This window comes from Neisseria polysaccharea, from assembly GCF_963392925.1.
Classification (GTDB): Bacteria; Pseudomonadota; Gammaproteobacteria; order Burkholderiales; family Neisseriaceae; genus Neisseria; species Neisseria polysaccharea.
In genome coordinates this window covers 1-55219 of the sequence record NZ_CAUJNZ010000012.1, presented here as the reverse complement: position 1 = coordinate 55219, position 55219 = coordinate 1, and the positions used below count along the sequence as shown (strand labels likewise).

Genomic DNA, 55219 nt, shown 5'->3' with positions numbered 1-55219 from the left:
GCCCCCCCCCCCCCCCCCCCCCCCCGGCACAGGCGGCAAGGGCGGCGGCAAGCGGCAGTAAGGACAGGGCTTTGTATTTCATCGCATACTCAATCTTGATGATGTGTTAAGAATAGTTTTGATTATCAGTTTAAATGTTATATGATGTCAACTGTTTTATGGGGCGGAGCGGAAATCGGACGTGCCTGCGTTTGTCTGCCGTGTTTCTGCCTTTGTTTTTTATAGCGGATTGACAAAAACCGGTACGGCGTTGCCTCGCCTCAGCTCAAAGAGAACGATTCTCTAAGGTGCTCAAGCACCAAGTGAATCGGTTCCGTACTGTTTGTACTGTCTGCGGCTTCGTCGCCTTGTCCTGATTTTTGTTAATCCGCTATGTAGTTGGTTAAAATAAAACTAAGCCAAGGAAGCACTGCCGTCATTCCCGCGCAGGCGGGAATCCAGCCCCGTCGGTGCGGAAACTTATCGGATAAAACGGTTTCTTCAGATTTTACGTTCTGGATTCCCACTTTCGTGGGAATGACGGGATGTAGGTTCGTAGGAATGACGCGGTGCAGGTTTCCGTGCGGATGGATTCGTCATTCCCGCGCAGGCGGGAATCTAGACCTTAGAAGAACAGCAATATTCAAAGATTATCTGAAAGTCCGAGATTCTAGATTCCCGCTTTCGCGGGAATGACGAAAAGTTGCGGGAATGACGGTTCGGGCATTCCTTAAATCACCCGTGTATCGCTGTAAATCTTAGAGATGGCGGAATATAGCGGATGAACAAAAACCGGTACGGCGTTGCCTCGCCTTAGCTCAAAGAGAACGATTCTCTAAGGTGCTGAAGCACCAAGTGAATCGGTTTCGTACTGTTTGTACTGTCTGCGGCTTCGTCGCCTTGTCCTGATTTTTGTTAATCCGCTATAAATGTGAAATCCGCCCTTTGAAAATCGGGCGGCGGTTTTTTGCCTGCCCGCTTTCAGACGGCAAAGCCGGTTTTCACGGGTTTCTGCCTGTTTTTCGGATAGTTTGACGTGCTTCGGCGGCGTGTTTGCCGGAAAGGTAAATGACAGGGTATGTTGTATTTCAGATACGGCTTTTTGGTTGTTTGGTGTGCGGCAGGTGTTTCTGCCGCCTATGGGGCGGATGCGCCCGCGATTTTGGATGACAAGGCATTGTTGCAGGTGCAGCGGTCGGTGTCGGATAAGTGGGCGGAATCGGATTGGAAAGTTGAAAATGATGCCCCGCGCGTGGTTGACGGAGATTTTTTGTTGGCGCATCCGAAAATGTTGGAACATAGTTTGCGCGACGCGCTCAACGGCAATCAGGCGGATTTGATTGCTTCGTTGGCGGATTTGTATGCCAAGCTGCCGGATTATGACGCGGTTTTGTACGGCAGGGCGCGGGCTTTGCTGGCGAAATTGGCGGGAAGGCCGGCGGAGGCGGTGGCGCGCTATCGGGCGTTGCACAGGGATAATGCGGCAGACGAGCGGATTTTGCTGGATTTGGCGGCGGCGGAGTTTGACGATTTCCGGCTGAAGTCGGCAGAAAGGCATTTTGCGGAGGCGGCAAAATTGGATTTGCCGGTGCCGGTTTTGGAAAATGTGGGGCGTTTCCGGAAAAAAACGGAGGGGCTGACGGGCTGGCGTTTTTCGGGCGGCATCAGCCCGGCGGTCAATAGAAATGCCAATAATGCCGCGCCGCAGTATTGCCGGCAAAACGGAAGCGGGCAGATATGCAGTGTCAGCAGGGCGGAACGGGCGGCAGGGTTGAATTATGAAATCGAGGCGGAAAAGCTGACGGCGTTGGCGGATAATCATTATTTGTTGTTCCGTTCCAATATCGGCGGCACGAGCTATTATTTCAGCCGCAAATCGGCTTATGACGATGCTTTCGGCAGGGCGTATTTGGGTTGGCAGTATAAAAATGTGCGGCAGACGGTGGGGGTTTTGCCGTTTTATCAGGTGCAGTTGTCGGGCAGCGACGGCTTTGATGCGAAAACAAAACGGGTAAACAACCGCCGGCTTGCGCCGTATATGCTGGCGCACGGGGCGGGTGTGCAGTTGGCGCATTCTTACCGCCCAAACCCGGGATGGCAATTTTCGGTCGCGCTGGAACATTACCGCCAACGCTACCGCGAACAGGATAGGGCGGAATACAATAACGGCAGGCAGGACGGGTTTTATGTTTCGTCGGCAAAACGTTTGGGCGAATCGGCAACTGTGTTCGGCGGCTGGCAGTTTGTGCGGTTTGTGCCGAAACGCGAAACGGTGGGCGGCGCGGTCAACAATGCCGCCTACCGCCGCAACGCCGTCCATATCGGTTGGGCGCAGGAGTGGCGGCAGTTGGGCGGTTTGAACAGCCGGATTGCCGCGTCTTACGCCCACCGCAACTACAAAGGCATTGCGGCATTTTCGACGGAGGCGCAGCGTAACCGCGAATGGAATGTCTCGCTGGCTTTGAGCCACGACAAGTTGTCGTACAAAGGTATCGTGCCCGCGTTGAATTATCGTTTCGGCAGGACGGAAAGCAATGTGCCGTATGCGAAACGCCGCAACAGCGAGGTGTTTGTGTCGGCGGATTGGCGGTTTTGAATGGTGGGATAATGCCGTCCGAACCTTGTGAAAACAGGTTCGGACGGCATTTTTGCGCGTTCAGGCAAGGGCGGCGGCAAATACGCCGCGCAGGGCGTTGGAGAGGCGGATTTCTTCGGCTTCTTGCAGTGTTTTTTGTGTGATGTGTGTTTCAATCACTTGATTTGTGTGCAAATATTTTTTCGGTTCGTCCAATACGGCTTGGCGCATCACGCCGTTTAAAATGTCCAAATCTAAAGAGGGCGTGAGCCATTGTCCGCGATGTTTGACGAACACGTTGCTTCTGCCGCCTTCGAGCAGGATGCCGTCCGAATTGAAAAACAGGCTGTCGAACGCGCCTTGTGTTTCGGCGGTTTGCCACGCTTGGTCGAAGAGGGCGCGGTGTGTGGTTTTGAAGCGGCGCAGGTAGTTTTGTGCGGGCAGGATGGTCGGCGAAATGATGACGCGCTGTTTGTCGGTCAGACGGTTTAAAACGGCGCGGGACAGGCTGATGCCGTCTGAAGCGAGCAGGGCTTTGATGCGGAACGCGCCGTCGGGCAAGTCGGCGATGTATTGTTTGATTTGATTTTCGCAGCCGTCGGGCAGGGGCAGGTTGAGGGCGCGCGCGGCGGCTTTCAGACGGCATAGGTGGCGGTCGAGCAGGGCGCATTGCCTGTTTTCCGCGCGCAGGGTTTCAAAAATGCCGAAATCGGGGCGCAGTTCGTTGAGGAATCGGGCTTTCCAGCCGCATTCGCGATATTCGGCAGCGGGGTCGCTGTCGATGACGATGCCGGAACCGACACCGTACACGCCCCGATACGGCGGATTGGAGTCAAACGGATACGGCGTTGCCCCGCCTTGCCCTGCCGTTCGGGCTTGCGCGTTTGAATCCGGACCGCCGATGCCTGAAACAATGCCGTCTGAAGCCGGGTTTGAAGCGGGTTTGAGCGACAGGGTGCGGATAACGACGTTGAATATGCCTTCAAACCCCAAGCCGCCGGAACACGGGTTCAAATAGCCGATGCTGCCCGTATAAAGTCCGCGTGCTTCGGTTTCGAGTGTTTCGATAATCTGCATACTCATTTTTTTGGGCGCGCCGGTGATGCTGCCGCAGGGGAAGGCGGCGCGGAGGATGTCGGCGAACGAGGTGTGCGGCAGGGCTTGCGCTTGGATGGTGCTGGTCATCTGCCAAACGCTGCCGAAACGCGATACTTTAAACGGTTCGGGTACGCATACTGTGCCGGTTTGGGCGATTTTGCCGAGGTCGTTGCGCAGCAAATCGACAATCATCACGTTTTCGGCGCGGTTTTTCGGGTCTGCTTGCAACTCGGCGGCGCGGCGTTCGTCTTGTCCGTCGTTCAAAATCGGCGCGGTGCCTTTCATCGGTTCGGTGGCGACGATGCCGTCTGAAGCGATGTTGAGGAAGAGTTCGGGCGAGAAACACAGCGTCCACGCGGATTGCCCCTCCGCATCGGGCAGGTGGGACAAGACGGCATAGGGGACGGGCTGGCGCAGGCGTTGGTAAAGTTTGACGGGATTGCCGTAGGCTTGCAGGTGCAGGCGGGTGGTGTAGTTGATTTGATAGGTGTCGCCGCGCCGGATGGCTTCGTGGATTTGGCGGATATGGTCGAGGTAATCGGCTTCGGATACGGAGGATTGCGGCGTGGAAATGCCGGCGGGGAGGCCGTCTGAATGTTGGGCAAGCCAGCTTTCGGCATCGATGTCGGCGCAGTCGGCAAACCAGTGCAGGGCAAGATTGCCGCCGCGCTCGGACTCAACCCCCGTCAGCGGCAAACCGAATCCGTAGTCTGCAAACAACACGGCATGCAGCCCTTTTTGCCAGCCCTTTTGCAGCGTATCGTCCAGCAAATCCAGTTCCTTATAATGGAAAAAACGGCTTTCCACATGATTTTGACAGAGTTTTGCGCGGCCGCTTACGGCATCGTCAAACAGGGTGAAATAGGACATAGCAATCCGGGGCAAATGTTTTGATTATACGCCCCTTTTACACGGATTTTCAGACGGCGGGGCAAATTCGGGCAAAATGTAATTTTATGTAGAGAAAGCGGGGGCGAAGGTGTAAAATTGTGAAAACAGATTTTGTTTTCCAACCTGAACACAACCAAGGAGGCCTTTATGGCAGACCACCAGCTGCAACCGTTTGAAAACGTAGAATTGGGCGAAAAGCAAGACCAGCTCCAAGTATTTGAAAAAGCTGTTTTGGAACACGAAGGCAAAGGTTCTGCCGAAGATTCCGGCACTGCCCCGCTGCCCGAAAACTACCCCTACCGCAAACGTATGCGCCGCGCCGCCTACGAAGCCGAAAAAGCCAAACTGCAAATCGAATTGCTGAAAGTGCAAAGCTGGGTCAAAGACTCCGGCCAGCGCATCGTCAGCCTGTTTGAAGGCCGCGACGCGGCAGGCAAGGGCGGCACGATCAAACGCTTTATGGAACATTTAAACCCGCGCGGCGCGCGCGTGGTCGCTTTGGAAAAACCGACTGATACCGAACGCGGACAATGGTATTTCCAACGCTACATCCAAAATCTGCCGACTGCGGGCGAAATGGTATTCTTCGACCGCTCGTGGTACAACCGCGCCGGCGTGGAACGCGTGATGGGCTTCTGCGAACCCAACGAATATATGCTCTTTATGCGCCAAACCCCCGAATTAGAGCGTATGCTCGTTGCCAGCGGCATCCATCTGTTTAAATTCTGGTTCTCCGTATCCCGTGAAGAACAACTACGCCGCTTCATCTCCCGCCGCGACGACCCCCTGAAACACTGGAAACTTTCCCCCGTGGATATCCAGTCGCTCGACCGCTGGGACGACTACACCGAAGCGAAAAACGCCATGTTCTTCCACACCCATACCGGCGACGCGCCTTGGGTCATCATCCGTTCCGACGACAAAAAACGCGCCCGTTTGAACTGTATCCGCTACTTCCTGCATCAGCTTGACTATCCGGGCAAAGACGTGAAAGCCATCGGCAAAGTGGACGAAAAAATCGTTCTTGTTCCCGATACGCGCTACAAAGACAAAAACATCGACCTCGGTCATGACTGATTGCCGGTGAAGCAATAAAAATGCCGTCTGAACCTGAAAACGGGTTCAGACGGCATTTTCTATCAGGGTTTTAAAGCGGCATTAAATGTCGGTTTCCAGATAAACGACTTGGGTTTGCAGATATTCTTCCAAACCGTGTTTGCCGTCCGCGCCGCCGATACCGGATTTTTTCCAACCGGCGTGGAAACCCTGCATCGCTTCAAAGTTTTCGCGGTTGATGTAGGTTTCGCCGAATTGCAGGCGGCGGGTGACGTAGAAGGCTTCGTTTAAATTAGTCGTATAAACAGAACTGGTCAGGCCAAACTCGCAATCGTTTGCCAAGGCGATGACTTGGTCGAGCGTGTCAAAAGCGGAAACGGGCAGCACGGGGCCGAAGGTTTCTTCTTTCATAATGTCCATACTGTTGTCGGTGTCGGTCAGCAGGGTCGGCTCGAAGAAATAGCCGCGTCCTTCGGCGCGTTTGCCGCCGCAAACCAATTTCGCACCTTGTTTGACGGCGCGTTCCACTTTTTCGGCAACGGCTTTGACGGCGCGCTCTTCAATCAGCGGGCCCATTTCCAACGCGCCTGCTTCGGCTTCGGCAGGGTTGCCGTAGCGTACGCCTTTCATCGCGGCGGTCATTTTTTCAATGAACGCGTCTTTCAGGCTGCTGTGGACATAAACGCGCTCGGCGCAGTTGCAGATTTGACCGGTGTTGCCGACGCGCGAAGCCAAGATGGATTTCACTGCCAAGTCCAAATCCGCGTCTTTCAAAACGATGGCAGGCGCTTTGCCGCCGAGTTCCAGCGAAACTTTGGTAATGTTGGCGGAAGCGGCTTCCATCACTTGGCGGCCTGCTTCGACGGAGCCGGTCAGGCTGACCATATCGACTTGCGGATGGGCAGACAAGGCATTACCGATTTCCGCACCCGGACCGTTCACCACGTTGAACACGCCTGCGGGCAATCCGACCGCATCGACGATTTCGGCGAAGATGTGGCAGTTGATCGGAGTTACGCTGCTGGGTTTGACGACGATAGTGTTGCCCGTTACCAAGGCGGGGCCCATTTTGCGGGCAATCAGGAAGAAGGGGAAGTTCCACGGCAAAATGCCGGCGATTACGCCCAGCGGACGTTTGAACAATAAAATATTTTCACGCGGGCGGTCGCTTTGGATGATTTCGCCTTCGTAACGGCGCGCCCATTCGGCCTGGTAATCGAGATAGTCGGCGGTAAACATGACTTCCACGCGTGCCAAGTCTTTGGTTTTGCCACCTTCGGCAACGATGGTGTCGGTCAGCTCGTCGGCACGTTCGCGTATGCCTTGGGCGATTTTGCGCAAATACGCGCCGCGTTCGACCGCAGGCAGACGTTCCCAAGCCGGTTGCGCCGCGCGTGCCGCCGCCACGGCTCGGTCAACGTCCGCTTTGCCGCCTTTGGGTTCGCGGGCGATGGTTTCTTCGGTGGACGGGTTCAATACGTCGCGCCATTCGCCGTTGAAATCGTTTTCAAAGCGTCCGTTGATGTACATGGCCAATTGTTTCATTTCGGGTTCTCCAGTTTTGTAGTCAGATGTAGTTTTAGTTTATTCCCAAATAAATTACCGTACAAGTTTCTTTACACGCGGATTTCGGGTTTGAAATCAAATGCGGCTTACCGGTTTTCTTTTTTGGTTTCCGCAGGCGTGCTGCCGAAATATTGCCTGAATGCCTGAGTAAAGCTGGAAACGTGGCGGTAGCCGCATAAATATGCGGTTTCGCCTATGCTTTTGCCCCCGTTTTGCAACAGATAGAGCGCGTGCTGCATTTGTTTGTGGTGCAGCCACTCGCTTGCGGTAATGCCGAAATGGTCGCGCATACGGCGTTGCAGCGTCCTTTCGCTGATGTTCAGCGCGTCTGTCAGCCGGTTGACTTGGTGTGCGCCGCCGGCAAACGCGGCATTCAGGGTGCGGCTGAAGTCTTCAGACGGCATAGCGTCTGCTTCCGCCGTTTCTCCTGCCGCCGTCCCAATGCCGTCTGAAACCGTGTCCCACAAATCCGACAGCAGCCGCAAAACGTCTGCCTCGCGGCGCAATGTTTCGCCCAAATGCCCTCTTGGGGCAGGTTGCAGGCAAGATGCCGCCAAGCCGCGCAGATTTGGGGACAAATCCCATATTCTGACCGGTTCGCGGTAAAGCAGGGGTGTAAAACCCGCATACTCCGGACGCAGCAGCCATTGCTCCATACCTTTAATTGTCATTTTGACCGTTTTGCCGCCGCGATAAAGATAGCGGCTGAACAGGACTTCTTCCCCGACTGAAATCAGGATGACCTTGCCGCCGTCCGCATCGATTTGGAAGCGGCTCCGGTTGATGCCGAAGTCCAAAGAGCCTTCCAGCAACAGCACGAACGACACATAAGGTTCGGCGAGGCGGCTGCTGCAAAAATCGCACCGTGCCGTTACCGTACCGCCGTGGATGGAAATGCCGTTGGACAAAGTATCGAAACGGTAGCCGCCTTCCACATAGCTGCCGCCGCCGCTTTTGACCAGATTGACGAACCGGCTGCTGTTCAAATGTTCTGCTTTTTCCATAGTTTTCTGATAAAGGTTATCATTTGAAAGATAACATTTTTCGCCACAGCAAACAATCCGCCGCCGACAACGGCATTTTCACAACACCTGCCGCCCGTATGCCGTCTGAAAATTGCCCATCTTCCCGATAAGCCTTAAAATGCACGCCGTCAAACCTACCGTCCGCCCGTACATGAGCCCATCCCCCTTTATCGAAATGAAAGACGTCGCCTTTGCGTATGGCGACCGCCCGATTCTGAACGACATCAATTTCAGTATTCCGCAAGGCAATTTTGCTGCCGTAATGGGCGGTTCGGGCAGCGGCAAAACCACGCTGATGCGACTGATTACAGGACAGATTCGTCCGCAGTCCGGGCAGGTTTTGATTGAAGGACGGGATTTGGCGGGCTTTTCGGCTGACGAGTTGTATGAACACCGCCGCCGTATGGGCGTATTGTTCCAACACGGCGCGCTGTTTACCGATTTGTCTGTATTTGACAATATTGCTTTTCCGATGCGCGAACTGACGCAGCTGCCGGAAGCGGTGATTCGAGATTTGGTTTTGTTGAAACTGAACGCGGTCGGTCTGCGCGGCGTGGAAAACCTGATGCCGTCCGAGTTGTCCGGTGGGATGTCGCGCCGCGTCGCGCTTGCCCGCACGATTGCGCTCGACCCTGAAATTATGTTGTACGACGAGCCGTTTACCGGCCTCGATCCGATTTCCTTGGGTGTGATTGCCCACTTGATCAGCCGCGTCAACAAGGCTTTGCGTTCGACCAGTATTATGGTAACGCACGACATTGAAAAATCTTTGGAAATCGTCGATCAGGTGATTTTCTTGGCGCACGGCGAAATTATGTTCTCCGGCTCACCGCAGGAAATGCGCGAACTGGATTCGCCTTGGGTGCGCCAGTTTGTCGGCGGGCTGGCAGACGGCCCCGTAGCATACCGTTATCCGGCGCAAACGTCGTTGCATCAGGACCTGTTGGGATAAATGAGTTGATGCCGTCTGAAACCGTTGAACTTTACATATAGAAATTTATGAATTTTATCCGTTCCGTCGGGGCAAAAACCCTCGGCTTTATTCAATCCCTCGGCAGTATTACGCTGTTTCTGCTGAACATTCTGGCGAAGTCCGGTACGGCTTTCGTCCGTCCGCGCCTGAGCGTGCGCCAAGTGTATTTTGCCGGCGTGCTGTCGGTGTTGATTGTTGCCGTTTCAGGGCTGTTTGTCGGCATGGTCTTGGGTTTGCAGGGCTATACGCAGCTGGCAAAATTCAAATCCGCCGATATTTTGGGCTATATGGTCGCGGCTTCGCTGTTGCGCGAGCTGGGTCCGGTATTGGCAGCGATTTTGTTTGCCAGCAGTGCGGGCGGTGCGATGACCAGCGAAATCGGTTTGATGAAAACGACCGAACAGCTCGAGGCGATGAACGTGATGGCGGTAAACCCTGTCGCCCGCGTGGTTGCGCCGCGCTTTTGGGCGGGCGTGTTTTCCATGCCGCTTTTGGCTTCGATTTTCAACGTGGCGGGCATTTTCGGCGCGTATTTGGTCGGTGTAACCTGGCTGGGCTTGGACAGCGGTATTTTCTGGTCGCAAATGCAGAACAACATCACGATACATTACGATGTAATCAACGGTCTGATTAAATCCGCTGCGTTCGGCATGGCGGTAACACTGATTGCCGTACATCAGGGCTTTCACTGCGTGCCGACTTCGGAAGGCATTTTGCGCGCCAGCACGCGCACGGTGGTTTCGTCCGCCCTGACGATTTTGGCGATTGACTTTGTGTTGACCGCGTGGATGTTTACAGATTAACAGGCCGTCTGAAAACGAAACAAAAAACATTTGAATATTCAAGGAACTTTAATGAAAAAGAATGTATTGGAATTTTGGGTCGGACTGTTTGTCCTGCTCGGCGTGGCGGCGGTTGCCTTTCTCGCTTTCCGCGTGGCGGGCGGCGCGGCGTTCGGCAATTCCGGCAAGACTTATACCGTATATGCCGATTTCAGCGACATCGGCGGTTTGAAGGCAAATGCGCCGATCAAATCCGCAGGCGTATTGGTCGGACGCGTTGGTTCCATCGAGCTTGACCCGAAATCCTATCAGGCGAAGGTCCGCCTCGATTTGGACAGCAAATATCAGTTCAGTAGCGACGTTTCTGCACAAATCCTGACTTCCGGCCTGTTGGGCGAACAATATATCGGCCTGCAACAAGGCGGCGACACCGAGAATCTTGCCGCAGGCGATACTATTTCCGTTACCAGCTCCGCCATGGTTCTGGAAAACCTAATCGGTAAATTCATGACCAGCTTCGCCGAGAAAAACGCGGCGGGCGGCGACGATACGGCAAAAGCCACCGAATAAACGTACACCATCATATTCAAACTAGGACACTTAATCATGAAAAAAACCTCTTTCATCAGCGCACTGAGCATCGGCATCTTGAGCATCAGCATGGCGGTTGCCGCCCCTGCCGACGCAGTAAACCAAATCCGTCAAAATGCCACTCAAGTATTGAGCATCTTAAAAAACGGCGATGCCAACACCGCCCGCCAAAAAGCCGAAGCATACGCAACCCCTTATTTCGATTTCCAACGCATGACCGCACTGGCGGTCGGCAACCCTTGGCGTACTGCGTCTGACACGCAAAAACAAGAGTTGACCAAAGAATTTCAAACCCTGCTGATCCGCACTTATTCCGGCACGATGCTGAAATTCAAAAACGCGACCGTCAACGTCAAAGACAATCCCATCGTCAATAAAGGCGGCAAGGAAATCGTCGTCCGCGCCGAAGTCGGCATCCCCGGTCAGAAGCCCGTCAATATGGACTTCACCACCTACCAAAGCGGCGGCAAATACCGTGCCTACAACGTCGCCATCGAAGGCGCGAGCCTGGTTACCGTGTACCGCAACCAATTCGGCGAAATCATCAAAGCGAAAGGCGTGGACGGACTGATTGCCGAGTTGAAGGCTAAAAACGGCAGCAAGTAATCCATAAGCCATGCCGCCAGTCTGAAGGCGGCATGGATTTTTTCCTACCGAACACTATGCATACAGAACTCAACAACGGAACACTGCACATCGGCGGCGACATCACTGTCAAAACCCTGACTAGGGACGCATTTGAGCGTTTCCGGCAACAATGCCGTCTGAAAGAAACCATTGCCGTCGATTTCGGCGGTGTCAAACGTGCCGATTCCGCCTGCGTGTCGCTGCTGCTCGAAGTGCTGCGCGGCTGCAAAGGCAGCGTCAGGCTGACCGGCATTCCCGAATCCGTGCGTGCGCTGTCCGAACTGTACGAAATCAAAGACTGGTTGAAATCATGAAAAAAACCGCCTACGCCGCCCTCCTGCTGATCGGGTTCGCTTCCGCCCCTGCATTTGCAGAAACCCGCCCCGCCGACCCGTATGAAGGCTACAACCGCGCCGTCAGCAGGTTTAACGACCGGGCCGACCGCTACATTTTTGCCCCTGCCGCGCGCGGCTACCGCAAAGTTGCGCCGAAACCCGTCCGCGCCGGCGTGTCCAATTTTTTTAACAACCTGCGCGACGTGGTCAGCTTCGGCAGCAATATCTTGCGCTTGGATATCAAACGCGCAAGCGAAGACCTTGTCCGTGTCGGCATCAACACCACTTTCGGTTTGGGCGGACTGATCGACATCGCCGGCGCGGGCGGCGTTCCCGACAATAAAAACACCTTGGGCGACACGTTTGCCTCGTGGGGATGGAAAAACAGCAATTATTTCGTGCTGCCCGTCTTAGGGCCGTCCACCGTCCGCGACGCGCTCGGCACGGGCATTACCTCCGTTTACCCGCCCAAGAATATCGTCTTCCGCACCCCCGCCGGGCGTTGGGGCACGGCTGCCGCCTCCGCCGTCAGTACGCGCGAAGGCCTGCTCGATTTGACCGACAGTCTGGACGAAGCCGCCATCGACAAATACAGCTACACGCGCGACCTCTATATGAAAGTCCGTGCGCGGCAGACCGGTGCAACACCTGCTGAAGGTACGGAAGATAACATCGACATCGACGAATTGGTCGAAAGTTCCGAAACCGGTGCGGCGGAAACTGCCGTTCAAGAAGATTCCGTATCCGAAACACAGGCAGAAGCAGCAGGGGAAGCCGAAACGCAACTTGGAACACAACCCTAAAGCCATGCCGTCTGAAAATCCGTGTTCAGACGGCATTCCCTTTCGTCGGAACGGACAGTCCGAAACCACAGATTGGGCTATAATCCCTTTTTTGCACATACCGCGCGACAGCAAAGGAAAAACCATGTACGAAGTCAACCGCAGCGTATTCGTCCTCATCCCCTTAGAACCCTTCTGGAACTGGCTGCAAACCCTGCCGGGCAACCACCTCGACGGACTGACCCTCGAAGACATCCAAGCCGATGCCAATTCCTACCTTGTCCGCCCGTGCGAAACTGCCGACGAAGTATGGGATGAAATCGAAGCGCGTTTCGAAGATATTTTCGCCGCCGAACTTGCCGACTGGTGCGAAGACGAGCGCGAGTGGCCCGCGCTCGATGCCGACATTTTCAACGAATGGTTCGACATCCAGCTTTCTACCGTCATCACCGACCTCGAACACGAACCGCTTGCCCGCGAAGCTTTCCAACCCATTAACCTGAACTGATGAAGCTGACCGTCCGCAATTACCATCTCGACGGTTACGGCCATGTCAACAATGCGCGCTACCTCGAATTCCTCGAGGAAGCGCGTTGGGCGTTTTTCGAGGAGCGCGGACTGCTGCATGAATTGTCAAACCTCATGCTCATTGTTGCCCGCATCGATATCCGTTACAGCCGCCCCGCCGTCGAAGGCGACGTATTGCAGTTTTCATGCCGTCTGAAAACCCCCGGCACGCGCCGTATCGTATTGACCCAAACCATTACGCTGCCGAACGGAAAAACTGCAGCCGAAGCCGATATCACCCTGATGCCGGTCAGCGCAAAAACACAGCGTACCGTCAGCCTCCCCGTTACACTCGCACACGCATTGGAAGACTTGTCCGAATGAAAAAAATACTCACTGCCGCCGCCGTCGTATTGGTCGGTATCCTTATTGCCGCCGTTCTGATTCCCGACAGCAAAACCGCTCCCGCATTTTCGCTGCCCGATATGAACGGCAAAACTGTTTCCAACGCCGACCTGCAAGGCAAAGTAACCCTGATTAATTTTTGGTTTCCCTCCTGTCCCGGTTGTGTGAGCGAAATGCCCAAAGTGATTAAAACGGCAAATGACTATAAAAACAAAAACTTCCAAGTCCTCGCCGTTGCACAACCTATCGATCCGATAGAAAGCGTCCGCCAATATGTCAAAGACTACGGTTTGCCGTTTACCGTCATGTATGATGCGGATAAAGCCGTCGGACAGGCGTTCGGCACACAGGTTTATCCAACTTCCGTCCTTATCGGCAAAAAAGGCGAAATCCTCAAAACCTATGTTGGCGAACCCGATTTCGGCAAACTCTACCAAGAAATCGATACCGCGCTAGCACAATAGCGATGCCGTCTGAAGCGCAAAAAAAGCAGGAACGATGTTCCTGTTTTTTTATAGTGGATTAACAAAAACCAGTACAGCGTTGCCTCGCCTTAGCTCAAAGAGAACGATTCTCTAAGGTGCTGAAGCACCAAGTAAATCATTTGTACTGTCTGCGGCTTCGTCGCCTTGTCCTGATTTTTGTTAATCCACTATAGATTATCCGCCTCGACACGTTCAGACGGCATTTAATCATCCAGCAGATTCTTTTTCACCACTGCCGGATTGCCTGCCGCCAAAGAGTAGGGCGGAATGTCTTTCGTTACTACGGAACCTGCACCGACAACCGAACCACGCCCGATGGTTACGCCAGCCATCACAATCACCCTGCGCCCCAGCCAGACATCGTCCTCCAACGTAATCGGACGGATTTCCGTGTAGCCCTCAAAACGTTTGTTTTCACGGTCAAACTTGTGGTTGCTTGAATAAAACAGACATTCCGGCCCCATCATCACATTCCTGCCGATTGTCAAACCACGGCAGATTTCACAGTTTACCCCGATACCGGAACCATCGCCCAAAACCGTATCCGGGAACACATAGGCACCGCGTTCGATATTGACCCCGCGTCCGATATGCGGAGAAACCTGCCGTGCCAGAAATACGCGTACGCTTTTGCCGATGATGCCGATGCCGCGCATATGAGACGGCGGCAATAGGGAACCGGCGAAGCGCAGCAGCAGGGAAAAAAACTTCACCCTCATAAAACCTCCTTCAGAGTAACCTTTTTGCATTTTATCGAATATACTCTTGACGTAACAACAGAAAATAGAGAGAATGTCGGACTTGTCTGTAGCATAGGTACATCCCCTATGCCCGCTTTTTTGAAAGGAAATCAAATGAAACAAGGTATTCACCCGAACTACCACGAAGTTAACGTTACCTGCTCCTGCGGCAACAAATTCGTAACCAAATCCGCGATGGAAAAAGAAAACTTCAATATCGAGGTTTGCTCCCTGTGCCACCCGTTCTACACCGGCACCCAAAAAATCGTCGATACCACCGGCCGCGTGGACAAATTTAACAACAAATTCGGCAACCTGTTCAAACGCTGATTGCCGCTTTGCAAGAATTAAGCCCTGCCATCATTTCGATGGCAGGGCTTTTTAATATTTGGCACACTGACTTCTTATCTATATAGTGGATTAACAAAAATCAGGACAAGGCGACGAAGCCGCAGACAGTACAGATAGTACGGAACCGATTCACTTGGTGCTTCAGCACCCTAAAGAATCGTTCTCTTTGAGCGAAGGCGAGGCAACGCCGTACTGGTTTTTGTTAATCCACTATATTTTGACGGGGTTGAAGTTGACATCTACAAAGTTTAATGTTTGAATACATTCAAAAATATATTTGAATGAGATGTTTTATGATTCAAAATGTTGTTACTTCAATAATCCTGTATTCTGGGACAGCCGTAGACTTACTTATTATCCTAATGTTATTTTTTGCCAAAAGAAAAAGCAGAAAAGACATCATTAACATCTATTTAGGACAATTTCTAGGCTCTGTTAGTCTGATATTGCTAAGTTTGCTTTTTGCATTTGTCTTAGATTATATTCCTAGTAAAGAGATTTTAGGTTTGCTCGGCTTTATTCCAATTTTCCTAGGCATCAAAGTTTTGCTTTTAGGAGATTCTGATGGAGAGTCTATTGCCAAAGAGGGTTTGCGCAAAGATAATAAAAACCTGATTTTTCTAGTCGCTATGATTACTTTTGCAAGTTGTGGCGCTGACAATATTGGTGTCTTTGTCCCATATTTTACTACCTTAAATTTAGCGAATTTAATAGTGGCTTTACTTACCTTTCTAGTCATGATTTATCTCTTGGTTTTTTCTGCCCAAAAATTGGCACAAGTCCCTTCTGTCGGAGAAACTTTGGAAAAATATAGCAGATGGTTTGTTGCCGTTGTTTATTTGGGATTGGGGATATATATCCTGATTGAAAACAACAGTTTTGATATGCTATGGACTGTGTCGGGTCAGGAAAAAATATTATGAAAAAGATAGTATCTGCAAAGACTGCCCCGTGCAGTCTTTTTTGTTGCCGGTCTTTTTTTGTCTGATGCCGTCTGAAGCAGTCTCTGCACGACCTTTGTGCGAATATTTGCTACACTTGGCAATCCGTCCATTTTTTCTCACGCTTATGCTGACCTATACCCCGCCCGATGCCCGCCCGCCCGCCAAAACCCACGAAAAACCGTGGCTGCTGATGCTGATGGCGTTTGCCTGGCTGTGGCCCGGCGTGTTTTCCCGCGATTTGTGGAATCCTGCCGAACCTGCCGTCTATACCGCCGTCGAAGCACTGGCAGGCAGCCCCACCCCCTTGGTTGCCCATCTGTTCGGTCAAACTGATTTCGGCATACCGCCCGTTTATCTTTGGGTTGCCGCCGCGTTCAAACATTTGCTGTCGCCGTGGGCTGCCGACCCATACGATGCCGCACGCTTTGCAGGCGTGTTTTTTGCCGTTGTCGGGCTGACTTCCTGCGGCTTTGCTGGCTTCAACTTTTTGGGCAGACACCACGGGCGCAGCGTCGTTCTGATTCTCATCGGCTGTATCGGGCTGATTCCGGTTGCCCATTTTCTCAATCCCGCAGCAGCCGCCTTTGCCGCCGCCGGACTGGTGCTGCACGGCTACTCGCTGGCACGCCGGCGCGTGATTGCCGCCTCTTTCTTGCTCGGTACGGGTTGGACGCTAATGTCGTTGGCAGCAGCTTATCCGGCAGCATTTGCCCTGATGCTGCCCTTGCCCGTGCTGATGTTTTTCCGTCCGTGGCAAAGCAGGCGTTTGATGTTGACGGCAGTCGCCTCGCTTGCCTTTGCCCTGCCGCTGATGACCGTTTACCCGCTGCTCTTGGCAAAAACGCAGCCCGCGCTGTTCGCGCAATGGCTCGACTATCACGTTTTCGGTACGTTCGGCGGCGTGCGGCACGTTCAGACGGCATTCAGTTTGTTTTACTATCTGAAAAACCTGCTTTGGTTTGCATTGCCTGCGCTGCCGCTGGCGGTTTGGACGGTATGCCGAACGCGCCTGTTTTCGACCGACTGGGGGATTTTGGGCATTGTCTGGATGCTTGCCGTTTTGGTGCTGCTTGCCGCCAATCCGCAGCGTTTTCAGGACAATCTCGTTTGGCTGCTGCCGCCGCTTGCCCTGTTCGGCGCGGCGCAACTGGACAGCCTGAGGCGCGGTGCGGCGGCGTTTGTCAACTGGTTCGGCATTATGGCGTTCGGACTGTTTGCCGTGTTCCTGTGGACGGGCTTTTTCGCCATGAATTACGGCTGGCCCGCCAAGCTTGCCGAACGCGCCGCCTACTTCAGCCCGTATTACGTTCCCGACATCGATCCCATTCCGATGGCGGTTGCCGTACTGTTCACACCCTTGTGGCTGTGGGCGATTACCCGCAAAAACATACGCGGCAGGCAGGCGGTTACCAACTGGGCGGCAGGCGTTACCCTGACCTGGGCTTTGCTGATGACGCTGTTCCTGCCGTGGCTGGACGCGGCGAAAAGCCACGCGCCCGTCGTCCGGAGTATGGAGGCATCGCTTTCCCCGGAATTAAAACGGGGGCTTTCAGACGGCATCGAGTGTATCGGCATAGACAGCGGCGACCTGCACACGCGGATTGTTTGGACGCAGTACGGCACATTGCCGCACCGCGTCGGCGATGTACAATGCCGCTACCGCATCGTCCGCCTGCCCCAAAATGCGGATGCGCCGCAAGGCTGGCAGACGGTCTGGCAGGGTGCGCGCCCGCGCAACAAAGACAGCAAGTTCGCACTGATACGGAAAATCGGGGAAAATATATTAAAAACAACAGATTGAACCGAGTTTCTGGATTAAGTGCCGGAAATTGCGTATAATTGCGCGATTAAACCTTTATATAGTGGATTAACAAAAATCAGGACAAGGCGACGAAGCCGCAGACAGTACAAATAGTACGGAACCGATTCACTTGGTGCTTCAGCACCTTAGAGAATCGTTCTCTTTGAGCTAAGGCGAGGCAACGCCGTACTGGTTTTTGTTAATCCACTATAAATCAGCCGTTTTGCAGGCATCACACAGGAGCGACAATTATTATGATGACCCTCTATTCCGGCATTACCTGCCCCTTCAGCCACCGCTGCCGCTTCGTTTTGTACGAAAAAGGTATGGATTTTGAAATCAAAGACGTCGATATTTACAATAAGCCCGAAGACCTCGCCGTCATGAACCCGTATAACCAAGTCCCCGTGCTGGTCGAGCGCGATTTGGTGCTGCACGAGTCCAACATCATCAACGAATACATTGACGAACGCTTCCCCCATCCGCAGCTTATGCCCGGCGATCCCGTTATGCGCGGCAGGGGCCGGCTGGTGCTGTACCGTATGGAAAAAGAATTGTTCAACCACGCCCAAGTTTTGGAAAACCCCGCCGCTACCAACAAGGAACAGGCAAAAGCGCGCGAAGCCATCGGCAACGGTCTGACCATGCTTGCCCCTTCGTTCAGCAAAAGCAAATACATCCTCGGCGAAGATTTTTCTATGATTGATGTCGCCCTGGCCCCGCTGCTGTGGCGGCTCGACCACTACGATGTCAAACTGGGCAAAAGTGCCGCGCCGCTGCTCAAATACGCCGAGCGCATCTTCCAGCGCGAAGCCTTTATCGAAGCACTGACACCCGCCGAAAAAGCCATGCGCAAATAAGCCCGGAATGCTTGCAAAACCCACCGTTTTGCAGGCATTTTCACATTCAGGCACACCACACGGAACCCATTATGCCCACCTCAACCAAACCCTATATTCTCCGCGCACTTTGCGAATGGTGCAGCGACAACAGCCTCACACCGCACATCCTTGTCTGGGTCAACGAACACACGCGCGTCCCCATGCAGTACGTCCGCGACAACGAAATTATGCTCAACATCGGTGCGACCGCCACGCAAAACCTTCAAATCGACAACGATTGGATCAGTTTTTCCGCCCGTTTCGGCGGGCAGGCGCACGATATATGGATACCTGTCGGACACGTCCTCAGCCTTTTCGCACGGGAGACCGGTGAAGGTATGGGGTTTGAATTGGAGAAGTACCGCCCCGATACGCCGCCTGAAAACACCTCTGCCGAAACCGCGCCCCGACCCGCCAAAAAAGGCTTGAAATTGGTCAAATAAATCTATGCCGTCTGAACGGAATCGTGTTTCAGACAGCATTTTGTCCGATGGGGCGCAAACGGAATCTGTTTATCGGCAAAACCCGTTTCGGCGTATCAAAACCGTGTTGCCCCTGCCGATTCGATATTGGGATATTGAAAATGCCGTCTGAACCTGCGATACGGGCTTCAGACGGCATTTTGTCCGATATTCGGGCAATCAGGCGGTCAGCACGGCTTTCAGGATTTTGTTGACTTCGCCCATATCGGCTTTGCCGGCGAGGCGGGTTTTCAATACGCCCATCACTTTGCCCATATCCGCCATACCTGCCGCGCCGGTTTCGGCAACGGCGGCATCGACCGCAGTACGGATTTCGCCGGTGGAAAGCATTTGGGGAAGGTAGCGGTGCAGTACCTCGATTTCGGCGTTTTCTTTGTCTGCCAAATCCTGACGGCCGGCTTCAGTGTAGATTTTCGCGCTGTCTTTGCGCTGTTTGACCATTTTGGTCAGGATGGCGGTGATTTTGGCATCGTCGGCTTCGGTGCGTTCGTCCACTTCAAACTGTTTGACGGCGGCGTTGATGAGGCGGATGGTGCCGAGGGAAACTTGGTCTTTGGCGCGCATCGCGGTTTTCATGTCTTCGGTAAGGCGGATTTTCAGGCTCATAATGTTCTCGCTGGGATGTCGGATGGAAACGGCGGGTTTCGATGCCGTCTGAAAAGCAAAACACACCGCAGAGCAGGTCTTGCGGTGTGTCCTCATATCACAGGGCTGACCTGTAATCTGTACTTGAACGTTTAGTACATTTTGGGCGGCAGCTGTTGGCTGCGCAGGCGTTTTTGCAGGCGTTTTACGGCTGCCGCTTTTTTGCGTTTGCGTTCGGTAGTCGGTTTTTCGTAGGCTTCGCGGGCGCGCAGCTCGGTCAGCAGGCCGGTTTTTTCTACGGCGCGTTTGAAACGGCGCATAGCGACTTCAAATGGTTCATTCTCTTTTACGCGGATTGCAGGCATTTTATTTCCTTTAATAAATTCGGTTGTTGCATCTGCCCATCATATCGGTGGAAAGGGTAGGGCAGACGGTGTTGAAGGTTTACCGTATCGCTGTGCCTTGCGGCGGCGGGATACGCGCCGTGACGGAAACATCACCTCCTAACGGGTCGGCTTGTGCCGTGTCAAGCTGCTTGAAAAAGCAGGAAAAACAATTTTCGGATTGTCTTATATTTATGGTTCGCCGTCAATGCCGTTCGGGATAAAAATGCCGTCTGAAAGACCGGGCGGGTTTCAGACGGCATCGGTACGTCAGCGTGCAGGAACGGTGCCCATACGCTGTTTGAGCGGGATGTGCGGCGCGCCGAAGAGGGAGGCGTAGTAGGCGGCATTGGTCATCACTTTTTTGACATAGTCGCGCGTTTCGGAAAACGGGATGGTTTCGGCATATACCGCGCCTTCGAGGGGCGTGTCCGCCTGCCATCGGCGCGCCCTGCCGGGGCCGGCGTTATAGCCTGCGGTGGCGAGAACTTCGTTGTTTTGCAGGCGGCGTTTGGTGTCCGCCATATACCACGTCCCCATACGGATATTACCGTCGGCGGTGTAAAGTTGTGCGGCATCCATACCGATTTTGCCGGCGATTTCGCGCGCGGTGGCAGGCATAACCTGCATCAGCCCCTGCGCGCCTACGCCGGATTGCGCGCCCATAACGAAACGGCTTTCCTGACGGATGAGCCCGTAAACCCACGCCGGATCGACATTAACATTTTGCGCGTGGCGGATTACCGTGTCTTTAAAGGGCGAAATATAGCGCAATGTGTAGTTGAGTTTGCGGTCGGTGCGTTCCGCGCTGTTGACTGCCATATCGTAAAAACCGTGGTCGAACGCGGTTTGCGCGGCGGTCAGCAGCTTGTCTTCGTCGAAGCCGCGTGTGGCAAAACGCCATTCTGCCTGAGCCTGACGGCGCATTTTCGCATCGCCGGTAGTTCGGCTGTTTTGGAATAGCACCAGCGCGCGTTTGACTGCACCGTCTTCCGCCATACGGAGGACGCTGTTTTTGCCGGCATCAGGCACATTGTTGCGCGTATCGATTTTGCGCCCCAACTCTTCCCCTGCCAGCACCGCATAAAAATTCCTGCCCGTCGCTGCCGCCTGTTTGTAAAGTTTTTCCGCCTCTTGCGTGTTGCCCGTTGCGGCGCGGCTGCGTGCCAGCCAGTAGAGCCAGGTCGGGCTTTTTTGCAGTTTTTCGGGCATATGCGAGATCACGGAGGCCAGCTCGTCCCAACGTCGGGCGCGCAAGGCGGCGCGGGCGTACCACTCGATCTGGTCGTCGGTCAGTTGTCTGCGGTCGGCAACTTTGCCGTAATAGTCCAAGGCGGCAGGCACATTGAGGTTTTGCGACTGATAATGCCCCAATACGCCCCACGCGAAACTGCGTTGTTCGGGGCTTAAACCGCTTTCCATTTCGGACAGCAGGGCGGCGGCATTCGGCGATTTGCGTGCTTCTTTGCCGATGACGTTCAACAGGGCATATTCGCGCGAACCTTGTGTACCGCCGTCAAACGGGCTGCCCAATGCGGCGGCAAGGTTGCGTGCGTCTGTGGTTTGGCGGCCGGCCAGCAGTCCGCGCACGCGCCTCCAGGCGTCGTTGCCGTCCAACAAGCCGGATGCGGCTGCCTGTTCCAACAGTTTGGTGCAGCCCGAAGGCAGTTTGCCCGTATTTTTGACCAGTTCGGCGGCACGCGTATAGTCGTTGCGGTTCGAATCGGCGTAGCATTCGACTTCTTGGGCGCGCCCTTCAGGTTTGAGTTTGGCATATTCCTGTGCAAACAGCGTCCACTGTTTGCGTGCGCCCAAAGACTTCAGCCACTCGTTGCGGACATTTTCCGCCATCGCACTGTCGCCGGCGTTTTCCAAATAGGCGGCGACAGCCGCATCGTTTTTCTGTTTCACTGCATCCAGTGCGGACGGGTAGCCGCCGTAATCTTCCAGTGTTTTTTCTTCAGGTTCGGCTGGGCGGGTGGGAACGCTTGCCGAAAGATCGGCAGTTTCTGCTTTGCCGGCTGGCGGTGTGTTTGTGGAAGAACACGCGGCAAGCACCAAGGCTGCCAGCAGCGGCAGGGAATGCTTCAGAGAGGGTAGGTACATCGGATTTCCTTAAGAATCTGAACCCTGAACGGTCAGGGTTGGAAAAGACAAAATGCCGTCTGAACAGGCGTTTGCCCGAATTATATGCCGAAACTGCACCACCTTTGGAATGTTTCCGACATAATTTATATTTTTCAATAATTTGCCGTTTGGGTGCGAACCGCTGCCTTTGCCCGTTTCAGACGGTATAGTGGATTAACAAAAATCAGGACAAGGCGACGAAGCCGCAGACAGTACAAATAGTACGGAACCGATTCACTTGGTGCTTGAGCACCTTAGAGAATCGTTCTCTTTGAGCTAAGGCGAGGCAACGCTGTACTGGTTTTTGTTAATCCACTATATTGTCCGAAATGGTTGCCCGCTTCCTGCTTTATTGACAAAAAAACGCTTTCCCGATAATATCCTACGAAAATTAACCTGCCGATTTGACACAGCTTGCGGGCATAACAGCTAAAGCGTTCCGACAATTTCAGCTTTATCTTCCGCGCCCGTTGTGTCCGACATCGGGCTTTGTTTTATGGAAAAGACAATGATTATTTTGGACAAGGTTTCCAAGCATTACCAAACGCGCGACAAGACCCGTTTTGCCGCCGTCGAGCCGACCAGCCTCGAAATCCGCGACGGCGAAATCTTCGGGCTGATGGGCTATTCCGGCGCGGGCAAATCCACTCTGCTGCGCCTGATTAACCTGTTGGAACGCCCCGACACGGGCAAGGTCAACGTCTGCGGACAAGAGCTGACCGCGCTCGATGCCGCCGCATTGCGCCGGGCGCGGCAGAATATCGGCATGGTGTTTCAGCAGTTCAACCTGTTGAACAACCGCACCGTCGCCGGTAACGTCGCCTTCCCATTGGAAATCGCCGGATGGCCGTCTGAAAAAATCAAAGAACGCGTTAAAGAATGCCTTGAAATCGTCGGCTTGACCGAACGCGCCAGCCACTATCCCGCCCAGCTTTCCGGCGGACAAAAACAGCGTGTCGGCATCGCCCGCGCGCTCGCGCCCAAACCCCAAGTCATCCTCGCCGACGAACCCACTTCCGCCCTCGACCCCGCCACCACGCGCAGCGTCTTGGAATGTTTGGAAGACATCAACAAACGCTTCAACGTAACCATCGTCATCGTAACCCACGAAATGAGCGTCATCAGACGACTGTGCGACCGCGCCGCCCTGTTGGATAAGGGAAAAGTCGTCGAAATCGTCGAAGTACGCGGCAACCAAATCCACGCCCGATCCGACATCGGGCGCGAACTGATTCGGGAGGACTGATATGGCAGACTTAACATTCCAACAAACCGTTTCCAACATCATCGGTATGAAAGGCGAAATCGTCCGCGCATTGGGCGAAACCTTCGTAATGGTCGGTTTGTCCACCACATTCGCCGTCGTTTTCGGCACGTTGCTGGGCGTGTTGCTCTTCGTAACCTCCAGCCGCCAACTGCATTACAACAAGCCGGTAAATTTCCTGCTCGACAACCTCGTCAACCTCATGCGCGCCTTCCCCTTCGTCATTTTGATGATTGCGATGATACCCGCCACACGCGCCATTGTCGGCAGCACCATCGGTCCGGTTGCCGCCTCGCTGGTATTGAGCGTGTCCGGTCTGTTTTACTTCGCCCGACTGGTGGAACAAAACCTGCGCGAAGTCCCCAAAGGCGTGATTGAAGCCGCCGCCGCGATGGGTGCGCCGCCGGTTGCTATCGTCCGCAAAGTCCTCTTGAACGAAGCGCGCGCGGGCATGGTTTCCAGCATTACCGTGCTTGCCATCGGACTTTTGTCATACAGCGCGGCGGCAGGAATGATAGGCGGCGGCGGCTTGGGCGACCTCGCCATCCGCTACGGCTACTACCGCTATCAAACTGAAGTCATTATTTTCATCGTCGCCATTCTCGTGCTGCTCGTTATCCTGATTCAAAGCATCGGCAACGCATTGGCGCGGAAACTCGACAAACGTTAAACCCGAATGCCGTCTGAAGCACAGATGAAGCAGGCCTTCAGGTCTGAGGACGATACGGCGGGGTGAAATATCCGCCGTACTGTTAAAAATGCTATAGAATCTTTTCTGCGGCAAATGCCGTCTGAATGTTAAACTATGACGGATTTATTGCCTGCAGCTTTAGTTTGAAACTTTCCCACATATCAGGAGATAACATGACAAACTTCTTCAAAACCCTTTCCGCCGCCACACTCGCGCTCATCCTCGCCGCCTGCGGCGGTCAAAAAGACAGCGCGCCCGCCGCATCCGCTTCTGCCGCCGCCGACAACGGCGCGGCGAAAAAAGAAATCGTCTTCGGCACGACCGTCGGCGACTTCGGCGATATGGTCAAAGAACAAATCCAACCCGAGCTGGAGAAAAAAGGCTACACCGTCAAATTGGTCGAGTTTACCGACTATGTGCGCCCGAATCTGGCATTGGCGGAGGGCGAGTTGGACATCAACGTCTTCCAACACAAACCCTATCTTGACGATTTCAAAAAAGAACATAATCTGGACATCACCGAAGCTTTCCAAGTGCCGACCGCGCCTTTGGGACTGTATCCGGGCAAGCTGAAATCGCTGGAAGAAGTCAAAGACGGCAGCACCGTATCCGCGCCCAACGACCCGTCCAACTTCGCACGCGCCTTGGTGATGCTGAACGAACTGGGTTGGATCAAACTCAAAGACGGCATCAATCCGCTGACCGCATCCAAAGCGGACATCGCCGAAAACCTGAAAAACATCAAAATCGTCGAGCTTGAAGCCGCGCAACTGCCGCGCAGCCGTGCCGACGTGGATTTTGCCGTCGTCAACGGCAACTACGCCATAAGCAGCGGCATGAAGCTGACCGAAGCCCTGTTCCAAGAACCGAGCTTTGCCTATGTCAACTGGTCTGCCGTCAAAACCGCCGACAAAGACAGCCAATGGCTTAAAGACGTAACCGAGGCCTACAACTCCGACGCGTTCAAAGCCTACGCGCACAAACGCTTCGAGGGCTACAAATACCCTGCCGCCTGGAATGAAGGCGCAGCCAAATAAGGCAGTCGTATAAAATGATGCCGTCTGAACCGCATTCCGTGTTCAGACGGCATTTTTGTCCTTTAATCCGCCATTCCCTGCCATTCCGCCGAATCCGGCGTATCGATTCCGAAAAGCGACAAAGCGTGTGCGACACTGTGCGCCACTATGTCGTCCGCCGTCTGCGGCTTGCGGTACATCGCCGGCACGGGCGGAAACACCACGCCGCCCATTTCCGTTACCCGCTTCATATTGTCCAAATGGGCAAGGTTCAGCGGCGTTTCGCGCACCATCAGCACCAGCCGCCGCCTTTCCTTCAAAACCACATCCGCCGCACGCGTCAAGAGGTTGTCGCCGAAGCCGTGCGCGACCGAGGCAAGCGTCCGCATCGAACAGGGGGCGACCAGCATCCCGTCCGTTTTAAACGTACCGCTGGCAATGCACGCCCCGATATTGCCGATCGGATGCACGAAGTCCGCCAAGGCATATACTTCGTCTCTCGCATAAGCCGTTTCCGAAGCGCGCGCCATCTCCGCGCCTTTCGATACCACAAGGTGCGTTTCGACATCTTGCGCGCGCAAAAGTTCCAAAGCCTTCACGCCGTATTGGAAACCGCTCGCCCCGCTGATGCCGATTATCAAACGCCGTACCATCATCCGCCTTTCCCATAAAACCGCCTGCAACGGCAAACCGGCTATTATAGTGAAAAAACAGAAATCCGATAAACACGGATACAAATTGTCGGCAACACCCAATATCCGATAAAATACCCGATTTAACATCCTATCTGAATAGGCACGGGAGGGCGGTATGGCAAAAGTAAAAGGCGGATTGGGGCGCGGCTTGGATTCGCTGCTCGCCAACGGCGCGGACAACAGCAGCGGCGACCGATTGACCACGGTTGCGGTTAAAGATATCCGGCCCGGCCGCTATCAGGCGCGTGTTCAAATCGATGACGAAGCCTTGCAGGAACTGGCAGATTCGATTAAGGCGCAAGGCGTGATACAGCCCGTCATCGTGCGCGAACACGGACTGTCCCGATACGAACTGATTGCAGGCGAACGCCGTTGGCGCGCCGCACAGATTGCCGGTCTGTCCGAAATCCCTGCCGTTATCAAAACCATCAGCGACGAAACTGCGTTGGCAATGGGTTTGATCGAAAACCTCCAGCGCGAAAACCTCAACCCCATCGAAGAAGCACAAGGCTTGAAACGCCTTGCCGACGAGTTCGGGCTGACCCACGAAACCATCGCCCAAGCCGTCGGTAAAAGCCGAAGCGCGATTTCCAACAGCCTGCGCCTTTTAAGCCTGCCCGAACCCGTGCAGGAAATGCTTTACCAACGCCGCCTCGAAATGGGGCACGCCCGCGCACTGCTGACCCTGCCCGTCGTCGAACAGCTCGAGTTGGCGCAAAAGGCCGTCAAAAACGGCTGGTCGGTGCGCGAAGTCGAACGCCGCAGCCAGGCCGCTCTTCAAAACAAACGCCCCGAGCCCAAAAAAACTGCCGCCGCCGACATCGGCCGCCTGAATGATTTGCTGACTGAAAAACTGGGTGTTAACGCCGAAATCAAAACCGCCAACCATAAAAAAGGCAGAATCATCCTGCATTTCGACACGCCCGAAACCTTCGACCACATCTTGAAGCAGTTGGGAATAGATTACCTGCCTTAATTTTGCAGGATATGCCGTCTGAAACATAAAACGTAAAGAAATTCGGACAAACTTTCCAATAATCTGTAATTATATGTAATGTGTGTTAGAATGACACCTGCCGCCGTTATTCAGGCGGCGGGTGCGGCGGATTGGAGTACGTTGTTTCACAAAGATTAACTGTCGCTTGACGTAATAAGGCTTCTAAATTATATTAGCCGCGCCTCAAATCCGAGGCGGAAACATTCCCTTTATGAAGCAGATTATCATCCTACAATCCGCCGTATTGTCCATATGCGCCGCAGTTGCCTTTGCCGTATGGGGTTTTGCCGGATTCCTTTCGGCGGTCGGGGGCGGTTTGTCCTACCTGCTTCCCACGTTTGTTGCAGTTTTACTTTTAAAACTTTTCAGGGGAAACCCCTTCCTGCAAAGCAGGATGTTCGTCTTCGGAGAGATTTTAAAAGTAGTGCTGTCGCTGTTGTCTATGCTTGCCGTATTTGCAATATGGCATCAATCGCTGGTGTTCGCCCCGTTTCTGATGGGGCTGCTCGGTGTCAGCCATTTGGTTTTTTTAGTATTGTTGAGAGTGAAAGATTATGGCAGGTGAAACCATTACCGCTGCCGACTACATCAAGCACCACTTGCAGAGCTTGACCAGTTTGTCGGATGTTACTCAGGGTCAGGGACTGAAAAACATTGCTGATTTTTCGTTTATTAACCTTGATGCCGTCTTTTTTGCCGTCCTGTTGGGCGTAATCGGCAGCTTCCTGTTGTGGCGCGGTGCAAAAAAAGCGACGGCAGGCGTTCCCGGACGTTTTCAGGCCGCCGTGGAAATCTTGTTCGAGTTTGTGGACGATATGTGTAAGAGCATCATTCACAATGAAAAGTCTAGAAAAGCCGTCGCGCCGTTGGGTCTGACGCTGTTTGTCTGGATTTTCCTGATGAACGCGATGGATATGCTGCCGGTCGATTTGCTGCCGATGGTATGGCAGGGCATTACCGGCAATCATCACGCTCTGCTGCGTGTCGTACCGACTGCCGATTTGAACACCACTTTGGCACTCGCTGTCGGCGTGTTGCTGATTTGTATCTATTACAACATCAAAATCAAAGGATTGGGCGGATGGTTTCACGAGCTGTTCAGTGCGCCGTTCGGTGCAAAACTCGCACCTGCGAACTTTCTGTTGAATTTGGTCGAGTTTCTTTCTAAAACCGTATCACACGGTATGCGGTTGTTCGGCAATATGTATGCGGGCGAATTGGTATTCTTGCTGATAGCCTTGCTTGGTGGTGCTTGGGCGGCTTCCGGCAGCGTTGAAGCAATGGATCCGATTTTGTTCGTCTTCCACATTATTGCCGGATTGGCGTGGGCGATTTTCCATATTTTGGTTATTACCCTGCAGGCGTTTATTTTTATGGCATTGGCGTTTGTCTATATCGGACAGGCACATGATGCGCACTGATTTTCCTAAGTAGTTTGTTTTTGTAGTTTAACCTTTGTTTCTTTAAGGAGTTTAAAATGGGTTTGATTGCTATCGCATGTGGTTTGATTGTTGCTCTGGGTGCATTGGGTGCCTCTATCGGTATCGCAATGGTTGGTTCTAAATATTTGGAGTCTTCTGCTCGCCAACCTGAACTGATCGGTCCGCTGCAAACCAAGCTGTTCTTGATTGCCGGTTTGATTGATGCGGCCTTCTTGATCGGTGTGGCTATTGCCCTGTTGTTCGCCTTCGTTAACCCGTTTGGTACTGGTGCTGCGTAATCAAGGCGGAGAAATCCGTTCAGATACAGGCTTACCGTCTGTTTGATTAACCCAGATACGAAGGTTAAGTAACGTGAATATTAATGCAACCTTATTTGCGCAAATCCTAGTTTTCTTTGGCTTGGTTTGGTTTACGATGAAATTCGTATGGCCTCCGATTGCCAAAGCATTGGATGAGCGTGCTGCAAAAATCGCCGAGGGCTTGGCTGCTGCCGAGCGCGGTAAGAGCGATTTTGAGCAAGCAGAGAAAAAAGTTGCAGAACTTATGGCCGAAGGGCGTCATCAGGTAACCGAAATGGTTGCCAACGCCGAAAAACGTGCTGCAAAAATTGTAGAAGAAGCCAAAGAGCAAGCTTCTCATGAAGCAGCACGCATTGCAGCCCAAGCAAAAGCTGATGTAGAGCAAGAAGTTAACCGTGCACGCGAAGTGTTGCGCGAACAGGTTGCTTCATTGGCTGTTAAAGGTGCGGAATCTATCCTGCGTAAAGAAGTCGATGCTTCCAAACATGCAGATCTGCTCAGTGCCTTAAAACAGGAGCTGTAATCTTATGGCAGAGTTCGCAACGATTGCCAGACCTTATGCGAAAGCATTGTTTAGTCTGGCTCAGGAAAAAAACCAAATCGAGTCTTGGTTGGGCGAACTGAAAGAACTCGCAGCGGTTGTTCAGGATGAGAAAGTCATTGCTTTCATCGAGCAGCCGGAAACGGGAGCTTCCGAAAAGGCAGAAACGCTCAAAGGTCTTGTCGGTATCAAAAATGTCGAATTGGCAAATTTTATTACCGTTTTGGCCGAGCAAAAGCGTTTGCTGGTATTGCCGGAAATTTATGCCCAATATCAAGATTTGACCTTGATACACAACAATACGAAATCGGCAGTAATTTACAGCGCGTATGAGCTCAGTTCTCAGCAGCTGGCCGATGTTACCGATATCCTGACAAAACGCTTCAATAGCAAATTGGATGTGGTAACTAAAGTTGCCCCTGAATTAATCGGCGGCATCAAAGTAGAAGTGGGTGATCAGGTCTTGGATTTGTCCGTACAAGGCAAACTGAATGCTTTGTATGCGACTATGACAAATTAGGAGAGTTTTCATGCAGCTTAATCCTGCTGAAATTAGCGATTTGATTAAAGCCAAAATCGAAAATCTGTCCGTCAATACAGAAGTGCGTACCCGTGGTACCGTTGTTTCTGTTACAGACGGCATTGTGCGCATTCATGGCTTATCAGACGCGATGCAAGGTGAGATGCTCGAATTCCCCGGTAACACTTTCGGTCTGGCTATGAACTTGGAGCGTGACTCCGTCGGTGCCGTAGTGTTGGGTGAGTACGAACACATTAAAGAAGGCGATACAGTTACCTGTACCGGCCGTATTTTGGAAGTGCCGATCGGTCGCGAATTGGTTGGCCGCGTAGTTGATGCATTGGGTCGTCCTATCGACGGTAAAGGTCCAATCAATACAACTTTGACTGCTCCAATCGAAAAAATCGCACCGGGTGTGATTGCGCGTAAATCGGTTGACCAACCCATGCAAACCGGTCTGAAAGCCATTGACTCTATGGTTCCGGTTGGTCGTGGTCAACGTGAGCTGATCATCGGTGACCGTCAAACCGGTAAAACTGCCGTAGCACTGGATGCCATCGTTAACCAAAAAGGTACAGGCGTTATCTGTATTTATGTGGCTATCGGTCAAAAAGCATCTTCTATTGCCAACGTAGTACGCAAATTGGAAGAGCATGGCGCGATGGAACATACTATCGTGGTTGCTGCGACTGCTTCTGAAGCCGCTGCACTGCAATACATCGCTCCTTACTCCGGTTGTACCATGGGTGAATTCTTCCGTGACCGCGGTGAAGATGCGCTGATCGTATACGATGACTTGTCTAAACAAGCCGTTGCATACCGTCAAATTTCCCTGCTGCTGCGCCGTCCACCTGGCCGTGAAGCCTATCCTGGCGACGTATTCTACCTGCACTCCCGTCTGTTGGAACGTGCAGCCCGTGTCAGCGAAAACGAAGTTGAAAAACTGACCAATGGCGAAGTAAAAGGCAAAACCGGTTCTCTGACTGCGTTGCCGATTATTGAAACCCAAGCCGGTGACGTATCAGCATTCGTACCAACCAACGTAATTTCGATTACAGACGGCCAAATCTTCTTGGAAACCGACTTGTTCAACGCCGGTATCCGTCCTGCAATCAATGCCGGTATTTCCGTATCGCGCGTAGGTGGTGCAGCACAAACCAAAGTCATCAAAAAACTGGGTGGCGGTATTCGTTTGGCGTTGGCACAGTACCGTGAATTGGCGGCGTTCTCGCAATTTGCTTCCGATTTGGACGAAGCAACACGCAAACAGCTGCAACACGGTGAAGTGGTTACTGAATTGATGAAACAAAAACAATTCAGTACATTGAACACTGCCGAAATGGCATTGACTTTGTGGGCGATCAACAACGGTTCTTACGCAGATGTTCCGGTATCCAAAGCCTTGGCTTTCGAAGCAGAATTCCTGAGTTTCGTACATACGCAACATCCTGAGGTTCTGGAAGCGATTAATGCATCAGGCGCAATGTCTGACGAAAGTGAAAAAGCATTGACCGAAGCCATGAAATCTTTCAAATCTTCTTACGCTTACCAAGCATAAGTATTGAGATGAAAGGAGTCTGAAATGGCAGTCGGAAAAGAGATTCTCACCAAAATCCGTAGTGTTCAAAATACCCAAAAGATCACTAAAGCGATGCAAATGGTGTCGACCTCTAAAATGCGGAAGACTCAAGACCGGATGCGCTTAGCGCGTCCGTACGCCGAAAAAGTGCGTACAGTGATGAGCCATCTTGCACAGACTAATGCCGATCATGGTATCAAACTGTTGGAGCCGCACCGCGAAGTGCGTCGTGCCGGTTTCATCTTGATTACCTCGGACAAAGGTTTGTGCGGCGGCTTGAACGCAAACGTACTGAAAAAGTTTTTGGCGCAAGTTCAAGAGTATCAGGAACAAGGCATCGAAGTCGAAGTCGTGTGCCTGGGTAGCAAAGGTTTGGCTGCATGCCAAAGCATCGGTTTGAATGTTATTGCCAGCGCAACCAATTTGGGCGACACCCCAAAAATGGAGGCGTTGCTTGGCTCTTTGACCGAAATCTTCCAACGTTATGAGAAGCATGAATTAGACCGTATCCATATGGTTTACTCACGTTTTATCAACACGATGCGCCAAGAGCCGCGTATGGAAGTTTTGCTGCCTATCGGTGAAAACGTTATTGACGACGGAACAGGTCATTCTTCATTTACTTGGGAATACCTCTACGAGCCGAGTCCTATCGCCGTATTGGAATATTTGGTTCGCCGCTATTTAGAGTCTGTGGTTTATCAGGCATTGAGCGACAACATGGCATCTGAACAAGCCGCGCGTATGGTAGCGATGAAAGCCGCAACCGACAACGCAGGCAATGCCATCAAAGAATTGCGCTTGGTGTACAACAAATCGCGTCAAGCCGCGATTACCACAGAATTGTCAGAAATTGTAGCAGGTGCGGCGGCAGTTTAATGCCGTCTGAAGCCTGAACAGGAAATTAGGATACGATAATGAGCCAAGGCAAAATCGTACAAGTTATTGGTGCGGTGGTTGACGTGGAATTTCCACGCGACGCTATCCCGCATGTTTACGATGCCCTGAAATTGGACGAGAACGGTCTGACTCTGGAAGTTCAACAGCTTCTGGGTGACGGCGTTGTCCGTACTATTGCAATGGGTAGTTCAGACGGCCTGAAACGCGGCATGTCTGTAAGCAATACTGGTGCGCCAATCACTGTGCCGGTAGGTAAAGGTACATTGGGTCGTATTGTCGACGTATTGGGTACACCTGTTGATGAAGCAGGTCCTATCGATACCGACAAGAGCCGTGCCATTCACCAAACTGCTCCAAAATTCGACGAGTTGTCTGCAACTACCGAATTGTTGGAAACCGGTATTAAAGTGATCGACTTGCTGTGTCCGTTTGCTAAGGGCGGTAAAGTAGGTCTGTTCGGTGGTGCCGGTGTAGGCAAAACCGTGAACATGATGGAATTGATTAACAACATCGCCAAAGCGCACAGCGGTCTGTCCGTGTTCGCAGGTGTGGGTGAACGTACCCGTGAAGGTAACGACTTCTACCACGAGATGAAAGATTCCAACGTATTGGATAAAGTAGCCATGGTGTATGGCCAAATGAACGAACCTCCAGGCAACCGTCTGCGCGTTGCTTTGACCGGTTTGACTATGGCCGAATACTTCCGTGACGAAAAAGATGAAAACGGTAAAGGCCGCGACGTATTGTTCTTCGTGGACAACATCTACCGTTACACCCTGGCCGGTACCGAAGTATCCGCACTGTTGGGTCGTATGCCTTCCGCAGTGGGTTACCAACCGACATTGGCCGAAGAAATGGGTCGTTTGCAAGAGCGTATTACCTCTACCCAAACCGGTTCCATTACTTCCATCCAAGCCGTTTATGTACCTGCGGACGACTTGACCGACCCGTCTCCGGCAACTACGTTCGCCCACTTGGACGCAACCGTCGTATTGAGCCGTGATATTGCATCTTTGGGTATTTACCCTGCAGTTGACCCGCTTGACTCTACTTCACGCCAATTGGATCCGATGGTATTGGGTCAAGAGCACTACGACGTAGCGCGCGGTGTACAGTCTACTCTGCAAAAATACAAAGAATTGCGCGACATTATCGCCATTCTGGGTATGGACGAATTGTCTGACGAAGACAAACTGACTGTAATGCGTGCCCGTAAAATCCAACGCTTCCTGTCTCAACCGTTCCACGTTGCCGAAGTGTTTACAGGTTCTCCAGGCAAATATGTCGCTCTGCGCGATACTATTGCCGGTTTCAAAGCCATTTTGAACGGCGAATACGATCATCTACCCGAGCAGGCATTCTATATGGTCGGCAGCATTGAAGAAGCAGTAGAGAAAGCGAAAACCTTAAACTAAGGAGGTCGGCATGAGCGTCATGCAAGTTGAAGTGGTCAGTAGCGAGCAAAACATCTATTCGGGCGAAGTCAGCTTTGTAGTGGTTCCGACCGTTCAAGGTGAGCTTGGTATTTACCCGCGACACGAGCCGATTATGAGTTTGGTGCGGCCGGGAGCTTTGCGTTTGACCGTTCCGGGCGAGGATAAGGAGGTCTTGGTTGCTGTTTCCGGCGGCGTCTTGGAAGTTCAACCTGATAAAGTTACCGTTTTGGCGGACGTTGCCGTCCGTAGTGCAGAGATGGATCAGGCACGTGCGGAAGAGGCGAAAAAAGCTGCCGAAGCCGGTATCTCTCAAGCCAAAGACGATAAGGATTTGGTAGAGGCACACAAGGCATTGGCTGCCGCAATTGCACAGCTTAAGACTTTGGACTATATCCGTTCGCATAAAAAATAAAACTTATGTGGTTTGGAAAAGCACGGCTCTTTGACCGTGCTTTTTATTTTCCGGGTTTAAATCAAAGACTGTGTTTGAATAGGGCGTTGGCAGGCATAGCCCGCTTCAAGGTATTCAATAGGGCAGTCTGCCGCCTAACCGAAACATATAGTGGATTAACAAAAATCAGGACAAGGCGGCGAAGCCGCAGACAGTACAAATAGTACGGCAAGGCGAGGCAACGCCGTACCGGTTTAAAGTTAATCCACTATATTATCCGTCCGACCGGGTTTCAAATCAGCCGCCTTCGAGATAAACCTATTCAAACAGCAATGGAAACAGTAAAATAAAACCTTTATTTTATCGAACAATAAGCCATGCTTACCTTCCAACAAATCATCTTCAAGCTGCAAACATTCTGGGCAGACAAAGGCTGCACTGTCATCCAACCTTTCGATATGGAAGTCGGCGCCGGCACTTCCCACCCTGCCACCTGCTTGCGCGCGCTCGGTCCCGAGCCTTGGTTTGCCGCCTACGTCCAACCCAGCCGCCGCCCCAAAGACGGCCGCTACGGCAACAACCCCAACCGCCTGCAACACTATTACCAATTCCAAGTCGCCCTCAAACCCGCCCCCGCCAATATCCAAGACCTTTATCTCGACTCCCTGCGCGAATTGGGCATCGATCCCAAAGTGCACGATATCCGCTTTGTCGAAGACGACTGGGAAAACCCCACCCTCGGCGCGTGGGGTTTAGGCTGGGAAGTCTGGCTCAACGGCATGGAAGTAACCCAGTTTACCTATTTCCAACAAGTCGGCGGCATCGACTGCACGCCCGTACTCGGCGAAATCACCTACGGCATCGAACGCTTGGCGATGTACCTGCAAGGCGTGGAAAACGTCTATGACCTCGTTTGGGCAAAAACGCCGGACGGCAACACCGTAAGCTACGGCGACGTGTACCACCAAAACGAAGTCGAACAATCCACCTACAACTTCGAATACAGCGATGCCGACTGGCTGCTGCGCCAGTTCAACGACTACGAAGCACAAGCCAAACGCCTGCTTGCCGTTGAAGGAGCAAGCCTTGCCCTGCCTGCCTACGAGCTCGTCCTCAAAGCGGGGCATACGTTCAACCTTTTAGATGCACGCGGCGCGATTTCCGTAACCGAACGCGCCACCTACATCGGGCGCATCCGCGCGTTGAGCCGCGCCGTGGCGCAAAAATATGTCGAAAGCCGCGAAAAACTGGGCTTTCCCTTAATGAAGGCAAATGTCGCCTAGGGGAGCGACGATTTTTACGTTCGGGCAGCCCGATAAGGCAGCCGTCTGGAAGCCATTATATTTTTTTAGGAAAATCATGCCTGTCTATTTCCGCACCCCGAGCAGGAAACACCTGCACAAAATGAACCGCCGCCAGCATAAAAAGCTGCATTTGGGAGAGTTTCAAGCATTGATTTTCGGCGTTCGAGGCAGTTTGCACCAAGCTGCGGACGATGCCGAAGCGTTTGACCGCTTTATGGACGAGCTGATTGCGTATCTTGAGGCAAACGGCTTTGAAATGGCGGGCGGGGGCGATTGCGGTGATTTTTCGTGCCTGTTTCAAAAATCCGGCGCCCGAAGCTTGGGCGAAACCGAGAAAAAAGCCATTATCTCTTGGCTGGCAGGTCGCGAAGATGTCGCTACTTTGCACGCCACCCCGCTGGTTGATGGTTTTTATGGGGATGACGGCTGGGAAAATTACAGCGAAACCTATAAACAGGCAGATTAACCAAATTTAAAGAAAGCCGAATGATGACCCAAACCCTTTTAATCGAACTCCTTACCGAAGAACTTCCGCCCAAAGCCCTGAATAATCTGGGCAACCATTTTGCCGCCGCCGTTGCCGAAGGCTTGGAAAAAGCGCAACTGGTTGACGGCGCAGCCGAATTTACGGCTTATGCCTCGCCGCGCCGTTTGGCGGTTCAAGTCAAAAATGTGAAGGCCGTTCAGGCCGATCAAAAAATCGTGAAAAAAGGCCCCGCCGTGGCGAATGCCGTAAAAGACGGTGTGCCGACCAAGGCTTTGGAAGGTTTTGCGCGCGGTGCTGGGGCGAAAATCGAAGATTTGACCATCGTCCACGACGGCAAACAGGATGTGTACGCCTATGAATACGTCCAAACCGGCAAACCGTTGGGCGAGCTTTTGGAAGACATTATCAATCAAGCGGTTAAGAAACTGCCGATTCCGAAAGTGATGCGTTGGGGCAGCAGCACGTTTACCTTCGTGCGTCCTGTACATAGTCTGATTGTGCTGCACGGCGGCGACATTGTGAACGTCAGCATTTTGGGTTTGCAAAGCGGCAACAAAACTTTGGGACACCGTTTCCTTTCCAGCGGCGAAATCGCCATTGAAAATGCCGACAGCTACGCCGCACAAATGCGCGGGCAAGGCAAAGTCGTCGCTTCGTTTGCCGAACGCAAAGCCGCGATTCAGACGGCCTTGAATGAGCAGGCACGCCGTCTGAACGCGACCGTTGCCGCCGATGAAGCCCTGTTGGACGAAGTAACCGCGTTGGTCGAATGGCCTGTGGTATTGGAAGCCGGTTTTGAAGAACACTTCCTCGCCGTGCCTCAAGAATGCCTGATTCTGACCATGCAGCAAAACCAAAAATACTTTCCGCTACTCGACCGAAACGGCAAGCTGATGAACCGCTTCCTGCTGGTTTCCAACCTGCAAACCGAAGACCCGTCGCACATCATCCAAGGCAACGAACGCGTATTGCGCGCGCGCCTGTCTGATGCCGAGTTCTTCTACAAACAAGACCAAAAAGCGACTTTGGAAAGCCGCCTGCCGAAATTGTCCGGCGTGGTTTACCACAACAAAATCGGTTCGCAAGCCGAACGCATCGAACGCCTGCAAAGCATCGCCGCCCACATCGCCAAGGCTTTGGGTGCGGATGCCGCCGCCGCCGAACGCGCCGCGCGTTTGGCAAAAGCCGACTTGGTAACCGAAATGGTCGGCGAGTTCCCCGAACTGCAAGGCACGATGGGCAAATACTATGCCCGCTTGGACGGCGAAACCGAAGAAATCGCCGCCGCCGTCGAGCAACACTACCAACCGCGTTTTGCCGGCGACAAACTGCCTGAGGGCAAAGTGGCAACCGCCGTCGCACTTGCCGACAAACTGGAAACCTTGGTCGGCATTTGGGGCATCGGTCTGATTCCGACCGGCGACAAAGACCCCTACGCCCTGCGCCGTGCTGCCTTGGGTATTTTGCGTATGCTGATGCAGTACGGTTTGGACGTAAACGAGCTGATTCAGACGACCTTCGACAGCTTTCCTAAAGGCTTGCTTGACGAGAAAACGCCGTCTGAAACCGCCGACTTTATGCAGGCGCGCCTTGCCGTGTTGCTGCAAAACGATTATCCGCAAGACATCGTCGCCGCCGTACTTGCCAAGCAGCCGCGCCGTTTGGACGATTTGACCGCCAAATTGCAGGCTGTTGCCGCGTTCAAACAACTGCCTGAAGCCGCCGCGCTCGCCGCCGCCAATAAACGCGTGCAAAACCTGCTGAAAAAAGCCGATGCCGAGTTGGGCGCGGTTAACGAAAGCCTGTTGCAACAGGACGAAGAAAAAGCCCTCTTTGCCGCTGCGCAAGGCTTGCAGCCGAAAATCGCCGCCGCCGTCGCCGAAGGCAATTTCCAAACCGCCTTGTCCGAACTGGCTTCCGTCAAACCGCAAGTCGATGCCTTCTTCGACGGCGTGATGGTGATGGCGGAAGATGCCGCCGTAAAACAAAACCGCCTGAACCTGTTGAACCGCTTGGCAGAACAAATGAACGCGGTGGCCGACATCGCGCTTTTGGGTGAGTAACCGTTGTACAGTCCAAATGCCGTCTGAAGCCTTCAGACGGCATCGGACGTATCGGAAAGGGGGAACGGATTGCAACCTTTAGTCAGCGTATTGATTTGCGCCTACAACGTAGAAAAATATTTCGCCCAATCATTAGCCGCCGTCGTGAATCAGACTTGGCGCAACTTGGAGATTTTGATTGTCGATGACGGCTCGACAGACGGCACACTTGCCATTGCCAAGGATTTTCAAAAGCGGGACAGCCGTATCAAAATCCTTGCACAAGCTCAAAATTCCGGCCTGATTCCCTCTTTAAACATCGGGCTGGACGAATTGGCAAAGTCGGGGGGGGGGAATATATTGCGCGCACCGATGCAGACGATATTGCCGCCCCCGACTGGATTGAGAAAATCGTGGGCGAGATGGAAAAAGACCGCAGCATCATTGCGATGGGTGCGTGGCTGGAAGTTTTGTCGGAAGAAAAGGACGGCAACCGGCTGGCGCGGCACCACAGACACGGTGCAATTTGGGACAAACCGACTCGGCATGAAGACATTGTCGCCGTTTTTCCTTTCGGCAACCCTATACACAACAACACCATGATTATGAGGCGCAGTGTCATTGACGGCGGTTTGCGTTACAACACCGAGCGGGATTGGGCGGAAGATTACCAATTTTGGTACGATGTCAGCAAATTGGGCAGGCTGGCTTATTATCCCGAAGCCTTGGTCAAATACCGCCTTCACGCCAATCAGGTTTCATCCAAACACAGCGTCCGCCAACACGAAATCGCGCAGGGCATCCAAAAAACCGCCAGAAACGATTTCTTGCAGTCTATGGGTTTTAAAATCAGGTTTGATAGTCTTGAATACCGCCAAACAAAAGCAGCGGCGTATGAACTGCTGGAGAAGGATTTGCCTGAAGAAGATTTTGAACGCGCCCGCCGGTTTTTGTATCAATGTTTCAAACGGACGGACACGCCGCCCGCCGGCGCGTGGCTGGATTTCGCGGCAGACGGCAGGATGCGGAGGCTGTTTACCTTGAGGCAATACTTCAGCATTTTGCACCGGCTGATTAAAAACCGCCGGCAGGCGCGGTCGGATTCGGCAGGGAAAGAACAGGAGATTTAATGCAAAACCACGTTATCAGCCTAAGTTCCGCCGCAGAACGCAGGGCGCACATTGCCGCAACTTTCGGCGCGCACGGCATCCCGTTTCAGTTTTTTGATGCACTGATGCCGTCTGAAAGGCTGGAACAGGCGATGGCGGAACTCGTCCCCGGTTTGTCGGCGCACCCCTATTTGAGCGGAGTGGAAAAAGCCTGCTTTATGAGCCACGCCGTATTGTGGAAACAGGCGTTGGACGAAGGTCTGCCCTATGTTGCCGTATTTGAGGACGACGTTTTACTCGGCGAAGGCGCGGAGCAGTTCCTTGCCGAAGACGGTTGGCTAAAAGAGCGGTTTGACCCGGATTCCGCCTTTATCGTCCGTTTGGAAACGATGTTTATGCACGTCCTGACCTCGCCCTCCGGCGTGGCGGACTACTGCGGGCGCGCCTTCCCGCTGTTGGAAAGCGAACATTTTGGTATGGCGGGTTATATTATTTCCCGAAAGGCAATGCGTTTCTTCTTGGACAGGTTTGCAGCCCTGCCGTCTGAACGCCTGAAGGCGGTGGATTGGATGCTGTTCAGCAGTTTTCTCGACAAAGGGGATATGACGGTTTGCCAACTGACCCCTGCCTTGTGCATCCAAAGCGAAACCCTGCCCAGCCAACTGAAAAACGGCAGGCAGGAATCGTACCGCAACCGCCGCTCCCCGAAGGTTTTGTTGAAACGCGCTTTGGGAAAAATCGGCAGGGAAATCGAAAGGGCGAGGGAACGGAAACGTCAGAAAAAATTGGAAAAACACCTTGGGCGGCACGTCGTCCCGTTTGAATAGGTTTTGGCCTTTCCTTATTTGGCGGGTGTGCGCTGTCCCTAAATTTATGTCGGGGAATCCGGTTTGTTCGGTTTCACTTGTTTTCGGGTAAGTCCTAATCCGTTATTCCCACGAAAACAGAAAACCAAAAGCAGAAATCTAAAATTTCGTCATTCCCGCGCAGGCGGGAATCCAGTCCGTTCGGTTTCGCTTGTTTTAAGTTTCGGGTAACTTCCACTTCGTCATTCCCGCGAAAGTGGGAATCCGGTTCGTTGAGTTTCAGTCATTTCCGATAAATCACCGCAACGTTAAATTTCCAGATTCCCGCCTGCGCGGGAATGACGGCAGGGGGATTTCTGTTTTTCCGACAAATTCCTAGAACTTAAAATTCCGTTATTCCTACGGAAACAGAAACCAAAAGCAGCAACCTAAAATTCGTCATTCCCGCAAAAACAGAAAACCAAAAAACAGCAACCTAAAATTCGTCATTCCCGCGCAGGCGGGAATCCAGTCCGTTCGGTTTCGTTTGTTTTAAGTTTCGGGCAACTTCCACTTCGTCATTCCCACGAAAGTGGGAATCCAGTCCGTTCGGTTTCGTTTGTTTTAAGTTTCGGGCAACTTCCACTTCGTCATTCCCGCGAAAGTGGGAATCCGGTTCGTTGAGTTTCAGTCATTTCCGATAAATCACCGCAACGTTAAATTTCTAGATTCCCGCTTTCGCGGGAATGACGGCGGAGAGGGTTTGTTGTTTCGGATAAATCCCTGTAGTTTTTCGTTTCTAGATTCCCGCCTTCGCGGGAATGACGGTGGAGGGGTTTCTGTTTTCCCGATAAATACCCACAAGCTAGGATCTCGTTATTTTCATAAGAATAGAAAACCAAAAGCAGCAACCTAAAATTCGTCATTCCCGCAAAAACAGAAAACCAAAAAACAGCAACCTAAAATTCGTCCTTCCCGCGTAGGCGGGAATCCAGTCCGTTGAGTTTCAGTCATTTCCGATAAATCACCGCAACGTTAAATTTCTAGATTCCCGCTTTCGCGGGAATGACGGCGGAGAGGGTTTGTTGTTTCGGATAAATCCCTGTAGTTTTTCGTTTCTAGATTCCCGCCTTCGCGGGAATGACGACACGGGAAATCTTATTTGAACCTACTATCTTAATCGGCTGCAAAATGCCGTCTGAACGGGTTTCAGACGGCATTTCTGTTTATGCGAAATCGCCCCAAAGCGTCTGCATCGCGGCGATGGCGGCGAGTGGGGCGGTTTCGGTGCGCAGGATGCGTTTGCCCAATGTTACTGCTTGGAAGCCGGCTTCAAATGCATATTGCTCTTCTTGTTCCGTCCAGCCGCCTTCGGGCCCGACCATAAAGACGATTGCGCCGGACGGGTGGCGGATGTCGCCGAGTTTGCGGGCGCGGTTGATGCTCATAATCAGCTTGGTGCTTTCAGACGGTATTTTGTCGAGTGCTTCACGGTAGCCGATGATGGGCAGTACGGGGGGAACGGTGTTTCTGCCGCTCTGTTCGCACGCGGAGATGACGATTTCCTGCCAGCGTGCGAGGCGTTTGGCGGCGCGTTCTCCGTCGAGGCGGACGATGCAGCGTTCGCTGATGACGGGCTGTATGGCGGTTACGCCGAGTTCGACGCTTTTTTGCAGGGTAAAGTCCATGCGATCGCCGGAGGAGATGGATTGGATGAGTGTGATGTTCAGCGGGGATTCCGTATCGGCGGTTTCTTCGTGCAGGATTTCCGCCACGGCGCGGCGTTTTTCCAAAACGGTCAGCCGTGCGGTATGTGCCTTGCCTTTGCCATCGAAGAGGGTGATGTTTTCGTTGGGGCGGACGCGTAGGACGTTGAGGTGGCGGACGATGTTGTCGGGCAGGGCGACGGTTTGTCCGACGGAAAGGTTTTCGGGCAGGTAGAATCGGGACATGGTTTTTGGCGGTTCGGACGGTTATAATCCGTCGCAGCGGCGTGATGGAAACGGACATTATACGTTCGCGCGCCGCAAGTTCAAAATATGAGGACAGTAGGAAGTGTTACACCGTTTGCAGAAAGTCGTGCGCCATATCGCGCAAACCGAAATTATGCCGCGTTTTTTGAATACGCCGTCTTGCCGTAAGGAAGACGGTTCGATGTTGAGCGAGGCGGACATTGCCGCGCAGACGGCTTTTGCTGCCGCGTTGCCGCTTCTGATCGATTGCCCGATGTTGGGCGAGGAAATGTCGCGGCAGGAACAGTCGGCTTTGTGGGAACAATATTCGGGGGAAAAGGGGCTGTGGATTGTCGATCCGATAGACGGGACGAACAATTTTGTCAACGGGCTGCCGCATTTTGCGGTGTCGGTGGCGTTTGTCCGCAACGGGCGTGCCGAATTGGGCGTAATCTACAATCCGGTCAGCGGCGAATGTTTTTATGCCGAACGCGGGCAGGGGGCGTTTTTAAACGGGACGCGCCTGCCTTTGCGTTTGGTGGACAAAAAGTTGAACGAGGCAATCGCGGGCGTGGAAATCAAATATCTGCGTTCGGGCAAACTTTCCAGCCGTATGAGTACGCTCGCGCCTTTCGGGACGATACGGAGTATGGGCAGCAGTACGTTGGATTGGTGTTATCTGGCGTGCGGGCGTTATGATGTTTATGTCCACGGCGGGCAGAAGCTGTGGGATTATGCCGCCGGCGCGTTAATTTTCGAGGAGGCGGGCGGCAGGCTGACGACTTTGGAAGGCGACGGGTTTTGGAGTGGTGAACACGTGTTCAAACGCTCGGTCGTTGCCGCGCTCGAACCGAAGCTGTTTGAACGCTGGGTCGGGTGGATACGGGAAAACCAATAGGTTTCAACAGGTTTGTTAATATATTTTCACGATTAACGTTCCTTAACATTAATTCGGGTACAATCCTTTCCGCTGATTACCGCTGCCGTTTCTCCCTTTTCGGCAGTGCAGCAAGTAAGACGTTTTCCCGCAATGTATTGACCATTCATACTTACCCTTGGTATGAATGGTTTTTTTTGCACGTTGAAAATGCCGTCTGAACGTTCAGACGGCATTTTTATGCGACAGGTTTCAGATATTTGCCGCAGCAGGCTTTGAATTTTTTGCCCGATCCGCAAATGCAGGGTTGTTTCATCGCAGGATGCGGAACGGTGGGATCGATAAAATACCATTGTCCGCCGATGTTGACGAAGCCGGACAGTTCGTGATGCGCGGATCGGTGTTGTCCGTCTCGGAAGTAGGCTTCAAATTCGACTTGGGCGTGCTGTTTGCCGAAGTTGCGGTGTGCGATGACGTTCAAGCCCAGCCATTCGGTTTCTCTGCTCCACTGCATCAGTTCGGCGGCATCGAGGAATGTTTGTTGCGCCGGAACGGTAGTAGCGATGATGTAGTCGATAAGGTGCAGCACATACGCGCTGTACCGCGAACGCATGAGGGCTTCGGCGGTGGGCGGCAGGATTTGGCGCAGATGAAGCGGGCGGCAGCAGCCGGCATAGCTTGTGCCTGAACCGCAGGGGCAGGGCGGGGTGTGGTGTGTGTTCATCAAAATTTCCTCACCGGTTGAAACCCCTCCCTTTAGGGAGGATAATCAAATTGGGAGAGATGTAACCTCTTCCAATTCAGGGCAACACGTAGGGCGACGCTTTATGTGTCGCCCTGTGTGTTGAAACATTTTGTTTGGGAATGCAAATGCCGTCTGAAGGCTTCAGACGGCATTGCCGGCACGGCAGCCCGTCAGGGCATCAGCATACCGCCGTTGACATGAAGTGTCTGGCCGGTGATGTATTTTGCTTGGTCGGAAGCGAGGAACAGAACTGCATCGGCAATATCTTGCGCTTCACCGAATTTGCCCAACGAAGTTTGCGCTTCAAAGGTTTGGCGGGTTTCTTCCGGCAGGGCGCGGGTCATGTCGGTATCGATAAAGCCGGGGGCGACGCAGTTGACGGTAATGCCGCGGCTGCCGACTTCGCGCGCCATGGATTTGGAGAAACCGATTAAGCCTGCTTTTGCCGCGGCATAGTTGGTTTGACCGGCATTGCCCATCACGCCGACGACGGAGGTAATGTTGATGATGCGGCCGGAACGTTGTTTCATCATACCGCGCAAGACGGCTTTGGAGGCGCGGAAGACGGATTTTAGGTTGACCTGCATGATGTCGTCCCACTCTTCTTCTTTCATACGCATCAGGAGGTTGTCGCGGGTGATGCCGGTGTTGTTGACCAGAATGTCGAGTTTGCCGAACGTTTTTTCGATGTCGGCAATCAGGTTTTCGATGGTTTCGGGTTCGGCAGAATCCAATGCACGGCCTTCGCCGCCCCATTGTGCCAACCGCTCGCTAATCGCTGCCACACCGCTCTCACTGGTCGCCGTACCGATGACTTTGGCACCGGCTGCCGCCAGCGTGTCGGCAATCGCTGCACCGATACCGCGCGATGCGCCTGTTACCAAAGCGATTTTGCCGCTTAAATCTTGTGTGCTCATATTTTTTCCTTTTTTCCGATAATCGAAGGACTGCGCCGGACGGTGCAGCCCTGTTTGCTGTTTATTCCCACTCGATGGTGGCAGGCGGTTTGCCGCTCACATCGTAAACCACGCGGTTGATGCCTTTGACTTCGTTGATGATGCGGTTGGACACTTTGCCCAACATGGAATACGGCAGTTCTGCCCAATGCGCGGTCATGAAGTCGCTGGTGATGACGGCGCGCAGTGCAACGACGTAGTCGTAAGTGCGTCCGTCTCCCATTACGCCGACGGATTTCACAGGCAGGAATACGGCGAAGGCTTGGCTGGTCAGATCGTACCAAGGCGTGCCGTTTTCGTCGGTAGTGTTGCGTAATTCTTGGATGAAAATATCGTCTGCCTGACGCAGCAAGTCGGCGTATTCTTTTTTCACTTCGCCCAAGATACGCACGCCCAAGCCGGGGCCCGGGAACGGATGGCGGTACACCATTTCGCGCGGCAAGCCCAAAGCAACGCCCAGTTCGCGCACTTCGTCTTTGAACAAGTCGCGTAAAGGCTCAAGCAGCTTGAGCTTCATGTTCTCAGGCAGACCGCCGACGTTGTGGTGTGATTTGATGGCGTGGGCTTTTTTGGTTTTCGCGCCTGCGGATTCGATTACGTCAGGGTAAATCGTGCCTTGCGCCAACCATTTGGCGTTGGTGAGTTTTTTCTCTTCGGCATCAAATACTTCGATAAATTCCGCGCCGATGATTTTGCGTTTTTTCTCGGGGTCGGTAACGCCGGCGAGTTTCGCCATAAACTGCCCTTCGGCATCGACGTGTATCACTTTCACACCCAAGTTGCGGGCGAACATATCCATCACCATTTTGCCTTCGTTCAGGCGCAACAAACCGTGATCGACGAACACGCAGGTCAGTTGGTCGCCGATGGCGCGGTGAATCAGCGCGGCGGCTACGGAAGAGTCCACGCCGCCCGACAGGCCTAAAATCACTTCGTCGCTGCCGACTTGTTCGCGGATTTTGGCAACGGCTTCTTCGATGTAGTTGGGCATCGTCCAGCCTGGTTGCGCGCCGCAGATGTCCAAGACAAAGCGGTTCAACAGGGCGCGGCCTTGTTTGGTGTGGGTAACTTCGGGGTGGAACTGGATGCCGTAGAATTGTTTTTCAGTGTTTTCCATCATGGCAATCGGGCAGGACGGAGTGTCGCCGATGACGGCGAAACCGTCGGGTAGTTTGGACACTTTGTCGCCGTGGCTCATCCATACGTCCAATGTATTGGGCGCGTCGTCGTAAATATCGCGCGTCAGTCCGCTGTCGATGGTTTTAACTTGCGCGTAACCGAATTCGCGCTGGTTGCCGGGCTGCACTTCGCCGCCTAAGTGGTGCGCCATAAATTGCATGCCGTAGCAGATGCCCAAAATCGGAATGCCCAAATCAAAGATACCGGTATCGGCTTGATAGTCGGATTCGTAAACGGAATTGGGGCCGCCGGAAAGGATGATGCCTTTGGGGTTGAAGGCTTTGATTTCGTCCAAAGGCATGTCGAAGGAATGCAGCTCGCAGTAAACGTGGGCTTCGCGCACGCGGCGGGCAATCAGCTGGGTAACTTGCGAACCGAAGTCGAGGATGAGGATTTTGTCTTGGGTCATAATGGGTTTTACGGTGATTGAAGATAATCGGATGGGTCGGCGGATATGATGCCGTCTGAAAGGGTCGGGGCGATTGTACCATTTCAGACGGCATTTTGTTTATGCCGTCCGGACGGCGGCATCTTTGTTTGAGATATTGCGTAACATCGTGTAGTAGCCGTTTTGGGACATCAGTTGTTCGTGTGTGCCTTGTTCGATGATTTTGCCGTCGTCCATTACGATGATGCGGTCGGCCCCTTCGATGGTGGTCAGGCGGTGGGCGACGATGATGCCGGTGCGGTTTTCCATCAGGTGTTCGAGCGCTTGTTGGACGAGGCGTTCGGATTCGTTGTCCAATGCGCTGGTGGCTTCGTCCAATAATAATATCGGCGCGTCTTTCAAAATGGCGCGGGCAATGGCGACGCGTTGCCGCTGTCCGCCGGATAAGTTGCTGCCGTTCGATCCGATGGGCTGGTGCAGTCCGAGCGGGGATGCGTCGATCAGGCTTTGCAGGTTGGCGGCTTGGAGGGCGGATAGGACTTCGGCTTCGCCCGCGTCGGGACGGCTATATCGGACGTTTTCAAACAGGGTGTCGTCAAACAGGAATACGTCTTGGGAGACGAGGGCAAATTGGGCGCGCAGGCAGTCGAGTTTGATGTCGGCGATGTCGATACCATCTATGCAGATGTTGCCGGCAGACGGTTCGACAAAGCGGGGCAGCAGGTTGACGACGGTGGATTTGCCGCTGCCGGAACGTCCGACCAGGGCGACGCGTTCGCCTTGTCTGATGTCGAGGTTGAAGTTGTCGAGGGCTTTGATGCCGTCTGAACGGTATTCGACATCGACGTTGCGGAAGCTGATGCGCCCTTCGACACGCTGCGGCGCGAGCGTGCCTTTGTCCTGTTCAGGTGGGGTGTCGAGAAATGCACATACGCCGTCGGCGGCGAGGAACATCGTCTGCATAGGGATGCTGATGTTGGCAAGGCTTTTGATGGGTGCGTACATTTGCAGCATCGCGACGATGAATGCCATAAATTCGCCGATGGTGGTGTAGCCCTTTTGGCTTTGCCACAGGGCGATGAAGATGACAACGGCGAGGGCAATCGAGGCAATCAGTTCGCTGAACGGGGAATGTGCCGCCGTTGCCTGCGTGATTTTTTTGCTGAGGCGGACGATGGTGCGGTTGATCGCGTCGAACCGGTTTGCCGCCTGCGCCTGCCCGTTGAACAGCTTGACGACGCGGTGTCCCTGATGGGTTTCGGCAATCACGTTGTTCATCGTGCCTATGCTTTTTTGCGAGTCGGAAATGACGTGCTTCAGACGGTCGCGGTAGTAGCGCGAGAGCAGGGAGAGCAGGGGGAACATCAGGACGACGATAAGGCTGAGCTGCCAGTTGAGGTAAAGCAGGACGATGGTCAGGCCGGTAACAATCATTGTGTCGCGCGTGAGAACGGTAAAGATGTCGCTGGCGTTGCTGACCGACTGTTCGGTCAGGTTGAGCATATTCATCAGTACGGTGCCGGACGGCGTTTCCTGATGGTAGCGGGAGGAAAGGGTCAGCATTTTGGCAAACATATCTTTGCGGATTTTGCTGATGGTCATCACGGAGACCCAAGTCATCAGATAGGTGCTGGTAAAGCGGCAGATGCCACGGATGACGACGAGGATGATGAGAAAGAGCGGGACGGTCCAGATTTTGTTTTCCGTCCCCCAAACCATATAGGTAAACTGTTCGCGCCAGTTTTGCAGGGTGGAAAGGATGCCGGCGGCGGCAGACAGCTCGGGCGGAGCGGCGGGTGCGGAAAAGCCGTGGTTAATCAGAGGGGCGATGAAGGCGGCAAGGTAGCTTTCGGTGGCGGCAACGCCGAAAATGGCAATCAGGGCGGCAACGATGCGGATTTTGTAGGGGCGGACGTACGCCATCAGGCGCATAAAGCTGCGCGCGTCTTCTTTTTTAAACAGTCCGAAAGTCAGTTTTTCTATCATATCGGTAGGGCGGGAACTGCAATGGCAGCCGCTGTCGGTGGTTTGGTAGGGATGGATTATAGCGCAAATATGCGGCTGTTTGCCGTTCGGACGTGAAAAGCAGCCTGAAGAGGGCAGGCTGCTTTTTGCGGAACGAAGTCAGTGCGCTTCGATAAAGGCGGCAACCTGTCCGGCATCGGTCAGTGCGCTGCACGCGGTGATTTTGTTGATGCGTTTTGCCAAGCCCGCCAACACTTTGCCCGGGCCGCATTCGGCGGATTCGGTGATGCCGTCTGAAACAAGGGCGTTGACGGTTTCCGTCCAGCGTACGGGGCTGTAAAGCTGGCGGACGAGCGCGTCTTTGATTTTGTCGGCATCATCGTAGGCGGCAACATCGGCATTGTGGATGACGCGGATTTGCGGCTGCTTGATTACAACCGATTTCAGGGCCTCAGCGAGTTTGTCGGCGGCGGGTTTCATCAGGCTGCAATGGGAAGGTACGGATACAGGCAGCGGCAGGGCGCGTTTGGCGCCGGCTTCTTTGGCGGCGGTCATGGCGCGCTCGACGGCGGCGGCATTGCCTGCAATCACGACTTGTCCGGGCGAGTTGAAGTTGACGGCTTCGACCACTTCATCCTGTGCGGATTCGGAGCAAATTTGTTTTACCTGTTCATCTTCCAAGCCGAGAATCGCCGCCATTGCGCCCACGCCTTGCGGTACGGCAGACTGCATCAGTTCGGCGCGTAGGCGCACGAGTTTGATGGCGTCTGCAAAATCCAATGCGCCGGCGGCGACAAGCGCGGTATATTCGCCGAGGCTGTGTCCGGCAACGGCAGCAGGCGTTTTGCCGCCCGCTTCCAAATAGGCGCGGTAAACGGCAACGCCGGCGGCGAGCATGATGGGTTGGGTATTGACGGTTTGACCGATGATTTCGGCATCGCTACCGTTAATCATCGCCCACAAGTCCTGCCCCAATATGGCGGAGGCTTCGTCAAATGCGTTTTTGACGATGGCGTGTCCGGCAAAGCCGTTCATCATACCGAGGCTTTGGGAACCTTGTCCGGGAAAAAAGAAGGCAAAAGACATAGTATTCCTTTGTTGGGTTGGATTGTCAGAGATGTTGCCCGAGTTTTACAAAAAGTTCGGGCGGAACGAAATAATCAATCAGGATGCAGGTCGCCAGGACATTACCTGAAACAGTCAGACGGAACAGCACAACAAAACGCTTTTTCGCCGTTTTATGCCTGAATATCCTGCTGCCCAAGTATGCGCCCGTCCAACCGCCGAACAAGGCAGGCAGGAGCAGGCAGTATTCGGGAATGCGGTACTTTCCCTGTACGGCACGCCGTTTGTCGATGCCGTAAAGTGCAAATGTGTAAAAAGACAGTATGGCGTAACACGCTCCCAATAGGGGACATAATATGAAAACAGCGGATAAAAAGGCTGTGCATATTGTCAGCTTGAGGAAAGGCAGTTGCTTCATAGGATGGGAAATGCCGTCTGAAAACCTGCTTCAGACGGCATGGTATTCAATATTGCAGCAATACCGCGCCCCACGCGAAACCGCCGCCGATGCCTTCGAGCAAGAGGTTTTGTCCGCGTTTGATTTGTCCGCTGCGGATGCCCGCGTCCAAAGCCAGCGGAATCGAGGCTGCGGACGTGTTGCCGTGGTCTTGGACGGTCAGGATGACTTTGTCCATACTTAGCCCCAAATGTTTTGCGGTCGATTCAATAATGCGGCGGTTTGCCTGATGCGGCACAATCCAGTCGATTTGAGCGGCGGTGTAACCTGCTTCTTCGATAACGTCATCGGCGATTTTGGACAGCATTTTGACGGCAAACTTGAACACGCCGGGACCGTCCATCGAAATGTACGGCGAACCGGAAACTTTGCCACAGGCGATTTGCCCGGGGACGTTTAAGAGTTTCAGATAATTGCCGTCGGCTTTGAGTTTGGCGTGGATGATGCCCGGTTCGTCGGACGCGCTTAAAACCACCGCGCCCGCGCCGTCGCCGAAGAGGACGCAGGTTGTGCGGTCGTTCCAGTCTACAATGCGGCTGAAGGTTTCCGCGCCGATGACCAGTGCGTTTTTCGCCATACCGCTTTTAATGTAGGCGTTTGCCGTAGTCAGCGCGTACATAAAGCCCGCACACACTGCCTGAACGTCGAAGGCGGGGCAGCCGTTGGTGATGCCCAATTTTTGCTGCACGATGGTTGCAGTAGACGGAAACTGCATATCCGGCGTTGCCGTCGCCACGATAATCAGGTCGATTTCATTGCCGTTCAAACCTGCGGCATCCAGCGCACGGCGGGCCGCTTCGGCTGCAAGATCGCTGGTTTTCTCGTTTTCGGCTGCAATATGGCGGAACTTAATGCCTGTACGCGCGGTAATCCACTCGTCAGAGGTATCTACCTTTTGGGCAAGGTCGTCATTGCTGACGCGGTTGGCGGGAAGATAGCTGCCCGTGCCGGAAATTTTGGCATACTGCATGGGAACGGCCTTTTTAGAGAGTTGGTTCAGATTCGGCTATTGTAAGCGAAAAACCGATGATTGCCCAATACGGACAGGGTGCAAATGACGGAAACAGGGATGGGGGTGTGGTTTGGGATACAGATGGTTTTCAGATGCAGATTGCCGTGGACAGGCAGGGCGGGGTTGCCGATATGCTGTTTTAAGCGAAGGAAATGCCGTCTGAAAACCCAAGCTGCTTCAGACGGCATTTTGATTGTTGGTTTTCCATCAAATTATTGGTGCTGGTGTTTGTTTTTGTCTGATAAATTCAGAAATGATATTTTGAATTGTAGAAATATTTTTAGAGATATGCTCAATAGGGTAGAAGTCTCCCCAAATTTCTATTGTATTTCCACTATAATATCCTTTTTCAAAATAGACAGTTAATTCGGTATGGCCAAATTTGGGTTCAGGAATAATTCTGAAAACAAGGACGCCGGCTTTTTTCTCAAAATTTGATACGGAAAAAAAGTGATTGATTTCCCTAATGCCAGGATTTTCCAAAACGGGGATTTGGATTCGTTCTCCATTATCTGTAATAAAAAATCCGCCAAAAACAACCGTTGATGTTTTCATGTTTATCAACCCATTGGCTTTATTGGTTAATCGGACGTGCTTTCTATCTCAAATTCCTTGTTGATCAAAGAAATTTCCCGGGATTCTTGTTCCGTCAGCTGGACATCGAAATCTTCGATATAAGTACACAGGATTTCAAAAGCCAAAAAACGTTCCGAATCAAGCACACCATGTTCCCAAAAGATTGGGATGAGGCTAGAATTAGGGCTGAAGTTACTTCGGCTTGGGAGAAAAGAAAGGAATTAGAAGGTCAAAAATGGAGAGGTACAAGTAAATCTGGTGTTGAAATAGAAGGATTTACGGAACCTAATCGAACAGCTTATCCACTTTATAATAGTAAATGAAGTATTGATTAAAAAGGTGTTTTTAAATGTATAAAATAAAATGTTTTTATGATCAGTTTAGTTCTGGTGAATTATTTAACTACTGCCAGTTTTTAGATAATTCTTCTAATCAAAAGATAAATACACGAGGAACAGTGTATCAATATATTATTTATGTTTTAACAGGAGACCTTTATCTACAAAAAGACATAGATGAAAATTTAGAATTTATCCATCAAGCAGAAAATAATCCCAATGAAGTTTATTCAGGAGGTGGACAAGGTTTTTGCTGGGATATTTCTGCTGAAAAAGTAGTTTTCTATCACAACGAATTTGATGAAGAAGACGGCTGGCCTGATTTAAGCTGTTCGCTGCATACTTTTAAAACTGCTTTAATTGCTTGGAATGCTTTTTTGCAATTGCCTAAAAGTATTCATTCGGTGGTGGAGACTGTGATTGAGGAATAAGCATAATTAGCTTAATGAATAGAATCAGCGATATAGATTGGACTGCAAATCCACGCTTATACGCTGTGCCATGATTAAGATGTTAGAACTTGTATTGAATACAAGTTCTCATAAACGAATGGCAGTAAGCATTTGATTTAGATAAAATCCTTGAAAATGAATATAATCCAATGCGGATTCAATCAGACGGGCATCAAGCCTGCCTTCAAGGGATTTTCCGAACTTCATAATCCGTTTGTCTAGAGCTTTCATCCGTTTTTCTAATGTCTTCATTTTTCAAATACTCCGGGCGATATTTAGGACAGGTCTTTTTGTTATTTTGAATAAAATACAGGTTCTACCGCGCTGATCACTTCTATGACAGAATCGTTGAAAAAGAAGACATAAGCCTTGTAATATGCCTTTTCGAAGAAATCAAAACTTTCTTTTTTCAACCAGTCCATATAACTGTCATCTATTATTTCAAAAAAATAATGTGGTGTAGCAGGATTTTTATCACAATGATTTTTTGCTCTGTTTTGGAATAAATATTCTGAAAATTTTACTTTATAAGATTCATCCGTCAGTTGGAAATGAATGACGGAGTCTATAAATATTTCAATGTGCACTTCCTTATTGCAATCGGATGCTGAAATATTCACATCTTGTTCAGTAGCATAAACCTTATCCAAATAAAATCTGCAGTTATTTTTTGGGAATTGTAACGGTTTGATTTTATAAATATTATTATTATTCATGATTTTTATTGATTTTCCAGTAAATCTTCGTCTTACCTGGTTTTGAATATTTTCGCACTGGATGGGCGTTTTGATCGGTAAGGTGGACAGATGCCGTCTGAAACGGTTGGTTTTCAGACGGCATAGGGTGTGTTTCTTTACAAGTCGGCGGCGATTTCGTTTTGGACTGCTTTGGCAGCTTCGAGTGCGGCGAGCTGTTCGGCTACGCCTTGTTCGATTTTGGAAAGGCTGGCAGACTTGGCTTCATGGTAGGCTTCTTCGAGGGCATAGCGGAAACCGGTTTCGTCTGTGCCGCCGTGGCTTTTAATCACGATGCCGCGCAGCCCGAGCAGGATGGCCCCGTTGAATTTGCGCGGGTCGAGTTTGTTTTTCAGCCCTTTAAGGGCGGGTAGGGCGGCAACGGCGGCAAGTTTGTTGAACAGGTTGCTTTGGAATTCGCGGCGGATGGCTCCGCTCATGAATTTGACTGCGCCTTCGATGGTTTTGAGCATGACGTTGCCGACAAAGCCGTCTGCGACGACGACATCTGCTTCGCCGTAGAGGATGCTGTTGCTTTCGATGTTGCCGATAAAGTTGAGTTTGCTGTTTTGCAGCAGTTTGTAGGTTTGTTTGACGGTGTCCGTACCTTTGATGTCTTCTGTGCCGACGTTGACCAGCCCGACGCGCGGTTGTCCTTTTTGAGGATGGAGTGCATGGACGAGTTCGCTGCCGATAACGGCAAATTGGGCGAGCTGTTCGGGGGTGCAGTCGACGTTCGCGCCAAGGTCGAGTGCAAGGGTAACATGGTCGGTGTCGGACGGGAGGAATTTGGCGATGGCGGGGCGTTCGATGCCGGGTATGGTCTTGAGGACGAAACGTGCGGTTGCCATGAGTGCGCCCGTGTTGCCTGCGGATACGGCGGCTTGGGCTTTGCCTTCTTTAACTTGGTTGATGGCAACGCGCATGGAGGAGTCTTTTTTGTTCTTTAGGGCGGACTGAGGGGATTCATCCATGCCGACAACTTGGGTGGTATGGCAGATGTCAATAAGTTCCATCGGCGCGCCTGCTGCGTTCAGGGCTTGGCGGAGCTGTGCTTCGTCGCCGGTCATAATCAGGCGGACATCGGGATGCGCTTGGAGGAATGCGGTTGCGCCGGGTACGGTAACGGCAAGTCCTTGGTCGCCGCCCATGGCATCTACGGCCAATGTAATCATAGGGTTTCTCCGGTAGGTTTTCGGTCTGCGGCAGGGAACGGATGGGTTTTCAGACGGCATCGGTTCGGAAAATATGCCGTCTGAAAGGGTCAGCCTCGGCTGCTTTCGGCAAGACGGTTGTGTTCGTCGATATCGAGTGCATCCCATGGATAGTTAATCCACCAGTCGTCTACGGTGATGCCGCTGAAATAGGGAATGCCTTCGGGGATTTTACCTGCTTTGGCTTTGATTTTTTCGTGTAGTACGGCGACGCCGACAGTGCCGAAGTCTTCTTTGAGCAGTTCTTTCAGGCAGAACTCCATGGTTACGCGGCTGTCGTCCACTTCGTCGACAACAAGGACGTTTTTACCTCGTAAGGCTTCGGGGACGGGGTCTAGCCATTGGACTTTTTTGACTTCTTCGGTAACTTGTCCTTCGTTGTCGCTGTCGTAATAAGCGGTGGTTACGGCATAAATCGGAATTTCCAGAAAACAGCGCAGCATACGTGCAGGAATAAAGCCGCCGCCGCCGATAGCGATCATGGCGTCGTATTTGACGCCGGAGTTCCGGATTTTTTCTGCCAATGCTTTGATGACGCGGTGGATATCATCGTAGGTGTACCAGATTTTCTGTTTCATCGGAATTTCCTTGGTGCTTTCGGGTATGTTTTCAAAATACGGGATATTATACGGAACGGTTTGTCCCTGTATATTGACCTATGGCGAAAGTTTGTACGGATGTTGCATCCAATACAAAAAAAGCCAGTAATTGCATGGCAATGTTCTGGCTTTTTCAGTCAGTCGAATAGGGATTATTCGCCCTTGGCTTTTACCACTTTGCGGCCGCGGTACATGCCGTTTGGAGAAATGTGGTGCGGGCGGTGCACTTCGCCGGTTGCGCTGTCGACAGACAGTGCGGGCGCAGTCAGCGCGTCGTGTGAACGGTGCATACCGCGTTTGGAAGGGGATTTTTTGTTTTGTTGAACGGCCATTTCAAGCTCCTAGATAAATAAACTGTGTCCTAATCAATTGCTTTTCAAACCTGCTAAAACAGCAAAGGGGTTTGGTTTGTCCCGATTGACTTCTTCCAGTGTCCCATTGTCGCCGCAGTCTTCGTGTCGAGGGGAGAAGGGGAGCGACATCAGGATTTGGTCTTCGACCAAGGTTTGTACGTCAAGCTCTTTTTCGAGCAACATGCCTTCCAATTCTTCATCGGCAAGCATGGCTTCGTCCAAATCCCCTTCATCGGCAAACAGGACGATACGGCTGGTTTCGTCGAGCAGAAACGGTACGGGCGTAATGCAACGCTGGCAAACCAGGGGCATATCGGCTTTGACGTTCAAGTCGAGAAACAGGCGTTGCAACCGGTCGCGGCCGCCTTGCAGCGTAAACGACACGCGTGTCTGTTTGTCGGCCGGATAATCGTGCGAACTGACGCGTTCATCCAATTCTTCGAGCAGGAAGCTGCCTTGCAGGTTCTGCCCTTCGGCGGCGAAAACTTCTGGGTCAATCAAATTAGGGTCTGACATAAACGGGGTATGATATAATTTAGATGTTCTAACGTCAATATTTTTAAGAAAAATGTTATGACGCACCGGAGACGGGTATCTGTGTTTCGGCGCATGGCTGGATTTTACCGCCCCTTCGGGCGTGTTTTCAACGGTAAGGAGGATGGGATGGGTTTGGAACTGCCTTTGATTTTGGGTACGAGTTCGGTTTTCCGCCGCGAACAGATGGAGCGGCTCGGCATTGTCTTTCAGGCGGTATCGCCCGATTTTGACGAAACGCCGATGCTGGGGGAGTCTGCCCCTCAGACGGCATTGCGCCTTGCCGAGGGTAAGGCGCGGTCGTTGGCCGGACGTTTCCCCGAGGCGTTGATTGTCGGTGCGGACCAGGTAGCG

The 55219-nt window shown here is 52.6% G+C and carries 61 protein-coding genes and 4 pseudogenes; 38 read left to right on the top strand and 27 right to left on the bottom strand.

Annotated elements, in window-relative coordinates; genetic code table 11:
• Positions 1–1057: 1057 nt before the first annotated feature.
• On the top strand, positions 1058–2575 hold the full coding sequence (locus RDY34_RS08410; RefSeq protein WP_308184533.1) for a surface lipoprotein assembly modifier: 1518 nt from the start codon (positions 1058–1060) through the stop codon (positions 2573–2575).
• 60 nt (positions 2576–2635) lie between these two features.
• On the opposite strand, the gene RDY34_RS08405 is transcribed toward RDY34_RS08410, so the two are convergent.
• Positions 2636–4522, bottom strand: a complete 1887-nt coding sequence (locus tag RDY34_RS08405) for a bifunctional chorismate-binding protein/class IV aminotransferase (protein ID WP_308184532.1) — start codon at positions 4520–4522, stop codon at positions 2636–2638.
• A gap of 168 nt (positions 4523–4690) precedes the next feature.
• Between RDY34_RS08405 and ppk2 the strand changes: the two genes are divergently transcribed.
• Positions 4691–5620: a polyphosphate kinase 2 gene (ppk2, locus tag RDY34_RS08400; RefSeq protein WP_118792395.1), complete on the top strand. Its 930-nt coding sequence runs from the start codon at positions 4691–4693 to the stop codon at positions 5618–5620.
• A gap of 81 nt (positions 5621–5701) precedes the next feature.
• Here the strand turns inward: ppk2 and aldA are convergent, their stop codons facing one another.
• Together aldA and RDY34_RS08390 are read right to left on the bottom strand one after the other, a co-directional pair.
• Positions 5702–7144: an aldehyde dehydrogenase gene (gene aldA, locus RDY34_RS08395; protein WP_002219886.1), complete on the bottom strand. Its 1443-nt coding sequence runs from the start codon at positions 7142–7144 to the stop codon at positions 5702–5704.
• Positions 7145–7251: 107 nt separating this feature from the next.
• Positions 7252–8169, bottom strand: coding sequence for a helix-turn-helix transcriptional regulator (locus RDY34_RS08390; RefSeq protein WP_308074492.1), 918 nt, complete (start codon positions 8167–8169; stop codon positions 7252–7254).
• Positions 8170–8341: 172 nt separating this feature from the next.
• Between RDY34_RS08390 and RDY34_RS08385 the strand changes: the two genes are divergently transcribed.
• From RDY34_RS08385 to RDY34_RS08345, 9 genes are all read left to right on the top strand, one after another.
• On the top strand, positions 8342–9142 hold the full coding sequence (locus tag RDY34_RS08385) for an ABC transporter ATP-binding protein (protein WP_071197968.1): 801 nt from the start codon (positions 8342–8344) through the stop codon (positions 9140–9142).
• 47 nt (positions 9143–9189) lie between these two features.
• Positions 9190–9966: a lipid asymmetry maintenance ABC transporter permease subunit MlaE gene (mlaE, locus tag RDY34_RS08380; RefSeq protein WP_304676486.1), complete on the top strand. Its 777-nt coding sequence runs from the start codon at positions 9190–9192 to the stop codon at positions 9964–9966.
• Positions 9967–10017: 51 nt separating this feature from the next.
• Positions 10018–10515: an outer membrane lipid asymmetry maintenance protein MlaD gene (gene mlaD, locus RDY34_RS08375; protein ID WP_308074493.1), complete on the top strand. Its 498-nt coding sequence runs from the start codon at positions 10018–10020 to the stop codon at positions 10513–10515.
• Between the two features lie 36 nt (positions 10516–10551).
• Entirely contained in the window at positions 10552–11142 is a 591-nt protein-coding gene (locus tag RDY34_RS08370; protein WP_308074494.1) for an MlaC/ttg2D family ABC transporter substrate-binding protein, read from the top strand.
• A gap of 56 nt (positions 11143–11198) precedes the next feature.
• Positions 11199–11477 carry an STAS domain-containing protein gene (locus RDY34_RS08365; RefSeq protein WP_025456702.1) on the top strand — a complete coding sequence of 93 codons (279 nt, stop codon included), beginning with the start codon at positions 11199–11201 and terminating at the stop codon, positions 11475–11477.
• Positions 11474–12301, top strand: coding sequence for an MlaA family lipoprotein (locus tag RDY34_RS08360; RefSeq protein WP_003750944.1), 828 nt, complete (start codon positions 11474–11476; stop codon positions 12299–12301). The genes RDY34_RS08365 and RDY34_RS08360 overlap by 4 nt, the downstream gene beginning before the upstream one ends.
• 124 nt (positions 12302–12425) lie before the next feature.
• Positions 12426–12788, top strand: coding sequence for a hypothetical protein (locus RDY34_RS08355; RefSeq protein ID WP_002229974.1), 363 nt, complete (start codon positions 12426–12428; stop codon positions 12786–12788).
• On the top strand, positions 12788–13171 hold the full coding sequence (locus RDY34_RS08350) for an acyl-CoA thioesterase (RefSeq protein WP_003750947.1): 384 nt from the start codon (positions 12788–12790) through the stop codon (positions 13169–13171). Before RDY34_RS08355 ends, RDY34_RS08350 begins: the two co-directional genes overlap by 1 nt.
• Entirely contained in the window at positions 13168–13656 is a 489-nt protein-coding gene (locus tag RDY34_RS08345; RefSeq protein WP_003750949.1) for a peroxiredoxin family protein, read from the top strand. The genes RDY34_RS08350 and RDY34_RS08345 overlap by 4 nt, the downstream gene beginning before the upstream one ends.
• Before the next feature lie 224 nt (positions 13657–13880).
• Here the strand turns inward: RDY34_RS08345 and RDY34_RS08340 are convergent, their stop codons facing one another.
• Positions 13881–14396: an acyltransferase gene (locus tag RDY34_RS08340; protein WP_308075188.1), complete on the bottom strand. Its 516-nt coding sequence runs from the start codon at positions 14394–14396 to the stop codon at positions 13881–13883.
• 135 nt (positions 14397–14531) lie between these two features.
• Between RDY34_RS08340 and rpmE the strand changes: the two genes are divergently transcribed.
• The 5 genes from rpmE (at position 14532) to RDY34_RS08315 (ending at position 18837) form a co-directional block, all read left to right on the top strand.
• Positions 14532–14747: a 50S ribosomal protein L31 gene (gene rpmE / locus RDY34_RS08335; RefSeq protein WP_003713538.1), complete on the top strand. Its 216-nt coding sequence runs from the start codon at positions 14532–14534 to the stop codon at positions 14745–14747.
• Positions 14748–15061: 314 nt separating this feature from the next.
• A complete protein-coding gene (locus RDY34_RS08330; RefSeq protein ID WP_308074496.1) occupies positions 15062–15691 on the top strand; it encodes a CadD family cadmium resistance transporter in 630 nt (209 codons plus the stop codon).
• 145 nt (positions 15692–15836) lie between these two features.
• Positions 15837–17513, top strand: coding sequence for an ArnT family glycosyltransferase (locus RDY34_RS08325; RefSeq protein WP_308074516.1), 1677 nt, complete (start codon positions 15837–15839; stop codon positions 17511–17513).
• 254 nt (positions 17514–17767) lie between these two features.
• Positions 17768–18373 (top strand): glutathione S-transferase N-terminal domain-containing protein, encoded by a 606-nt coding sequence (locus RDY34_RS08320; RefSeq protein WP_003750963.1) that lies wholly within the window; start codon positions 17768–17770, stop codon positions 18371–18373.
• Between the two features lie 71 nt (positions 18374–18444).
• Positions 18445–18837, top strand: coding sequence for a ClpXP protease specificity-enhancing factor (locus RDY34_RS08315; RefSeq protein WP_002241990.1), 393 nt, complete (start codon positions 18445–18447; stop codon positions 18835–18837).
• Between the two features lie 28 nt (positions 18838–18865).
• On the opposite strand, the gene RDY34_RS08310 is transcribed toward RDY34_RS08315, so the two are convergent.
• From RDY34_RS08310 to ltgA, 4 genes are all read right to left on the bottom strand, one after another.
• Positions 18866–19015, bottom strand: coding sequence for a hypothetical protein (locus tag RDY34_RS08310; protein WP_009345481.1), 150 nt, complete (start codon positions 19013–19015; stop codon positions 18866–18868).
• A 20-nt stretch (positions 19016–19035) separates the two neighbouring features.
• On the bottom strand, positions 19036–19482 hold the full coding sequence (locus RDY34_RS08305) for a GatB/YqeY domain-containing protein (protein ID WP_002259436.1): 447 nt from the start codon (positions 19480–19482) through the stop codon (positions 19036–19038).
• A 131-nt stretch (positions 19483–19613) separates the two neighbouring features.
• On the bottom strand, positions 19614–19826 hold the full coding sequence (gene rpsU, locus RDY34_RS08300) for a 30S ribosomal protein S21 (RefSeq protein ID WP_002214819.1): 213 nt from the start codon (positions 19824–19826) through the stop codon (positions 19614–19616).
• Positions 19827–20114: 288 nt separating this feature from the next.
• Complete coding sequence (ltgA, locus tag RDY34_RS08295) at positions 20115–21950, bottom strand: lytic transglycosylase LtgA (protein WP_003750972.1); 1836 nt, start codon at positions 21948–21950, stop codon at positions 20115–20117.
• A 529-nt stretch (positions 21951–22479) separates the two neighbouring features.
• On the opposite strand from ltgA, the gene RDY34_RS08290 reads away from it, so the two are divergent.
• From RDY34_RS08290 to RDY34_RS08280, 3 genes are all read left to right on the top strand, one after another.
• Positions 22480–23217, top strand: coding sequence for a methionine ABC transporter ATP-binding protein (locus RDY34_RS08290; RefSeq protein ID WP_025457632.1), 738 nt, complete (start codon positions 22480–22482; stop codon positions 23215–23217).
• A 1-nt stretch (position 23218) separates the two neighbouring features.
• Positions 23219–23905: a methionine ABC transporter permease gene (locus RDY34_RS08285; protein ID WP_308073880.1), complete on the top strand. Its 687-nt coding sequence runs from the start codon at positions 23219–23221 to the stop codon at positions 23903–23905.
• A 194-nt stretch (positions 23906–24099) separates the two neighbouring features.
• Positions 24100–24963, top strand: coding sequence for a MetQ/NlpA family ABC transporter substrate-binding protein (locus tag RDY34_RS08280; RefSeq protein WP_308074497.1), 864 nt, complete (start codon positions 24100–24102; stop codon positions 24961–24963).
• A 62-nt stretch (positions 24964–25025) separates the two neighbouring features.
• Here the strand turns inward: RDY34_RS08280 and RDY34_RS08275 are convergent, their stop codons facing one another.
• On the bottom strand, positions 25026–25595 hold the full coding sequence (locus tag RDY34_RS08275; protein WP_002225832.1) for a UbiX family flavin prenyltransferase: 570 nt from the start codon (positions 25593–25595) through the stop codon (positions 25026–25028).
• 157 nt (positions 25596–25752) lie between these two features.
• On the opposite strand from RDY34_RS08275, the gene RDY34_RS08270 reads away from it, so the two are divergent.
• The 15 genes and pseudogenes from RDY34_RS08270 (at position 25753) to RDY34_RS08195 (ending at position 39511) form a co-directional block, all read left to right on the top strand.
• Positions 25753–26613 carry a ParB/RepB/Spo0J family partition protein gene (locus RDY34_RS08270; protein WP_003708453.1) on the top strand — a complete coding sequence of 287 codons (861 nt, stop codon included), beginning with the start codon at positions 25753–25755 and terminating at the stop codon, positions 26611–26613.
• A gap of 232 nt (positions 26614–26845) precedes the next feature.
• Positions 26846–27199 carry an ATP synthase subunit I gene (locus RDY34_RS08265; RefSeq protein ID WP_002214803.1) on the top strand — a complete coding sequence of 118 codons (354 nt, stop codon included), beginning with the start codon at positions 26846–26848 and terminating at the stop codon, positions 27197–27199.
• Complete coding sequence (atpB, locus tag RDY34_RS08260) at positions 27189–28055, top strand: F0F1 ATP synthase subunit A (RefSeq protein WP_003708450.1); 867 nt, start codon at positions 27189–27191, stop codon at positions 28053–28055. The genes RDY34_RS08265 and atpB overlap by 11 nt, the downstream gene beginning before the upstream one ends.
• 56 nt (positions 28056–28111) lie before the next feature.
• A complete protein-coding gene (gene atpE, locus RDY34_RS08255) occupies positions 28112–28354 on the top strand; it encodes a F0F1 ATP synthase subunit C (protein WP_003708448.1) in 243 nt (80 codons plus the stop codon).
• Positions 28355–28427: 73 nt separating this feature from the next.
• Positions 28428–28898 carry a F0F1 ATP synthase subunit B gene (locus RDY34_RS08250; protein ID WP_003676108.1) on the top strand — a complete coding sequence of 157 codons (471 nt, stop codon included), beginning with the start codon at positions 28428–28430 and terminating at the stop codon, positions 28896–28898.
• 4 nt (positions 28899–28902) lie between these two features.
• Positions 28903–29436, top strand: coding sequence for a F0F1 ATP synthase subunit delta (locus RDY34_RS08245; protein ID WP_003683778.1), 534 nt, complete (start codon positions 28903–28905; stop codon positions 29434–29436).
• A 10-nt stretch (positions 29437–29446) separates the two neighbouring features.
• Positions 29447–30994 carry a F0F1 ATP synthase subunit alpha gene (gene atpA, locus RDY34_RS08240; protein WP_308074498.1) on the top strand — a complete coding sequence of 516 codons (1548 nt, stop codon included), beginning with the start codon at positions 29447–29449 and terminating at the stop codon, positions 30992–30994.
• Between the two features lie 24 nt (positions 30995–31018).
• Positions 31019–31894 (top strand): F0F1 ATP synthase subunit gamma, encoded by an 876-nt coding sequence (gene atpG / locus RDY34_RS08235; protein WP_003750989.1) that lies wholly within the window; start codon positions 31019–31021, stop codon positions 31892–31894.
• A gap of 38 nt (positions 31895–31932) precedes the next feature.
• The gene (gene atpD / locus RDY34_RS08230; protein ID WP_003750991.1) at positions 31933–33330 is read left to right on the top strand and encodes a F0F1 ATP synthase subunit beta; all 1398 of its coding nucleotides are present in this window, start codon (positions 31933–31935) and stop codon (positions 33328–33330) included.
• A gap of 10 nt (positions 33331–33340) precedes the next feature.
• Positions 33341–33763, top strand: a complete 423-nt coding sequence (locus RDY34_RS08225) for a F0F1 ATP synthase subunit epsilon (RefSeq protein ID WP_308074499.1) — start codon at positions 33341–33343, stop codon at positions 33761–33763.
• Between the two features lie 356 nt (positions 33764–34119).
• On the top strand, positions 34120–35025 hold the full coding sequence (gene glyQ / locus RDY34_RS08215) for a glycine--tRNA ligase subunit alpha (RefSeq protein WP_025456706.1): 906 nt from the start codon (positions 34120–34122) through the stop codon (positions 35023–35025).
• A 76-nt stretch (positions 35026–35101) separates the two neighbouring features.
• Positions 35102–35512, top strand: coding sequence for a 50S ribosome-binding protein YggL (locus RDY34_RS08210; RefSeq protein WP_025456707.1), 411 nt, complete (start codon positions 35102–35104; stop codon positions 35510–35512).
• A gap of 20 nt (positions 35513–35532) precedes the next feature.
• Entirely contained in the window at positions 35533–37596 is a 2064-nt protein-coding gene (gene glyS, locus RDY34_RS08205) for a glycine--tRNA ligase subunit beta (protein WP_308184531.1), read from the top strand.
• A gap of 69 nt (positions 37597–37665) precedes the next feature.
• Positions 37666–38705 (top strand): annotated as a pseudogene (locus RDY34_RS08200) (glycosyltransferase family 2 protein).
• Entirely contained in the window at positions 38705–39511 is an 807-nt protein-coding gene (locus RDY34_RS08195; RefSeq protein ID WP_308184530.1) for a glycosyltransferase family 25 protein, read from the top strand. The pseudogene RDY34_RS08200 and the gene RDY34_RS08195 overlap by 1 nt, the downstream one beginning before the upstream one ends.
• A 1184-nt stretch (positions 39512–40695) precedes the next feature.
• Here RDY34_RS08195 and RDY34_RS08190 read toward each other — a convergent pair.
• Positions 40696–41421, bottom strand: coding sequence for a 16S rRNA (uracil(1498)-N(3))-methyltransferase (locus RDY34_RS08190; protein ID WP_308184529.1), 726 nt, complete (start codon positions 41419–41421; stop codon positions 40696–40698).
• Positions 41422–41524: 103 nt separating this feature from the next.
• Between RDY34_RS08190 and RDY34_RS08185 the strand changes: the two genes are divergently transcribed.
• The gene (locus RDY34_RS08185; RefSeq protein WP_002236180.1) at positions 41525–42319 is read left to right on the top strand and encodes an inositol monophosphatase family protein; all 795 of its coding nucleotides are present in this window, start codon (positions 41525–41527) and stop codon (positions 42317–42319) included.
• Positions 42320–42536: 217 nt separating this feature from the next.
• Here RDY34_RS08185 and RDY34_RS08180 read toward each other — a convergent pair whose 3' ends face one another.
• From RDY34_RS08180 to RDY34_RS08135, 10 genes and pseudogenes are all read right to left on the bottom strand, one after another.
• A complete protein-coding gene (locus RDY34_RS08180) occupies positions 42537–43022 on the bottom strand; it encodes a YchJ family protein (protein ID WP_042508475.1) in 486 nt (161 codons plus the stop codon).
• Positions 43023–43213: 191 nt separating this feature from the next.
• Positions 43214–43960, bottom strand: a complete 747-nt coding sequence (fabG, locus tag RDY34_RS08175; protein WP_308074503.1) for a 3-oxoacyl-ACP reductase FabG — start codon at positions 43958–43960, stop codon at positions 43214–43216.
• 61 nt (positions 43961–44021) lie between these two features.
• The gene (gene guaA, locus RDY34_RS08170) at positions 44022–45587 is read right to left on the bottom strand and encodes a glutamine-hydrolyzing GMP synthase (RefSeq protein WP_025457646.1); all 1566 of its coding nucleotides are present in this window, start codon (positions 45585–45587) and stop codon (positions 44022–44024) included.
• Between the two features lie 99 nt (positions 45588–45686).
• On the bottom strand, positions 45687–47552 hold the full coding sequence (gene msbA, locus RDY34_RS08165) for a lipid A export permease/ATP-binding protein MsbA (protein WP_308074504.1): 1866 nt from the start codon (positions 47550–47552) through the stop codon (positions 45687–45689).
• Between the two features lie 138 nt (positions 47553–47690).
• Entirely contained in the window at positions 47691–48617 is a 927-nt protein-coding gene (gene fabD / locus RDY34_RS08160; RefSeq protein ID WP_308074505.1) for an ACP S-malonyltransferase, read from the bottom strand.
• Between the two features lie 25 nt (positions 48618–48642).
• Positions 48643–49014 carry a DUF1294 domain-containing protein gene (locus tag RDY34_RS08155; protein WP_003751036.1) on the bottom strand — a complete coding sequence of 124 codons (372 nt, stop codon included), beginning with the start codon at positions 49012–49014 and terminating at the stop codon, positions 48643–48645.
• A gap of 46 nt (positions 49015–49060) precedes the next feature.
• Positions 49061–50023, bottom strand: coding sequence for a beta-ketoacyl-ACP synthase III (locus RDY34_RS08150; RefSeq protein WP_003751038.1), 963 nt, complete (start codon positions 50021–50023; stop codon positions 49061–49063).
• A 26-nt stretch (positions 50024–50049) separates the two neighbouring features.
• Complete coding sequence (locus RDY34_RS08145) at positions 50050–50253, bottom strand: hypothetical protein (RefSeq protein ID WP_003751039.1); 204 nt, start codon at positions 50251–50253, stop codon at positions 50050–50052.
• 19 nt (positions 50254–50272) lie between these two features.
• Positions 50273–50620: a DUF6911 family protein gene (locus tag RDY34_RS08140; protein WP_115437579.1), complete on the bottom strand. Its 348-nt coding sequence runs from the start codon at positions 50618–50620 to the stop codon at positions 50273–50275.
• 26 nt (positions 50621–50646) lie between these two features.
• Positions 50647–50778 (bottom strand): annotated as a pseudogene (locus RDY34_RS08135) (MafI family immunity protein); the annotation flags it as partial.
• A gap of 3 nt (positions 50779–50781) precedes the next feature.
• Here RDY34_RS08135 and RDY34_RS08130 point away from each other — a divergent pair.
• Together RDY34_RS08130 and mafI are read left to right on the top strand one after the other, a co-directional pair.
• Positions 50782–50964 (top strand): annotated as a pseudogene (locus RDY34_RS08130) (EndoU domain-containing protein); the annotation flags it as partial.
• 26 nt (positions 50965–50990) lie between these two features.
• Positions 50991–51410 (top strand): protein MafI, encoded by a 420-nt coding sequence (gene mafI, locus RDY34_RS08125; RefSeq protein ID WP_002214231.1) that lies wholly within the window; start codon positions 50991–50993, stop codon positions 51408–51410.
• 138 nt (positions 51411–51548) lie between these two features.
• Here mafI and RDY34_RS08120 read toward each other — a convergent pair.
• From RDY34_RS08120 to RDY34_RS08090, 7 genes and pseudogenes are all read right to left on the bottom strand, one after another.
• A pseudogene (locus RDY34_RS08120) lies at positions 51549–51683 on the bottom strand (MafI family immunity protein); the annotation flags it as partial.
• Between the two features lie 41 nt (positions 51684–51724).
• A complete protein-coding gene (locus tag RDY34_RS08115) occupies positions 51725–52147 on the bottom strand; it encodes a hypothetical protein (RefSeq protein ID WP_003751047.1) in 423 nt (140 codons plus the stop codon).
• The gene (locus tag RDY34_RS08110; RefSeq protein WP_003751048.1) at positions 52140–52271 is read right to left on the bottom strand and encodes a hypothetical protein; all 132 of its coding nucleotides are present in this window, start codon (positions 52269–52271) and stop codon (positions 52140–52142) included. The genes RDY34_RS08115 and RDY34_RS08110 overlap by 8 nt, the downstream gene beginning before the upstream one ends.
• Positions 52272–52284: 13 nt before the next feature.
• Positions 52285–53340, bottom strand: a complete 1056-nt coding sequence (gene plsX, locus RDY34_RS08105) for a phosphate acyltransferase PlsX (protein WP_003751050.1) — start codon at positions 53338–53340, stop codon at positions 52285–52287.
• Between the two features lie 89 nt (positions 53341–53429).
• Positions 53430–53957 carry a phosphoribosyltransferase gene (locus tag RDY34_RS08100; protein WP_308073839.1) on the bottom strand — a complete coding sequence of 176 codons (528 nt, stop codon included), beginning with the start codon at positions 53955–53957 and terminating at the stop codon, positions 53430–53432.
• Positions 53958–54130: 173 nt separating this feature from the next.
• On the bottom strand, positions 54131–54310 hold the full coding sequence (gene rpmF / locus RDY34_RS08095) for a 50S ribosomal protein L32 (protein ID WP_004283533.1): 180 nt from the start codon (positions 54308–54310) through the stop codon (positions 54131–54133).
• A gap of 33 nt (positions 54311–54343) precedes the next feature.
• Complete coding sequence (locus tag RDY34_RS08090; protein ID WP_308073838.1) at positions 54344–54847, bottom strand: YceD family protein; 504 nt, start codon at positions 54845–54847, stop codon at positions 54344–54346.
• A 147-nt stretch (positions 54848–54994) separates the two neighbouring features.
• On the opposite strand from RDY34_RS08090, the gene RDY34_RS08085 reads away from it, so the two are divergent.
• Positions 54995–55219 (top strand): Maf family protein (locus RDY34_RS08085; protein ID WP_308184534.1); only part of this gene is annotated, 225 nt, incomplete at its 3' end.

Coding starts and splice junctions, on each gene's coding strand:
- RDY34_RS08410 (WP_308184533.1), top strand. CDS start 1,058: ATGTTGTATTTCAGATACGGCTTTTTGGTTGTTTGGTGTGCGGCAGGT.
- RDY34_RS08405 (WP_308184532.1), bottom strand. CDS start 4,522: ATGTCCTATTTCACCCTGTTTGACGATGCCGTAAGCGGCCGCGCAAAA.
- ppk2 (WP_118792395.1), top strand. CDS start 4,691: ATGGCAGACCACCAGCTGCAACCGTTTGAAAACGTAGAATTGGGCGAA.
- aldA (WP_002219886.1), bottom strand. CDS start 7,144: ATGAAACAATTGGCCATGTACATCAACGGACGCTTTGAAAACGATTTC.
- RDY34_RS08390 (WP_308074492.1), bottom strand. CDS start 8,169: ATGGAAAAAGCAGAACATTTGAACAGCAGCCGGTTCGTCAATCTGGTC.
- RDY34_RS08385 (WP_071197968.1), top strand. CDS start 8,342: ATGAGCCCATCCCCCTTTATCGAAATGAAAGACGTCGCCTTTGCGTAT.
- mlaE (WP_304676486.1), top strand. CDS start 9,190: ATGAATTTTATCCGTTCCGTCGGGGCAAAAACCCTCGGCTTTATTCAA.
- mlaD (WP_308074493.1), top strand. CDS start 10,018: ATGAAAAAGAATGTATTGGAATTTTGGGTCGGACTGTTTGTCCTGCTC.
- RDY34_RS08370 (WP_308074494.1), top strand. CDS start 10,552: ATGAAAAAAACCTCTTTCATCAGCGCACTGAGCATCGGCATCTTGAGC.
- RDY34_RS08365 (WP_025456702.1), top strand. CDS start 11,199: ATGCATACAGAACTCAACAACGGAACACTGCACATCGGCGGCGACATC.
- RDY34_RS08360 (WP_003750944.1), top strand. CDS start 11,474: ATGAAAAAAACCGCCTACGCCGCCCTCCTGCTGATCGGGTTCGCTTCC.
- RDY34_RS08355 (WP_002229974.1), top strand. CDS start 12,426: ATGTACGAAGTCAACCGCAGCGTATTCGTCCTCATCCCCTTAGAACCC.
- RDY34_RS08350 (WP_003750947.1), top strand. CDS start 12,788: ATGAAGCTGACCGTCCGCAATTACCATCTCGACGGTTACGGCCATGTC.
- RDY34_RS08345 (WP_003750949.1), top strand. CDS start 13,168: ATGAAAAAAATACTCACTGCCGCCGCCGTCGTATTGGTCGGTATCCTT.
- RDY34_RS08340 (WP_308075188.1), bottom strand. CDS start 14,396: ATGAGGGTGAAGTTTTTTTCCCTGCTGCTGCGCTTCGCCGGTTCCCTA.
- rpmE (WP_003713538.1), top strand. CDS start 14,532: ATGAAACAAGGTATTCACCCGAACTACCACGAAGTTAACGTTACCTGC.
- RDY34_RS08330 (WP_308074496.1), top strand. CDS start 15,062: ATGATTCAAAATGTTGTTACTTCAATAATCCTGTATTCTGGGACAGCC.
- RDY34_RS08325 (WP_308074516.1), top strand. CDS start 15,837: ATGCTGACCTATACCCCGCCCGATGCCCGCCCGCCCGCCAAAACCCAC.
- RDY34_RS08320 (WP_003750963.1), top strand. CDS start 17,768: ATGATGACCCTCTATTCCGGCATTACCTGCCCCTTCAGCCACCGCTGC.
- RDY34_RS08315 (WP_002241990.1), top strand. CDS start 18,445: ATGCCCACCTCAACCAAACCCTATATTCTCCGCGCACTTTGCGAATGG.
- RDY34_RS08310 (WP_009345481.1), bottom strand. CDS start 19,015: ATGCCGTCTGAAGCCCGTATCGCAGGTTCAGACGGCATTTTCAATATC.
- RDY34_RS08305 (WP_002259436.1), bottom strand. CDS start 19,482: ATGAGCCTGAAAATCCGCCTTACCGAAGACATGAAAACCGCGATGCGC.
- rpsU (WP_002214819.1), bottom strand. CDS start 19,826: ATGCCTGCAATCCGCGTAAAAGAGAATGAACCATTTGAAGTCGCTATG.
- ltgA (WP_003750972.1), bottom strand. CDS start 21,950: ATGTACCTACCCTCTCTGAAGCATTCCCTGCCGCTGCTGGCAGCCTTG.
- RDY34_RS08290 (WP_025457632.1), top strand. CDS start 22,480: ATGATTATTTTGGACAAGGTTTCCAAGCATTACCAAACGCGCGACAAG.
- RDY34_RS08285 (WP_308073880.1), top strand. CDS start 23,219: ATGGCAGACTTAACATTCCAACAAACCGTTTCCAACATCATCGGTATG.
- RDY34_RS08280 (WP_308074497.1), top strand. CDS start 24,100: ATGACAAACTTCTTCAAAACCCTTTCCGCCGCCACACTCGCGCTCATC.
- RDY34_RS08275 (WP_002225832.1), bottom strand. CDS start 25,595: ATGGTACGGCGTTTGATAATCGGCATCAGCGGGGCGAGCGGTTTCCAA.
- RDY34_RS08270 (WP_003708453.1), top strand. CDS start 25,753: ATGGCAAAAGTAAAAGGCGGATTGGGGCGCGGCTTGGATTCGCTGCTC.
- RDY34_RS08265 (WP_002214803.1), top strand. CDS start 26,846: ATGAAGCAGATTATCATCCTACAATCCGCCGTATTGTCCATATGCGCC.
- atpB (WP_003708450.1), top strand. CDS start 27,189: ATGGCAGGTGAAACCATTACCGCTGCCGACTACATCAAGCACCACTTG.
- atpE (WP_003708448.1), top strand. CDS start 28,112: ATGGGTTTGATTGCTATCGCATGTGGTTTGATTGTTGCTCTGGGTGCA.
- RDY34_RS08245 (WP_003683778.1), top strand. CDS start 28,903: ATGGCAGAGTTCGCAACGATTGCCAGACCTTATGCGAAAGCATTGTTT.
- atpA (WP_308074498.1), top strand. CDS start 29,447: ATGCAGCTTAATCCTGCTGAAATTAGCGATTTGATTAAAGCCAAAATC.
- atpG (WP_003750989.1), top strand. CDS start 31,019: ATGGCAGTCGGAAAAGAGATTCTCACCAAAATCCGTAGTGTTCAAAAT.
- atpD (WP_003750991.1), top strand. CDS start 31,933: ATGAGCCAAGGCAAAATCGTACAAGTTATTGGTGCGGTGGTTGACGTG.
- RDY34_RS08225 (WP_308074499.1), top strand. CDS start 33,341: ATGAGCGTCATGCAAGTTGAAGTGGTCAGTAGCGAGCAAAACATCTAT.
- glyQ (WP_025456706.1), top strand. CDS start 34,120: ATGCTTACCTTCCAACAAATCATCTTCAAGCTGCAAACATTCTGGGCA.
- RDY34_RS08210 (WP_025456707.1), top strand. CDS start 35,102: ATGCCTGTCTATTTCCGCACCCCGAGCAGGAAACACCTGCACAAAATG.
- glyS (WP_308184531.1), top strand. CDS start 35,533: ATGATGACCCAAACCCTTTTAATCGAACTCCTTACCGAAGAACTTCCG.
- RDY34_RS08195 (WP_308184530.1), top strand. CDS start 38,705: ATGCAAAACCACGTTATCAGCCTAAGTTCCGCCGCAGAACGCAGGGCG.
- RDY34_RS08190 (WP_308184529.1), bottom strand. CDS start 41,421: ATGTCCCGATTCTACCTGCCCGAAAACCTTTCCGTCGGACAAACCGTC.
- RDY34_RS08180 (WP_042508475.1), bottom strand. CDS start 43,022: ATGAACACACACCACACCCCGCCCTGCCCCTGCGGTTCAGGCACAAGC.
- fabG (WP_308074503.1), bottom strand. CDS start 43,960: ATGAGCACACAAGATTTAAGCGGCAAAATCGCTTTGGTAACAGGCGCA.
- guaA (WP_025457646.1), bottom strand. CDS start 45,587: ATGACCCAAGACAAAATCCTCATCCTCGACTTCGGTTCGCAAGTTACC.
- msbA (WP_308074504.1), bottom strand. CDS start 47,552: ATGATAGAAAAACTGACTTTCGGACTGTTTAAAAAAGAAGACGCGCGC.
- fabD (WP_308074505.1), bottom strand. CDS start 48,617: ATGTCTTTTGCCTTCTTTTTTCCCGGACAAGGTTCCCAAAGCCTCGGT.
- RDY34_RS08155 (WP_003751036.1), bottom strand. CDS start 49,014: ATGAAGCAACTGCCTTTCCTCAAGCTGACAATATGCACAGCCTTTTTA.
- RDY34_RS08150 (WP_003751038.1), bottom strand. CDS start 50,023: ATGCAGTATGCCAAAATTTCCGGCACGGGCAGCTATCTTCCCGCCAAC.
- RDY34_RS08145 (WP_003751039.1), bottom strand. CDS start 50,253: ATGCCGTCTGAAGCAGCTTGGGTTTTCAGACGGCATTTCCTTCGCTTA.
- RDY34_RS08140 (WP_115437579.1), bottom strand. CDS start 50,620: ATGAAAACATCAACGGTTGTTTTTGGCGGATTTTTTATTACAGATAAT.
- mafI (WP_002214231.1), top strand. CDS start 50,991: ATGTATAAAATAAAATGTTTTTATGATCAGTTTAGTTCTGGTGAATTA.
- RDY34_RS08115 (WP_003751047.1), bottom strand. CDS start 52,147: ATGAATAATAATAATATTTATAAAATCAAACCGTTACAATTCCCAAAA.
- RDY34_RS08110 (WP_003751048.1), bottom strand. CDS start 52,271: ATGCCGTCTGAAAACCAACCGTTTCAGACGGCATCTGTCCACCTTACC.
- plsX (WP_003751050.1), bottom strand. CDS start 53,340: ATGATTACATTGGCCGTAGATGCCATGGGCGGCGACCAAGGACTTGCC.
- RDY34_RS08100 (WP_308073839.1), bottom strand. CDS start 53,957: ATGAAACAGAAAATCTGGTACACCTACGATGATATCCACCGCGTCATC.
- rpmF (WP_004283533.1), bottom strand. CDS start 54,310: ATGGCCGTTCAACAAAACAAAAAATCCCCTTCCAAACGCGGTATGCAC.
- RDY34_RS08090 (WP_308073838.1), bottom strand. CDS start 54,847: ATGTCAGACCCTAATTTGATTGACCCAGAAGTTTTCGCCGCCGAAGGG.